Source organism: Mariprofundus ferrinatatus (genome assembly GCF_002795825.1).
GTDB lineage: Bacteria > Pseudomonadota > Zetaproteobacteria > Mariprofundales > Mariprofundaceae > Mariprofundus > Mariprofundus ferrinatatus.
The window spans coordinates 223500-281170 of sequence record NZ_CP018800.1 but is presented as its reverse complement, the minus strand read 5'-3'; the positions used below and the strand labels follow the sequence as shown (position 1 = coordinate 281170).

Genomic DNA, 57671 nt, shown 5'->3' with positions numbered 1-57671 from the left:
CTCACCAGGGCGACCATCATACTGCCGGGAGGTGAGCGGCTGGTTGCTGAACGTGTCAGACGAATTGATGACCAGCGTTTTGAGGCCGAAGAGCTGACCTACTCATCCTGTCCGATCGATCAGGAGTCATGGCGAATTGCCGCTGAGAGGGCGCTGCTGGATCAGGAAGATGGCAGCCTTACCACCCACAATGGCAGCTTCCAGATATGGGAGGTTCCGGTATTCTATACGCCGTGGTGGCAGCAGCCGCTGCGCCGCAAGTCCGGGCTGCTGATGCCGCATATCGCCTCTGGCAAACGTCGCGGTACCGAGGTGGCTGTTCCTCTCTACCTGGCCACTGATCCCAGCTGGGACATGACCTTGAAACCGCACTGGATGAGTGCACGCGGGGTCATGGGTGACGTCGAGTGGAGGCATATTTCCGGGCTCGGCCATGAACAGCTGCACGGTTCATTCATCAACGACAGCGAAGTGAACAAGGATCGTTACCACTACAATGGCGAGATTCACTGGAACCTGCCTGCAGGCTTCGCTTTTGATGCGGATGGCAACTATGTCAGCGACCGCGATTACCTGGCCGACTATGCTACCGGGGAAAACATCTCTGCCCGTTATCTGACCAGTCATGCCACGCTTGCACAGGGGTTTGGCGACAACGACTTTTCCGGCAACTGGCTACTGCAAACACGATACCAGCAGGATCTGCTGCTAGCCAACAACGGCTCCACACTGCAGATCCTTCCCAGGGCTGAGAGTCGCATGCAGTGGGAGCTGAATCCGAATCTGCAGCTCCACTTCGACCAGCAGACCACCCGCTTCGATCGCAAGAGCGGCGTTGACGGCTGGCGCCTTGATCTGCATCCCTACATCGAGCTGCCCTGGCAACTTGCAGGTGGAGGCGTCTCTGCCAACCTTCAGCTGGGCAGCCATCATACCCGTTACTGGCTACAGCAGACCAATGTACCTAACCGGCTGCCTACCCGCTCGACAGCAGAAGCCAGCCTTGAGCTGCGCAGCGATTTCGAGCGCATCAGCGACAGCCAGACATGGCGCCACACAATCTCGCCAATTATCCGATATGATTATATTGACGCTCCGGATCAGACTACACTGCCCAACTTCGATTCGGGCTTCGGCAGGCTGAGCTGGAATACACTGCTCTCCGGCAACCGCTTTGTAGGCTATGATCGTATCGAGCGCAGCAACCGAATCAGCATGGTTGTGGAGAGCAGGCTACAGCATAAAAATGATATCGGAAAAAGTGCCCTCAATTTGCTGACCATGCGTGGCGGGGTGGCATATGACCTGCAGCGAACAAGTGTTGATCCCGCCCTGCAGGCATCGGCAACGCGGCCATTCTCCAACCTGCTGGCTGGTTTCGATCTGAACCCGCTTGAGGGATTCCATGTTTCCGCCAATGGTCAGTATAACCCTGCTGATCGCTACTGGGCGACCGGCTCTGCTTCGGCCGGCTATCACTCATCCAGAGATGACTACGTGAATATCGCATACCGTTATACCGACGCCAGATATGCCAGAAGAAATCAGCTGATTACTGCCTCCGGCAACCTCAGTATCAGCAATCGATGGCATGTCGGAGGCAGCTGGCAATACGACACGCTTTTAAAGCTATCCCAACAGGCTTCTCTCGAACTAAAATACCGCCATCCCTGCTGGCTCCTGGGCGTAGAGGGCTTCCGCACCAACCGCCGCACCGGCACAACCAATACGGCCAACTTCGGCTTCCGTATCTTGCTTGAATTTAAAGGACTCGGTAGCGTCGGTTCGTGACGGTTTTACTTTTCTCTCCCTGCTGGGTGTAAAGCTTTATCAACTCATTTACCGGACAGTTCGGCCCTGTTTTCCGCTGGTTAGAGCCGATTTCAGAACTCTGTGGAGGTTCCATGCGTTTCACCCTTTTGCTGACAGCGATGCTGATGACATTTTCGGCTGCCAAGGCGGAAACCTTTGATGCAATTGCTGCGCTGATCAATAACGAAGCCATCTCCTGCTATCAGATTGAGTCCGAAGCCGACAATATGCTCAGACAGATGAAGGCCAATGGTGTTGACCAGCAGATGCCCCGGTCTGAAATCTTCAAGCGCATTCTCGATAACAAAATCACCAAGGCCCTCCAGCTGCAGGAGGCCGCCAGGCTTGAGCTTTCAGTTGGCAGCGATGAAGTTGCCCAGGCAGTACAAAACGTCGAACAGGCCAACAATCTGGCCCCCGGCCAGCTTAAGGAGGCCCTGGCACTGCAGGGGGTCGATTTTGAAACTTATCAAGAGGAACTTCGGGATCAGATACTGACCGGCAAACTGATCAATATTGCTGTGCGCAGCAATGTCAGCATCAGTGAAGAGGCATTGAAAGAGTATCACCGCAAATATTTTGCCAAGCCCGTGCCACGCCGGGAGGTGCAGGTGGCCCAGATTTTCCTGCCACTGCCAAGTGAACCCACACCCGCTGAGCTTGCCGAAGTTCGAAACAGGGCCATAGAAATTCATGCACAACTCTCTGCCGGAAAACCTTTCGGGAAGATTGCCGCTCTCTTCTCGGCATCCCAGGAGGCTGGTCAGGACGGCATCATGGGCTGGTTTATGGAGAGTGGAATTGCGCAGCGCTTTTCTCCTGTTCTTGAGCTTCCAGTCGGCGCCATTACACAACCGATCAGATCCCCTTCCGGTTTTCATATTCTCAAGGCGGTTCAGGAGCGCTGGAAAGAGCCGGCCATTTCCGGTGAGAGCTATGATGAGGTACATGCCAGGCACATTCTTCTGCAGATCCCCTCATTCAGTGACGATAAAACCCGCGCAAAAATATTCGATCGCGCCGAGAGAATTGCTTCCGACATGAAAAATGCCTCAGATGAGGAGTTTGCAGAAAGGGCGAAGGAGATTTCTCAGGGCCCCAGCTCCGGCAAAGGTGGCGACCTTGGCTGGTTCCGGCGCGGCATGATGGTTCCCGAGTTTGAAACTGCCGCTTTCGCACTTGAAGCAGGGGGCACCAGCGGTGTCGTAGAGTCAAGTTTCGGCCTGCACATTATCCGCACCGTTGCCAAAAGGCATGTGGATCCGCACTCGCTCGAAGCGCACCGCGACAATATCACCGAGATCTTGACCAATGTTGAGATGCAGGAACGCCTGCCGCGCTGGATTGCGAGCCTGAAATCAAAGGCCACCATCGAAATCAGGGAATGTACTGATACGCAATAATATTGTGCAACATTTCACTCCAATAGGAGTGAGGCGATCCACAGCCAATCAATTGGTTCCTGTACAGGCTACGCTCAAGCCCTGGACCAGAATAAGTATTAAATTTCGCCTGAGCGTCAAAACTGCCACTGTCAGGCAATAAACAGCAAGGAGTCAGGCCGGAGAAATGCCGATAAAACCGTATCTTATCACTGTCGGAGAACCGGCAGGCATCGGGCCGGACTGCATTATCCGCGCCTTCTCAACAAAACCTGAAACATTCCGGGACTGTCTCATTGCAGCCCCTAAACGATGGCTTGAAGAGCGGGCATCATTGCTCAACGTTTCTCTGGTGATCAGGGAGTTTGCAAGCCTGGATGATGCCTGCAGAGCCGAGCGGGAAGGTGACGTCCTGCACTGCTGGAATCCGCTCGGGGATATTCCTGATGGTCCGGTCACTGCCGGCACTCCAGCGGCTGCAACCGCCGGAGCGGTTATTCACTGCATCGAATCAGCCACCCTTGCCTGCCTGCAATCAGAGGCTTCCGCACTTGTTACCGGACCTATTGAAAAAGCGATTTTAAAATCGGAAGGGTTTCAGTTCCCCGGCCACACCGAGTTCTTGGCCCACCTCTCAAGGAGCGACAGTTCCTGCGACAGGCCTGCGGTTGATTTTGTGATGATGCTTGCATCGGATCAATTGCGAGTCGCACTGCTGACAACCCATATGGCGCTCAGCGATGTGCCACGAGCACTATCTACAGAGGCAACGCTTGACTGCATTCGTATCGTTCACAGGGATCTGCAGCAGCGATTCGCAATTCCGGAGCCAAGGCTGGGGCTTTGCGGACTGAATCCGCATGCCGGTGAACAGGGACACTTCGGCCGTGAGGAGATTGAGATTCTCGCCCCTGCAGCGGCTCAGGCGGCTGCTGAAGGGATCAATCTATCCGGGCCACTACCTGCCGACACCCTCTTCTCTGCCGGCAACCGGAAACATTTCGATGCCATTATCTGCTGTTATCATGATCAGGCACTGATCCCGATCAAGGCACTATGCTTTGGTGATTCAGTCAATGTCACACTTGGCCTGCCGTTCATCCGTACCAGTGTTGATCACGGCACTGCACTTGACCTGGTCGGCAGCGAGAACGTATCTTCATCCAGCCTGCTCGCGGCAATGAGTATGGCCAGACGGATGGCAGGCAACATATAACCACAAGGAGGTGGAGATGCAGATCAGTGAACTCACCGGCCAGCTGCTGCTCGCCACCCCCTCGCTGCAGGACCCCAACTTTGCCGATTCCGTCGTACTGATCTGCCATCATGACAGTGAAGGCTGCATGGGACTGATCATCAACCGGCCACAGAAAATTTCCATATATGATGTACTGGAAGATCTCGACATCGAGCGGCATGAAACCCACGATGAGCGCCAGAACAGCGGTATGCCGCATGTATTTGAGGGCGGTCCGGTCGATGCGTTCAGGGGTTTCGTGCTGCATGATAGCTGGCACATCTACGATTCCACCATGCAGATATCAGAGGATCTGCACCTGACCTCATCCCGTGACGTGCTGGAAGAACTTGCTCGGGGAGAAGGTCCTGAACACTACCTGCTTATCCTTGGCTACGCCGGCTGGGGGGCAGGACAGCTTGAACAGGAGCTCTCCAACAACGACTGGCTGATTGCGCCAGCCACCCATCACATTGTATTTCAGGAGCCACCGGAACAGCGCTGGGCCTTCGGCGCCCGCTGCATGGGAATTAATCGCAGCCAGCTTTCAGACCAGGTCGGCCACGCCTAAGGACTATTGTCGTTTCTGGAGGTGCTAAATCAGCAGACCAACTCTCTGATCGCCTCAGTTAAGGACTCGCCCACGCCCAGCATCATCTCCTCATCGGCAGCCTCAACCATAATTCGCAGCTTAGGCTCAGTACCAGACATGCGCACATTGATACGCCCATCGCCATCCAGTTTTGCTTCGGCTTCACGAACGAGGCTCTGCACCCGCTCATCCGCCATCACATCCTTGCGCTCCGGCATAACGATATTCCATAGCTTTTGCGGGAAAAGCGCCATGTCGGAAGCGAGTTCCGACAGCGGCTTCTGCTGCTCGGCCATGGCGGTCAGAAGCTGCAGCGCCGTCATCAGCCCATCACCGGTAGTATTGTGGTCAAGCAGAATCATGTGCCCAGACTGCTCCCCGCCGATATTACACCCCTTGTCGCGCATCATCTCCAGTACATAGCGGTCACCGACAGCAGCCCGGAACATCTTCAGCCCCATACCGGCAAGATAGCGTTCAAGCCCCATGTTGCTCATCAGCGTAGTCACCACCGCCCCACCACTGAGCTGCCCGTGATTGTTGGCATGCTCAGCCAGAATGGCAATGACCCGGTCACCATCAACGATCTGACCCCGGCCGTCACAGGCAATCAGGCGATCTGCGTCGCCATCCAGCGCCAGCCCGATATCAGCCCCGGACTCAATGACACGGTGCACCATATGTTCCGGATAGGTCGAGCCGCACTCACGATTAATATTGTACCCATCAGGCCTGGCATGCATGGGAATCACATCGCACCCCATCTCTTCGAGAATACGCGGCCCAACGTCGTATGCTGCACCATTGGCACAATCCACCACCACCTTCAGCCCATCCAGACGCAACCCCTTGGGCAGCGAGGCCTTGAGAAACTCGATATAGCGACCGCGCGCATCGTCAATGCGGCTCGCCTTGCCGACCTCAAGCGCAGGTGGCAGTGGAGGCAGTGCATCCAGACACGCCTCGATCTCCAGCTCAACATCATCGGGCAACTTGAAGCCGTCAGCGGCAAAAAATTTAATGCCGTTGTCACCGGCCGGATTATGCGATGCCGAAAGCATCACGCCTGCATCTGCCCTGAGACTGCGGGTAAGATAGGCAACCGCAGGCGTTGGTACAGGTCCGACCAGCAATACATTCATGCCCTGAGCAGTAAGTCCCGCACAGAGTGCTGATTCAATCATGTAGCCGGAAAGACGCGTATCCTTGCCAATCAGAATATGAGGTTTATGACCGAGGTGACGCGTCAGCACATGACCGGCTGCGCGTCCAAGTGCAAGGGCAAACTCGGCTGTCATAGGCGACTGATTTACAGTACCCCGTACTCCGTCTGTTCCAAAGTGCCGCCTCATTTCATCTCTCCTGTAATGCTCTTGGGGATTTCGGGAGCAGCCTTCTGCAGCAGCTCCCCCTTCACCTTGATCTCAATTTTGCTGTCGACAAGCCGAATCGCCTTTCCGGAGGGACTCTCTACACCCGTCTTCACGTTAAACAGCCCGTTCTTCAGTTCTAACCTGATCGGTGTGGTCTCAACCTTGGTCAGGCTCTCCAGCCAAACCTCCGGTCCCGCCAACTCAACCTCAAGAGGTTCAATAGAGACAAAGCGAACCTGCCACCCTTCCGGCAATTCAAAGTGAGCATGCAACGGTATCGAGCGGGTCGTAATCCTATCCACCTGCAACTCAACACGATCAGGCTGGGCCTTCTCGATGCGCAATCCGGCCGGCACCGAGACCTCTTTCAGCTGCAGCGACCTCGCCACCACACCCGGAGTTGTGATATCCGAAGCATCCAGCGGAATTGTCAGCGCCTGCTGGCGAACATCCTTCAACCGGCTCTGCAGCCCCTTCACGGTCACACGCACATGATCCGGCAGATCATTCACAATCATCATATCCGCAGGCAGCCCCTCTACCTGAAGGGGAACCTCCAGACTCACAGAGCCTTCACCCTGCCCATGTACCTGCAACCAGAGCGCAATCGCGATAACAATCGCCCACAGATGGAGCTTGTAGCTACGCAGAAAACCGAAGAGACCGTCCATCAGAAATTGCCTGCCGGACCTTTGGCCGGTTTTGCAGATGATACCGCGAGCTGCCCCAGAGCTTCGCGAAGCTCCATGCTTGTCATGGGCGCACCCATCTGCCCCCCTTCAACCAGGTGCACCTCTCCTCTCTCTTCGGACACCACGACAATCAATGCATCGGTCTCTTCAGAAAGCCCGACTGCAGCCCTGTGACGGGTGCCAAAGTCGCCGGGGACAGCATTGGCCTGAGCAAGAGGAAGCAGCACACGAGCGGCAACAATGCGGCCACCGTTACCATCCCTGCGCATAATGACCGCCCCATCATGCATCGGGGCATCAGGACAGAAGAGTGCCTGAATGATGTCCGGCCTGAGCGGCGCATCCATCTCCACGCCCGACTCAAACAGGTGGCGCAACCCTGTCTCCCGTTCAATCACGATCAATCCTCCCCAGCCGCGATGAACCAGCGAAAATGCAGATTCCACCAGCGAATCAATCGATTCATCCGTTGCAGAACCCGTAAATGAGAGAGGGTTTGCCGCCACGCGCATCAGGGCACGACGTATCTCCTGCTGGAAGAGAACCACAAGAATCACCATAAAAGCGGAGAAAAAGTGGCCGAACATCCATTCGACCGTAAACAGCCCGAAAGTGCGGGCCAGCTGGTAGGTGACAACCACAACCGCAACACCGATCAGCATCTGAACGGCGCGCGTGCCTCGAATCAGGCTCAGAAAGAAATAGACAACGATGGCAACCACTGAAATATCCAGCACATCTACGAGTCCGAATTGCCAGTTAGCCATAAGTTCGATTACCCGTCACTCCCATCATACCCACAATAGTTGCACCGACACGACTTACAAGCAATCACCTTGCAGAGAGTGCTGATGCGACCCGAATTGCCCTGGACTGCAGCGCAACGTCATGTACTCGCAGTATATCAGCGCCCAGCGAGATACCAATAGCACCTGCAACCGCCGTCTCAATTTCCCGGTCCTCGACAGGAGCCCCCGTCAGCTGACCGATAAAGGATTTGCGCGACAGGCCAAGCAGCAGTGGCACACCAAAACGCTGTTTAAAGAGACCTGTCGCCCTGATCAGGGCAAGGTTATCTTCAAGTCGCTTGCCGAAACCGATACCGGGATCAATCAAAATTGATGATTGCCTGATGCCGGCTCGCAGGCAGGCATTCATCCGCTGCTCAAGATAATCGCAAACCTCATCCACGACAGCGCCATATTCAGGCTTATGTTGCATCGTTGAAGGCATGCCCTGCATATGCATCAGACAGACATCGACACCAGTATCCGCGACTACACCAAGACTTTCAGGGTCATGGGTCAATGCTGAGACATCATTGACCAGCGTTGCGCCGGCATCAACTGCCTGCCGCATCACCTCCGCTTTCATGCTATCCACGGAAACCTTGTATCCTGCTGCCACAAGCCCGTGAATCACGGGAATCACGCGCTTTAGCTCCTCATCAACCGAAATGGGTTCTGATCCCGGCCTGGTTGATTCACCGCCGACATCGATGATGGCCGCTCCGGAGCCGTGCATGGCCAATCCATGTGCCACAGCCCTGTCGACATCGATATAACTGCCGCCGTCCGAAAACGAATCGGGGGTGCAATTAAGCACCCCCATTATCCACGCATCACCATTGGCCGGACGATGCCAGCGCGACTTCATCAGCTCGCCTGTCCCGCCTCGCCATCGGACGGCTTGTTCTCTTTACCGGATTCACCGATATCCACCTTGGCAGTCGGCTCTTCCGGCGGCGTTTTGCCCTTGCCTGCCGGCTTCTCCGAACCGCTCACCAGAACAGGCTCCTTGCCCTCCATCACACGGTCGATATCAGTGGTATCCAGTGTCTCATACTTGATCAGCGCCTTGGCCAGAAGATGCAGCTGATCCATGTGATCCTCCAGAATCTTCTTGGCACGATCATAATTTTCCTCGATCAGCTGGCGCACGACGATATCGATCTTGCGCGCCGTCTCTTCCGAGATATTGGTCTGACGGGTGATTTCACGACCAAGGAACGGCTCATGCTCACGCTCTCCGTAAACCATCGGCCCCATCTCATCGGACATGCCCCACTGGGTCACCATATTACGGGCCAGCTGCGTTGCACGCTCGAAATCGTTGGATGCGCCGGTGGTCATCTGCCCAAGCACCAGCTCTTCGCCAAGGCGACCGCCCATCATGATGGAGATCTGATCACGCAGGTACTCCTTGTCGTGATTAAAGCGATCCTCTTCCGGCATCTGCATGGTAATGCCGAGTGCCTGACCACGCGGAATAATGCTCACCTTGTGTACCGGATCGGCATTCTTCAGGTACTTGGCGACCAGCGTATGGCCCGCCTCATGGTAGGCTGTAGTCTCTTTCTGATCATCGGAGATCAGCATAGAGCGGCGCTCGGTACCCATCATCACCTTGTCTTTGGCTGTTTCGAAATCGGCACGGGTCACCTTGTCTCGATCATAACGGGCAGCATTGAGTGCCGCCTCATTGACCAGGTTGGCCAGGTCAGCTCCCGAGAAGCCAGGCGTTCCACGTGCCAGCTCCTTGGTATCCACATCGGATGCCAATGGCACCTTGCGCATATGCACCTTGAGAATCTGATCGCGGCCGAGCAGATCCGGACGCGGCACCACAACCTGACGGTCAAAACGGCCAGGGCGTAGCAGCGCCGGATCCAGAACATCAGGGCGGTTGGTGGCGGCCACCAGGATAACCCCTTCATTAGACTCGAAACCATCCATCTCAACCAGCATCTGGTTCAGTGTCTGCTCACGCTCGTCATTGCCGCCGCCGATGCCGGCTCCGCGATGGCGACCCATGGCATCGATCTCATCCACAAAGATGATGCAGGGCGCATGCTTCTTCGCCTGCTCGAACATATCACGTACACGGGATGCGCCGACACCGACAAACATCTCCACGAAGTCGGAACCGGAGATCGAGAAAAAGGGCACTTCCGCTTCACCTGCAATGGCTCGCGCCAGCAGTGTCTTGCCGGTGCCAGGAGGGCCTACCAGAAGCATGCCTTTGGGAATCTTGCCGCCCAGGCGGGTGAACTTCGAGGGATCACGCAGGAACTCGATTACCTCGGTCACCTCCTGCTTTGCCTCATCACAACCTGCGACATCTTCAAAAGTGACGCGCGCAGTGTGCTCGTTGAGCAGCTTGGCCTTGCTCTTACCGAAGCCCATCGCTCCGCCTTTGCCACCGCCCTGCATCTGGCGCATGAAGAATACCCAGACAGCAATCAGCAGAAGCATAGGGAACCAAGAGATCAGCACCGACAGAATGAATGGCACCTCATCCTTCTCTTTTACATTTACAACGACATGCTGATCAATCAGGCGCTGGGAAAGCGAGGCATCATTGGCAGGAATGTTAACGTCATAGTTTTTTATTTCGCCAGAGGTGTCGCGGTACTGGCCGATCACCTGGTTTTCCTTGATTGTTGCCGACTCCACCATGCCGCCATCCACCTTCTCAATAAAGGTGGAGTAGGCCATCTTGTCTGCCCGCGACATAGGTGCCGAGAACATATTAAACAGGCTCATCATCGTGACACCGATTACCAGCCACAGTATTAGATTCTTACTCATTCAACCTATCCTTTTTATCCCTGATTCGGGATAATCTTCAAAAGATTTCATGCAAGCGTCGCCACCCTGCATGAAAAGAAGATTAAAAATTAGCATTTCATAATATATGTGGGGTTATTGCCATCGGGATTCAACCCCCTAATGACAACTCCCTCAAAACATTGAGGTCGCATCACCTCAAGTTGCCGGCACAAACTGACGTTGCCGGCAGCAGATGCAACCCCCCCTGCCTTCGTTGCAGCCTGCAACCGGAGAGATCGAGCCCTCCGCGCCCGTCGCGCAACGTCCACTGCTCCACCATGACAATGTGCCTGCGCCCGGGCGTGACACCCTCACCAAGCAGTGACGACATCATTCGCTGCAGCACTCTGGCACGAACCGCCGGCAGGCAGTCGCTCCACTGCCGCCATGGCAGAATAACCTCTCTACCTCTTCTAACGTCCATGCCGGAGCTGCCACCATTCAGCACTGCGTCGGCACCCTTATCAAGCTGTATGGCCAGCCTTTCCGCCTGCCGCTGCCAGCGCATAAACAGCTGATCCGGCTTAATGCCGCTCTCCGCGATCTGAGGGAACAGCCGCTGCCGGATACGATTCCTCCAGATTGACAGGTCTTCGTTGCTTGGATCCTCAAACCACTCCACGCCCGCCTCTCTTAAAACAGTGCGCAACTCGATACCCGGAACATGCAGCAGAGGCCTTACAACTCTCAGTCCGTAATAGTTCCGCTCCCGCCGCATGCCGCGACAGCCACCCGCCCCCGCCCCCTGCAACAGGCGCATACAGACCGTTTCTGCCTGATCATCAAGCTGATGCGCAAGACAGAGTGTCGAGATGCCGAGCTCCCTGCTCCATGAGAGGAAACGGTCAAATCTGCCACGTCGGGCCACTGCCTCGCGGTTCGATTCATCAGCGGCATCCAGGCGGGAACTATAAAACGCAATACCCCAGCTGTTTGCTCTCTCTGCAAGCATTTCACACTCCTGCCGGGAAGATTCCCGCCAGCCGTGATCCACATGCCAGGCAGAAACGGCATGCCCGGCCTCTTTCAGAGCCAGCAGCAACGCTGTCGAGTCGGCCCCTCCTGACCAGCCGACTGCAATCTCATGCGGCAGTTCCGGAACCGCCGCATGATTTAGCCAACCGGCAAAGCGGGCAGCGCTCCCGAACTTCACCTTCACCAGCTCTTCAGGCCAAGCGCGACGATATTTTGCGCGGCATCAGAATATTCATCGAGAAGCTCGTATACCTCGACATCGACGCCGGCAAGATTCGGCTTACCGACCTTCACCAGCAACCAGGGGCATTTGCCTTCTTCGCCATGACGGCGAATAACAACCATTTCAAGCCCTGCCGGAGGAAGCCGGTAGTCGTCAAGCACGCCTCTGACCTGCATGACGGAACGGCGATATTCATGGATATGCGCACTTCCAGCCAGCATTTTCGTCAACTCTTTGAGTGCAGATGCGGTAAGTGCAATACCTGCATTATGGATAACCTGTACCGCCTCGTCGCTGCTGATATAAAACTTCTCAACGTTAACGCTACCAAGCGATTTTTTACCCATCTCCCTGACGCCCGCATTGATCATTCGTGCTATACCTGTATCACGGGAAATGCCGGCATCCACCTGCGACACCGCCAGAGAAAAGGCGATGCGATGCTCGCCCATCTTAGCATGCTGACGCTCACCGAATATCCACTCGCCGGTCAAATCCATGCACATTGACACTGGAGGAATGTTCAACACCTCAGCCTTGCCATCCTGCTGTCCGGTCACCTCCAGATAGAGCTGCCGAAAACGCTCTCGCAGGAAGAGTGCCGCCTCGGTGAGTTCGACTACTGAACCGCGCAGCATGCACCCCGAACCGGAGCATGCATCGAGAAAAAGGTTCCCCCTGGATTCCACGGCCTCGAAAATTGCCGGCAGAAAACGGTCACTTAGAAACTGTGCGGCATCGGAAACGCTCAGCGTATAGATATGAGCCAGATAATCTGACCACTCCACCCGCATGCAGCCATGGTGCAGCGCCATGGACTTGCCGCTGTGCAGCATCTTGCCGGCATCGGACTGCACCAGAACCAGTTCGCCGTCCAGCCAGGCCTGCTCAAGGCGCTTTTCACTTTCGGAATCGCGACCACCGCGCAAGCCACCCTGGCCACGCAGCTCACTGATGCCGACAAGCCCGGTTTGCAGTCGGCCTGAGGTACCCATTTCACTTTTGCGATCGAGCCAGCAGCATTCAGCTTCACGGCGGGCAATCTCAACCCGAACATCCTCATCAAATACCCTGAAAGCAACCAGTGTGATTTTATCCTGCAGCCACGGCTCTCCCGCAGCTTTTGCACTCCTTCCCCCCTGCATCTGTGCTTGCAGCCAAACGGCTATAGCCTCATCACTATTGGCATGCAGGTTTTCCATCGCCATTGAGTCCAGCCTTACCTGCCCGGCCAGAAGCTGATCCAGCCGCTTGGCATCCAGCACCCAGCGCATCCAGCCCCCATATCCGGTCTTCAAGGCCAGCTTCCAGAGCGACAGCCTTGCCCAGCTACGGCGCAACAGATGCGCCCCCATCCTGTCCTTGGCCAGCAGGGCAAGCATCCCCCCCTCATTGCTGTTCCCCACTTTGCCGATCAGATAACGCATCTGCGGGACGATCTCGGGCTCAAGGCCATAGGCGCGAATAATTCGGCTATCGTCCGCCAGCAGTGTTGAATCAGGCTGATGATGCATAAACACCATCGGAGTCACCGGCAGCACCATTGCCTCACAATTGGGAATACGGGCAATCTCTACGACACCCTCAAGGTAGCGCTTGAGAAACCCCTGCAATGCCCAGTTGTAGAGGCCACCAACGACACAAAGCATGACATGATTGACGGTTGCACTCTCCTCGCCGGAGAGCTTGGCAATAGCCGTTCTGATCAGCCTGAGCAGCAGTACATTGACAGCAGGCACCCATGGCGCCGAATCAGCCTGATCCTGCTTCCACCCCTGTTCCCACAACACCTCACAAATATTAAGCAGCGCTGCTGCCCCCTGCGATTCGGCACACCAGTGGTGCAGCATATCGCGCGAAAGGTGCGGATTCTGTTTGCGCAGGTAGCTCACCATGGCCCGCACCCGATCGTTCATCTGCGGCAATGTATGTGCGGAGACCTTTTCACCCTTAACCATGTAACGGATGGCATAATCCTGCAGCCTGCGCAGGGACACCGTTAACGCCTTATCGACATCTGCCTGAACAGCAAACGGAATATATTCGCCGCCCTTAGAAGTGGTGAACCGGATCGGCAGCCTGCGCACCTCTACAGTGCACAGGTTTCTCGGTTGCTCCTGTCGGTTCAGAACGGGGCGGTACCAACTCCAGCGGGAGTCAAAATAGTCGGGAGAAATCATATGGTTGGCAGTTTCACTTGATCTTCATGGTTAATCAAGGGTTTGCATTTGGCGGCAGGAAAATCCAGGGATGGACTTTTCCGGCAACCTGTTAGCATCGCCCCCATGTGGAGAAGCAATCATCTGTCCAGACGAATGGCAGTACTTTTATTTCTGATATTGGCAGCGCCATTTTCGGCTGCGGCTACCACAATTGCGGTCACCCTTCCGCCTCTGGCCGGCATCGTGAAAATGCTGGACGCAACGGTAGAGGTAACATGCCTGCTGCCTGCTGCTGCAGATCCGCACCACTTTCAGCTGCAACCGCGCAAGATCGAGCTGTTACAGCAGGCCGATCTGCTTGTACGCGCCTCATATGACGATGGCGGCTGGCCGCTACCACCCCTGCACAACAACACGCTCGATCTCTGGCCTGCTCGCGACCACGGCTGGCTTTCGCCTGCCGCTGTCCGGGAAGCTCTGCCCCATCTCGCCAAAGCGCTGATCGCGCTGAATCCGACCAACAGCAGATCCATCGAGGGCCGCCTTGCGGCAGCCATCCGCGCAACAGAGACACTGGAACAGGCATGGCGAAAAGCGCTGGCACCCCTGCACAACTCCGGCGTAGTCATGCAACATCCGGCGTGGAAGCGACTGATGGATGAGCTCAATGTGCCTGTACTGGCGGTACTGGAGAGCGGCCATCACGGTCATGAACACGGCCCGCATGCGCTCGATGAAGCGCTGCAGACACTGGCCGACCACCCCGATGCGCTGCTGCTTCAGGATGCAGCCCATATCAATCGCGCCCTGGATTGGCTTGCTGCAAAATCCGGCAACAACACCCGCATGGCGACCCTGAACGCACTGGGTGACTGCGGCTCATCATGGGATCAGTTCATGGAAGCAAACCTGAACAGCCTTAACGGTGCACTGCAACCATGACTGCTGTACTGCGCCTCACCAATATCCGTTTCGGCCCCGTCAGCAAACCGTTTCTGGAGAACATCAACCTGACGCTCGAAGCTGGCCACTTCCTGGGTATTGTCGGCCCCAACGGTGCGGGAAAAAGCACCCTGATCAACCTTGTTGCCGGCCTGATTCAGGCCGATGAAGGCGAGGTAGAGCTGCTGGACGAGCGCCTGAACCGATCAAACCGACGCCGCCTTCTGCAGCAGGTTGGGTTCCTGCATCAGCTACATGACCACCAGCCGCGACTTCCCATGCGCGTTCGTGATGTTGTTGCCATGGGGCTGCCCGGGTATGCCAAACCGTGGCAGGGAGGCATCTCAGCCTCTGCCATCAGCGAGGCGCTCTCTCTGGTCGACATGGAGCAGCTGTCCGGCTCCGATTTTCGCCAGCTGTCCGGTGGCCAGCGCCAGCGCGTGCGCCTCGCCCGCGCCCTGGTTCGCAAGCCGAAACTCCTTCTGCTCGATGAGCCATCAGCAGCGCTGGATACCGTGCGACAGGAGAAACTGTTCCAGTTGCTACGTAAGCTATGTGATGACACCGGCATGAGCACGATCATGGTAGAACATGATATCGCAGCAATCAGCAGCCATGTCGATTCGGTCGCCTGCCTGAACAGGCAGATCCATCACCATGCCATGCACGGGGAAAATATCCCTGAGAGCGTCTGGCGCGACATGTATGGGGATCATATCCAGATCGTCGCCCACGATGCCTCATGCATCGGCTGTGCCCCCGGACATCATCATGATTGAAACATTCAGCGACTTCCTCGCCAGCCCGGTCATGCGCGAAAGCCTGCTCCCGGCACTGCTGATCGCGATCGTCACCGCATCGATGTCGGTGATGGTGATGGCGCACCGCCTCTCGTTCCTGACAGTCGGGATTTCACACGCCTCACTGGCCGGCCTTGGCATTGCGGTTACGCTATCACTGCCACTTCTGCCGACAGCCACCGCCTTTGCCGTGCTCGTCGCATTGCTGCTGGCACTGATGCCTCAGCGCAAAGGAATCTCTGAAGATGCCGGTACAGGAATCCTTTTCGCAGGCTCCATGGCGCTCGGCATCGTGCTGATCTCTACCGCCACACAAAGCCGCATTGACCTCTTCGGCCTGCTATTCGGCAATATCCTGACCATTTCGGAGGCTGATCGCCTCTGGCTCTATTTCCTGAGCGGACTGATTCTTGCCGTGCTTATTCTGGCCGCCCGCGCCTGGTGGAGTATTGCATTCGATGCGGTTACAGCCGAGGCCTCAGGCCTTCCGGTTTCAGGGCTGCGCCTGCTGCTCTACGGCCTCGTTGGCCTCACTGTTATCCTCTGCGTTAAGCTTGCGGGCATTGTATTAACGGCGGGCCTGCTGGTGCTGCCTGCAGCCTGTGCATGGCTGTGGGGACACTCTCTTGCCAGCCTCTGGGTATTGTCACTCTCTTTTTCAGTGACCGGGACACTGCTCGGCCTGATATGGTCCTATGCATACGAATGGCCTTCCGGCGCATCGGTTGTGCTGGCACTATGCGGCTTCTTTGTAATCAGCTGGGCCATCAAAGAGGGATTGAACAAGGCAGAACGGAGCGGGAGAAGTCATGGGTGAAAACAGACGCGATCAGGGAGTAAGGGCAGGCATTATTGTCCGCATGCTCGCCAGTGGTTACGACCTTACGATCCTCTTTGGCGTCACCATGCTGCTGGTCGGCATACCGATCACCGTCAGTGTCGAACTGTTCGGATTGACCCCTCCGAAATGGCTACAGGGACTGCTCTTTCTGAGCGTCACCTACGCCTACTTTGTCGGCTTCTGGGTCAAGGGCGGGGCAACTACTGGCATGCGCCCGTGGAAGCTTAGGCTTGCCATGCTGGAGAGCGGCGATCCGCTCAGCTGGTTTACCGCATCGGTTCGTTTCGCGGGATTGATCATCACCTGGCTCGCGCTGGCCATGACCCTCTGGTACATCGCCACCAAGGATACCGGTCACTTCCTCTTCTTCCTCGCCGCCTCCATTCCGGCCATGAGCCTGCTGGTGATGACGCTGGGCAGAGACCATCTCGCCCTGCATGACCTGCTCTCCGGCAGCGGCGTCTACAGGCTTAAGCTGAAATAATCCTCAGTTGCGGAAGATGCAGCCACCCTGCTGCTAAACAGCGATCTCCAGCGCGACAGTCACCATATCGCCAGCCCCGATGTTTTCTCGTCTGCGCACCTCCGCCTTCACCGGCAGCACATAGGCACCCAGCTTCGAGTCGGGAAACAGTGAGGTGTTCCAGGTTGTGTCGCCGATCGTGGCTGTCACACGAAGCGAGCCCCAGGCACTTCGCTTGTCACGACTGAAGAAGCGGATTTCGTCCGACTCGGCCTTCGGCAGTGTCAGAAAATGCCAGGCCGCCTTGCCCTGATAGAGCCACAACGCTGCCGTGATCCGGTAATGCAAACGATCCATGACTTACCCCTTGTCCACGATGCAAGCATAGTGGCGGGAACGGAGATAGAAAACGGTTCGACAGAAACCAGAACGCCCGGGGCAATGCCTCCGGGCGTTCTGCTGATCCATTCAACCGATACTGATCAAAAGAGCCAGGGAGCCTCAGCTTTACGTCTGGCCTCATAGCTGCGGATATCGTCCGCATTCGTGAGCGTCAGTCCGATATCATCCAATCCGTTGAGGAGGCAGTGCTTGCGGAAGGCATCAACCTCAAAGCTAAAACTCTCCCCGGATGGGGTGGTTACCGTCTGCGCCTGCAAATCGATAGTCAGGGCATACCCTTCTGAGCCATAGGTCTCTTTGAACAGCTGGTCGACGATCGCATCACTCAACACAATCGGCAGGATGCCGTTCTTGAAGCAGTTGTTGTAGAAGATATCGGCAAAGCTTGGAGCGATCACACAGGTGAACCCGTAATCGAGGATCGCCCACGGCGCATGTTCGCGTGATGAGCCGCAACCGAAATTCTCACGCGCCAACAGCACCTGCGCCCCCTGATAGCGTGGCTGGTTGAGCACGAAACCGGCACGCTTGGGGCGATGGGTGCAATCCATCTCCGGTTCGCCACGATCCTCATAACGCCACTCGTCAAACAGAAACGGGCCGTATCCTGTACGTTTGATGCTCTTCAGAAACTGCTTGGGAATAATCGCGTCGGTATCGACATTGGCCCGATCCATCGGCGCCACCAGTCCGTTCAGTGTAGTAAATGCCTGCATGGTGATCTCCTTTTATGACCAGTCGCGAATATCGACGAAGTGGCCGGCAATACCTGCCGCTGCCGCCATGGCCGGGCTGACCAGATGGGTTCGTCCGCCCATGCCCTGACGCCCTTCAAAGTTGCGGTTGGAGGTGGAGGCGCAACGCTCTTCCGGCTCCAGACGGTCGGCGTTCATCGCCAGACACATTGAACATCCGGGCTCGCGCCATTCGAACCCTGCCTCGCGGAAGATCGCATCCAGCCCCTCAGCCTCAGCCTGCTGTTTCACCAGCCCGGAGCCCGGAACGGCCAGCGCCAGCTTTACATTAGCCGCCACCTTCCTGCCCTTCACGACAGCAGCCGCAGCGCGGAAATCTTCAATACGACCGTTGGTGCAGGAACCGATAAACACCTTGTCGATGGTTATCTCTTCGATCGGGGTGCCGGCAGTAAGACCCATGTATTCAAGCGCCCTGGTCCAGCCCGCTTTCTGCACCTCATCTCTTGCATCATCCGGGTACGGGATACTTCCAGTAACCGGCAGCACCATTTCAGGGCTGGTACCCCAGCTTACCTGCGGCGCTATGTCGGAGGCTGAAAACGCCAGCTCAGCTTCAAAATCGGCATCATCATCAGAGTAGAGTTCGCGCCACATCGCCTCGGCCCTGACCCACTCATCTCCCTTTGGCGCGTAAGGGCGCCCCTTCACATAATCGATCGTGGTATCATCCACAGCCACCATGCCGCAGCGTGCACCCGCCTCAATCGCCATGTTGCAGAGGCTCATGCGCCCCTCCATGGAGAGAGAACGGATAGCCGGGCCTGCAAACTCCAGCGCATAACCTGTTCCGCCTGCAGTGCCGATCTGTTCAATGATATAGAGCGCTATATCCTTGCCTGTAATGCCGGCGTGCAGATCACCCTCGACATTGATGCGCATCACCTTCGGCTTCTTCTGGATCAGACACTGGGTGGCCAGCACATGCTCCACCTCAGATGTGCCGATGCCCATCGCAATGGAGCCGAAAGCGCCGTGCGTGGAGGTATGCGAATCACCACAAACCACAGTCATGCCTGGCAGGATCAACCCCTGCTCGGGACCCATCACATGCACAACACCCTGACGAATATCGTTCATACCGAACTCTGTGATGCCGAACTCTTCACAGTTGGCATCCAGCGCCTCCACCTGAGCACGCGAAACAGCATCTTCAATACCGTTGCTGCGGTCTGTGGTCGGCACATTGTGATCAGGGGTCGCCACGGAAGCACTCACCTTCCAGGGCTTGCGCCCGGCAATGCGCAGGCCCTCAAATGCCTGCGGGCTGGTCACTTCATGCACCAGGTGGCGGTCGATGTAGAGCAGTGTGGAGCCGTCATCATTCTGCTTCACCACATGCTGCTGCCAAACTTTGTCGAATAAGGTCTGTGCCATTTCATACTCCTCGATCAGGTGGCGCATTGTAGCGACAGCAACAGATAAAAACCATGCGGCGACAAGCAGGCGCGGCAACAGCCTTTTTCTTTTTTCTCCCCGCAGGTAGTCTGCCGGCTCGTATCAACTGAGTGGGAGGAACAATGTCCATCAAATCGGATAAGTGGATTCGCCGTATGGCGCAGGAACACGGCATGATCGAGCCGTTTGTCGACGGTCAGGTCAAAAAGCGCGAGGACGGTGTTGGCATGGTCTCCTATGGCCTCTCCTCCTACGGTTACGACGTGCGCTGCTCTGACGAATTCAAGATCTTCACCAACATCAACTCTGCCATCGTCGACCCGAAAGACTTCGATGCCAACAGCTTTGTCGATGTGAAATCCGACGTCTGCATCATCCCGCCCAACTCATTCGCACTGGCTCGCACCATGGAGTACATGCGTATTCCGCGCTCGGTACTGACCATCTGCCTCGGCAAATCGACCTATGCCCGTTGCGGCATTATCGTCAACGTCACGCCGCTGGAGCCCGAGTGGGAGGGGCATGTAACGCTCGAGTTCTCCAACACCACGCCGCTGCCAGCCAAGATTTATGCCGGTGAGGGGGTAGCCCAGTTTCTCTTCCTGGAATCGGATGAAGAGTGTGAGACCTCGTACAAGGACAAGTCAGGCAAATACCAGGGCCAGACCGGCGTCACCGTTCCGCGCCTGTAAGGATCAGCATGAAACTTTCTGAAATACTCAGCTCGGCCAACAAGCCCCTCTTCTCCTGCGAATTTTTCCCGCCCAAGACCGACAAGGGCGAAGAGAATCTCTGGAACTGCCTGCGTGAACTGCAGGCGGTCAACCCGGCCTATGTCTCGGTGACTTACGGTGCAGGCGGCACCACACAGGACCGCACCAAGGGGATCGTTACCCGCATCAAGGATGAGACCGGCCTCTCGCCCGTTGCGCACCTGACATGTGTGGGTGCAACCAAAGAGCAGCTGGGCGAACTGCTCGCGGATTACCAGGCTGCCGGCATCCAGAACATTCTGGCGCTGCGTGGCGATGCACCCGAAGGCATGGACAGATTCGAGGCGGTAGCCGGAGGTTTTTCCCACGCCACCGACCTGATCGCATTTTTGAGAGAACAGGGCGACTTCTCCATCGCCTGCGCCACCTATCCCGAGGGGCATCCCGAATCGAAGGGGGGTGTTCGTGATGACATCCGCTACCTGAAGATGAAGCAGGACAACGGTGCGGATTGCGCCATCACGCAGTATTTCTTCGATAACGAGGCCTTCTTCCGCTTCCGTGATAGTTGTGATGCTGCCGGCATCACCATGCCGATCATTCCGGGCATCATGCCGATCGGCAATTTTGATCAGATTGTGCGCTTCTCATCGATGTGCGGAGCAACCATTCCTGCCTGGCTGCATGAACAGATGAGCCCGATCAGTGACAATCCTGATGCAGTTGCCGGGCTTGGCATTGAGCTTGCCGTTAAACAGTGCGCCGAACTGCTTGAGAACGGAGCGCCGGGACTGCATATCTATACCCTGAACAAGTCGGCAGCGAGCATCGCCATTCACGAGCGTATCCGGGGATATCTGTAACGTTGATGCTCTGGAGAGCACTCTCTGAAAAGATGGCGCTCTTTACGCTCATCTTTGCACTGATCGCCTACCTCTACCCTCCTGCATTCCTGATTTTCAAGGATGTTTTTCTCTGGTGCTTTGCAGCCACGATGTTTGCGCTCGGAGTAGTGCTTAAGCCTGAAGAGGCGCGAGCGGCCATCACCAGGCCTGCAACCATCGCACTTGGCGTAACCACCCAGTTCCTGATTATGCCGACACTCGGCTTTGTCGCCGCCGCGATTGCAGTCTGGCAGGGCGCAACGCCCGCCATGGCCCTCGGTTTTATCATTGTAGGCTGCGCACCGGGGGCGATGGCCAGCAACGTGATCACCTATCTCGCCGGCGGTGCAGTCGCATTCTCGATTGCCATGACCATGGTCGCCACCACGCTCTCACCGCTGCTGACACCTACACTTGTCGAGATTCTCGGCAGCGCCTACATGGAGATACCCTTCTGGCCGATGATGCAGACGATCCTGCTTACGGTCGTGCTGCCGCTGGGGCTCGGCATGATGCTGCGCACCCGGCTCGGCAGCAGGATCAGGCAGGCTGAGGTTATTGCCCCCGGCATCGCATCCATTGCCATTATCATTATCTGCGGTTATGCCGTGGCGGGGAATCACGAGCGCATTGGTGAAACACCGCTCATCGTGATTGCGCTGGTGGTGCTGCTCAACGGACTGGGCTACCTGCTCGGGTGGCTTGCCGGCAGACTCTTCAGGTTTGAACGCAGCTATCGCATCACGCTAAGTATTGAGATCGGCATGCAGAATGCAGGCCTCGGTGTGGCGCTGGCTTTGAAACATTTTGAACCGGAAACAGCGCTGCCGGGGGCGCTTTTTGCTGTCTGGTGTATTGTCACAGCAGCCGGCATGACAAGCTGGCTGCACAAACGCAAGGCGGAGATACCTGCCGCCATCTGAAAACGGCCTGTTATTTACGGGTGAAATCGAAGTGTGGTACAACCTCAAGGCAGGCATCGACAACCACGGGGTCGTAGAGGGTGCCCCTGTTCTTGCGAATCTCTTCCAGAGCCTCATCAAGCCCCAGCGACGGCCTGTAGGGACGGTGTGAGGTGATCGCATCCACCACATCGGCTACCGAAACGATCTTCGCTTCTAAGGCAATCTCGTCACCGCTCAAGCCCTGCGGGTAACCACTACCGTCCTGTCGCTCATGGTGCTGGTTCACGATATCTGCAACCGGCCACGGAAATTCGATATCCTTCAAAATATCGTATCCGATCGATGGATGTGACTTAATGATTTCGTACTCTGCATTCGTAAGCCTGGATGGCTTGGAGAGTATCTCAGCAGGCACAGAAATCTTGCCGATATCGTGAATCATGCCGCCGAAATGGATACCCTCGATTGTGTGCTCATCCAGCCCGAGATTCTGGGCAATGGCAACGGCCAGCTCACCCACCTTACGCTGGTGGCCGGCAGTATAGGGGTCGCGCGCTTCAACAAACTTCGCCACCGCCCCGATAAACCCTTCAAGGTTCTTGCGCAGCTGATTCTCCAGCCCTTTGCGCTGAGTGACATCGCGAATGATAATGCTGTGGAAGGTGGACTCCCCCTCCTGCCAGGTTGAGTGGGAGAGCTCGGCAGGAAAAAACGACCCGTCTTTGCGGTGCGCCACCATTTCGAAAAAGCCCCCGCTCTCAGTGACCTCGCTGGAGCTCAGTAAGCCCAGCAACCCCTTCTCATCAAGCAGACGCATCTGATCAGGAATAATGATCGAAAGCGATTCTTTAAGCACCTCATCCTGGCTGTATTGAAAGTAGCCCTCCGCTGCGCGGTTCCAGTAGCAGATCTCATCACTGTCATTGGTAATAATAATGGCGTCCGATGCGGAATCGGTCAGCGAGTTAAAACGCAGCAGAAGGTCTTTATAGGTCTGGCGCTCCTTATGCAGCATATCGACCATGCCGGTAAGCTTATCCAGCATGGTGGTGTTGTAGATTCCCTGCAGATCAGGGTGCGCTTCCGCCGCCACGGCAGGCTCCACATGAAGCGCCTTGCCATCACTCAGCACCTTTTCGACGAGTTTGATTATCGTATCAAACTCGACAGGCTTGCGGATAAAGTGGGCAACACCCAGCGCCTGCTCCAGCTTCTTCTGATCCTTTTCATGGAAATAACCACTGCAGAAGATGACCGGAACATCTTTGGTTTCAGGCCTTGCCTTCAGCTTATTACAGAGCGTAAAGCCATCCATTTCAGGCATCAGCAGATCGGTAAAGATAACATCCGGCGGATTTTTTTTGGCGGCATCAAGCGCCTCGATACCGTTTTTTACAGCATCGACCTCAAAACCTTCAGATGAGAAAAGCTCCTCGAGCGAGGATAGCCATTCAACATTGTCATCAGCTACAAGGATACGGGGCATATGCTAATTATAGGCCAGAAAATTCATGCCAGCCAGCTTACCGATCCTCGAGCGGGATATAGCTCTGATCGCGCTTGCCGGTATAGATCTGCGAGGGCCGGTAGATGCGGCCGTTGCCGAGCTGCTCCTTCCAGTGCGCCAGCCAGCCGGAGACACGGGCGATAGCAAAGATCGGCGTGAAGATGTCGGTCGGAATGCCCAGCTTGCGATATACAATGCCGGAATAGAAATCAACATTCGGGCAGACGCCCTTGGCGCCCAGCGTGCTCTCGGAGAGTCTCTCCACCTGACGGGCAATCTGGTAATCGGTATCGACACCGATTTTATCGGTCAGCTGTTTGTAGAGCTTGACCAGCAGCGTGGCACGCGGATCGCGGGTCTTGTAAACACGGTGGCCAAGACCAGCAATCTTCTCTTTGCGCTCAAGCTTGCCATTGAGGTAGGCCTCGACATTTTCAACCGAACCGATCTCGTTGAGCATATGCAGTACATCCTCGTTGGCACCGCCGTGCAGCGGGCCCGAGAGCGAGCCGATGGCTGCACTGATCGAGGTGTAGGGATCGGCATGGGTAGAGGCAGTCACCAGCGTTGAGAAGGTACTGGCATTCATCTCATGTTCGGCATGTACAATAAAAGCCACATCAAGAATGCGTTCGGTCAGCGGGTAAGGCTTTTCGCCTGTCAGCATGTAGTAGAAATTGGCCGCATGGGAAAGGTCATCGCGAGGTGCAATAGGGTCATCGCCATGACGCATGCGTGCATGCGCTGCCACCAGTGTCGGCAACTTGGCAATAAGGTTAACGCAGACCTGATGCACGGTCTTCGGACCCAGCTCCCCTTCCAGCGATTTCGGAAACGGGTAGAACATACCCAGTGCGGCGACTGTGGCCTGCAGGGAGTCCATCGGATGTGCCGATTCGGGGAAACATTTCATCATGTCGCGAATGCGGAACTTGATGCGTCGGTGGTGGCGCAGTTCCGCATCGAACGCGGCCAGCTCATTGGCAGTCGGCAGCTTACCGTAGAGCAGCAGGTAGGAGGTCTCCTCAAATGATGATCTCTCAGCCAGCTGTTCGATATCGATACCGCGATACTCAAGGTGCCCCAGCTTGCCATCAACATATGAAACAGCCGATTCGGCCACCGGAATACCGGCAAGGCCGGGAGAAAAACAGGCTATCGACTCTTCAGTTGCATCACTATCTGCCATCACGTAATCCACTCCAATGATGAAATAATCGGGATGATTCTCTACATCGCCAAAAAAAGAGGGGTAACCATAGCAAAACTTTCCGACAATTTCCCGCCCTCATTTTCCCTCAACTCAACCCCTGCCGAGCGGATGACTGCGATTGACGACATCGTGCAGGCGCGCGCGCGTTACATGCGTATAGATCTCCGTCGTTGTCACATGCGCATGTCCGAGCAGCATCTGAACTGCACGCAGATCTGCACCGTGATTGAGCAGGTGGGTGGCAAATGCGTGTCGCAGCGTATGCGGCGATGGCAGCGGTGAGATGCCGGCCTGCACGGCATACTGTTTGATACGCAACCAGAAGTTCTGTCTGGTCATCGGGCGGCCGGCGCGGCCGGCAAACAGAAAGGGAGAGGATGGCTCCCTCGGACGCACGGCAAGCCACGCCTGCAACCAGTTCGCCGCTTCGGCGCCAAAAGGCACCAGCCGCTCCTTGTCACCCTTGCCGATCACCCGTACGAGCCCGGCCGCGAGATCGACATGAGAGAGGCGAAGCTCCACCAACTCACTGACCCGTAGTCCCGTGGCATAGAGAACCTCTAGCATGGTGCGGTCGCGCAGCCCGGTGGTCGTGTGCGCATCGGGCGCATTGATCAGCGCCTCCACGCTCTGCTCACTGATCAGTTTTGGAAGGGGGCGGCTCTTGCGCAGTTTTGGCAGGTGTCTGGCAGGGTGATCCTCCCTGAAGCCCTGATCCTGCAGGTAGCTGAACCAGGTGGAGAGTGCACTGCGGCGGCGCTGGATGGTGCTCTCCTTCAGGCCGGCACGCGAAAGAGAGGCAAGGTAGTCGAGCACCTGCTGCTGCCCTGCCTCACTAAGCGAAGATTTCGCCTGCTGGAAAAAAGCCTCGGCATGCAACAGATCCGAACGGTACGACTGGGTTGTTTTCGAAGACCAGCCACGAAGCATCGCCAGCCGCTGCAGCAGACCGGTAATCTTCTCCTCACTTTGCAAATCATTGACCGCCATAGCCACACCCTAATCGCATCGGTACAGGCCGTCATCGCTATTGCCCCTTTCATCTGTTAGCGTTCGCCGCGTCGAGGAAAAAGGCAACATCAGGCCCGCTTCAGAGCAACGGGATTTTCCTATCTGTTAAACCCCCCAAAGATTTAAAAGATAGATCATTCATGCCGCAACAGGAATAAACTGCCCTCACCAGGGTGATTTGCTGCAGCTTTATAGATTGGTGCTTGAAAAAAAAGAGCCCGCAGACGAATCTGCAGGCTCTGATTAATGCGCCCGGTTGAATATCATTCAATCAGGGCTTTGATGGTACCGAGGACTGGAGTCGAACCAGCACTTCCGTGAGGAAACTGGCACCTGAAGCCAGCGCGTCTACCAATTCCGCCACCTCGGCATATAGACCTCTTGCAGCACGGCTGCGAGAGGCGCGCAATCATAGGATGGAGCAACATAGTGTCAAGAAAGAAAAGTAAACCTGCCGGAAAATTCAAATGGCCGGAAAAACCTGCCCGACGCAGAGACAGTGAACAGCGCAGCGAGGATCGCTGCAGCAGTGATGAGAGGCGCAGCGGAAGGAAACCGCCACGTCAGGGCGCTTCGCACCGTGGCCACAAAGTTCGGGGCGACAGAAAACCTTCTCGCAATGAACAGCAGACCTATACAGGCAAAGTATCCGCACATCCGGATGGCTTTGGTTTTGTCGATGTGGAGGGGCGTGAGAAAGGGCTCTTCCTGCCACATGAGCAGATGCGTGACCTTATGCACGGCGATATCGTAGAAGTCCGCCCGGTGCAAAGCCGCGGACGCGAATCGGCTGAAGTGGTTCGCATTGTCGAGCACGCCCCAACCATACTGGTAGGCCAGTTTGTCATTCAGGGCGGTGTCGGCATCGTACAACCCCGCTCTCGAAAAATGCCGCAGACTATCCTGATTACCCGAGGCGACGCGAACGGCGCCACCGAGGGCAACTGGGTACGCATTAAGATCACCCGCGGCCCCGGACACCTGCGCGGCAAAGTACTGGAGATACTTGGCGACAACCTCTCGCCTTCCGCACTGATCGACCTGATCGTGGCCGAGCAACAGCTCTCCGAAACATTCCCGCCTGCCGTGTTAGCGGAGGCAAACCGTTTTTCCGACACGGTCGATGAGAATGCGATCAAGGGGCGCAAGGATCTCAGGCAGCTTCCTTTTGTTACCATTGATGGCGAAGATGCCCGCGACTTCGATGATGCGATCTGTGTACTGCCCCGCGGTGAAGGCTTTGAGGCGTGGGTGGCGATTGCCGATGTTGCCCAGTATGTGCAGCCGCAATCAGCCCTGGACATTGAAGCACTGGAGCGCAGCAACTCTTTCTACTTCCCCGACCGGGTCATCCCGATGCTTCCTGAGAAGCTCTCCAACGGACTCTGCTCGCTAAATCCGCATGTGGCTCGACTGGCGATGACAGTACGCATGCGCTTTGATGCCAATGGCAAGCGTCACTCCATCCATGTTTATGAATCAGTGATTCATTCTCAGGCACGCCTCACCTACACGCAGGCAGCCCGCTGGATCGAGGATCGGGATATCACAGCCATCGAAAGTGAAGCCGCTCGCAATATGCTTGATGATGCCACCCGCCTGTTCCACAAGCTGGAGAAAAAACGGGAACAGCGCGGTGCACTTGATCTTGATATGCCGGAGTTGCGTGCAACACTGGAGAACAACACCGTCACCGATATATGCGAGAGCCCGCGCAACAGCGCCCACCGCCTGATCGAGGAGATGATGCTGGCCGCCAACACCGCCGTTGCCGAATTCATGGAGGCGCGTGAATGTGCCCTGCTCTACCGCGTACATGCGCCACCGGAGCGGCAGGCGATTGAAACCCTGAACGAGTTTCTCGGCCCGTTCGGCCTGTTCGTCAATTTACCCAAAGCCAAAGCTGAAGATGCAAACGTGCGTCCGGGCAGTGTGCAACGGGTACTGGAGCAGTCAGAAGGCAAACCGTTTGCCCATGTTCTGCACAGGCTGGTACTGCGCTCCCTGCAGAGGGCGGAGTATACACCGGAGAATCAGGGGCACTTCGGACTGGCTTATAAATCCTATACCCATTTTACCAGCCCAATCCGCCGCTATGCCGACCTGATCATACATCGCCGCCTGAAAGCACTTATCAGCGGCATCGACCCCAACAAGGTTCAGCACAAGAGTACACTGGCCGCTATTGGCACGCAGACTTCGACGCAGGAGCGCAAACAGCAGCGGGCCGAGTGGGATACGCAGGCGATGCTGGCCGCCCTTTTCCACCAAAAGGATGTCGGCAAGCGCATGCCGGCGCGTATCGCAGGACTGACCAGTCGCCGCATCTTCTTCGAACTTGAGCCGACCATGGCCGAGGGCTCGCTGGCCGTGGACGACCTTCCGGGTTCGTTTATACTTGATGAGACAGGCCATCGGCTTGTTGCCCGCAGCGGCGGCGCCTCTTACCACCTTGGCGACCAGCTTGAGGTAGTTATCGATTCGGTTGATCCGGTGCGCGGTGTGATCAATGTAAGCATAGCCTGATTGCAACAGCTGGCTCCGGTGAACCGGAGCCAGCTGCTGCACTTGCGCGACAGTGCGAGGCGTTTCTCACCTCAATCACCTACCGGTAAGACTTCACATCCGTACGGGAGCCTCATGTTCATCAGAGTCGAAAAGAAAACACTGGAAGAAAAGATCATCAGCAGCGAAGAGATGGTTCGGGTACTGGAATCGGACCTGAAGCCTGATGAGGTTGATGAGGCTTTAACCGATATGGTCTTAGGGACGTACGAACACCGCACTGCAACCGCTATCTATAAATACAGGGCATAGGCCTCTAAACAGGCAGGAAACCCCTCTCCGGCACGGCCCGTACAGCAAATTCAGATGCGACTGGCGACTGTCGCGTAATAATGGAAGCTGCTTCCCGCAACCCGCTTGGAAATGTACATCGCCTTGTCCGCATGCCTAATCAGGCTTTCATAATCCTCGGCGTCATCCGGATAGATGGCAATGCCGATACTGCAGCCGACAGAACGCGTCTCCCCTTTGACTTCGATCGGTTGTTGCAGTGTATGAATAATCTTGCTGGCAACATTGTTGATGCCCTCGCTATCGCTCACTTCCGTGAGAATCACGGTAAATTCATCACCGCCATAACGGGCAATCAGATCCGTTTCCCGCAAGCATGCCTGCATGCGCCTGGAAACTTCGCACAATACTTCGTCACCAGCGGCATGGCCCAGTGTGTCATTGATGGCCTTGAACATGTCCAGATCCACAAACATCACAGCCAGCTTGGCCTGATGTCGATGTGCCATTGCAACAGCCACTTCAATCCGGTCGATAAACATATGACGGTTGGCAAGGCCGGTTAGCGTGTCTTTGTGAGCAAGTTTCTCAAGCTCTTTTTCTGCAATCATGCGGCGGTGGATCTCCTCCTGCAGGGCAGCGGTTTGCTGCTCAAGGCGTCTGGCATGATCTTTGATTTCGGTGTGGATACGGGCATTCTCAAGTGCAAACCCGACCTCCTGAATCATAATAGTGGCAAGATCGACATCCTCCTGCCTGAACATTTCGCCATTACTCTTATGCGCCAGATTGATGACTGCGATGATTTTCTCGCCGGCACGAACCGGTAGCAGCAGAAATGAGGGCGAGCCGTATTTCGGATCATTCTTTTTCCTGACACGGCTATCTGTTTCGATATTCTCGACCAGAAGTTCCCCTTCCCGACCGTCCAGAACAAGTGATGCGAGGGAGTCCTTCACTGCTATCGAGATTCCATCAATTTCCTCTCGACCAACACCCCTGGAGCTTACCACCTTCAATCTCTCTCCACTCTCATCAACGAGAAATACCGAACCAATTTTTGCCCTGTTTATCTGCATCACCTTATCGAGCAAGGAGTTGAGCAGCGTTTTCAGGTCAAGGTTTGCACTCGCCTCTTCTGCCAGCTCCTTGATCAGCAGCAACTCAACGGCCCGGCGCTCAAGTGCGCCGCTCGCCTCCTGATACTGTTTCAGGAGCACCCCGAAACTATCCACAATACCCCGTAACTCGTTGGCACCCTGAACACGGGTCAATTCAATCAGCTGTTGCTCCGAACCCTGTTGCATCGCCAGAGAGATTCTGGAGAGGTGGGAGAACATGGTTTGCAGTAACGCCAGAACACTCAGCACGATAATCAGCGACAGGAGGTAAGGGACAATATATTTGGCCTGAAGAAGGTCGGTCAGCGTAGCCAGATCGGTGAGGATATAAGAAAAGACCATCACGGGGCCAAGGAGCAGCAATAGTGAAAAAATCCGGAACTGAAGCTTCAGTCCTTTATCTTCGATGCTGAATCTCTTAGACCACTTATCAATCACGGATATCTTACCCTTTTTATCAAGAAGCAACGCCAGACTGTTAACATACCAAGGAATATATCAAGCAACCGGTCATTATGCGAACTTCCTGATGTTAGCTGAGGCCAGTGGGGATCCATCCTGCCCGGAACCGGCCCAGATCCCTCTTGTAACCTGAGATCACATGTTACAGACTGCTTGGCGGAAGAGGAGGCTACCACGTGACTGAAGGCTCGTGCCTGCGCATCTACCTAACAGAATCTGACAGAATCGATGGCAGACCAGCTACCGAGGCCATTCTCGAACTGTGCCGTGATTCGGGCCTGCGCGGGGTTTCCGTGCTTCGCGGCATTGAAGGCTTGGGTGGACACGGTGTTCACTCCGCATCTTTTCTCTCACTTTCCAGTGACCTGCCAATTCTGGTGGAAGCTATTGATACGACGGATGCGATTAACAGTGCACTGGAACAAATGAAATCACACCTGGGGCAGTGCATGGTGGCAACCTGGCCGGTATCACTGATGCGCTATGGAGACGACGATGGAAATGATTGATATGCTCAAAAAAGTGCCACTGTTTGCCGAACTCAATGAGGGCGAACTCAAAGCGGTTGCAGCGCTCGCCAAGAGTATTGAGATGCGCAAGAAAAACATCGTGTTTCAGGAGTTCGATATTGGCGACTCCATGTATGTGATCCTTAATGGCGAGGTGAAGGTCTCAACCTATTCGGCCGATGGGCGCGAAGTTGTACTTGCACTGCTCGGTAAGGGTTCGTTCTTCGGAGAGCTCTCCCTGCTTGACGCAGAGCCGCGCTCAGCCACTGTCACAACCATGAGCGATGCCAAGCTGGCTCATATCCGCAGGCGTGACCTGTCGCCGCTACTGCTGGAACAGCCCGCCATCACCTTGAAGATCCTTAAAGAACTGGCCATTCGCCTGCGCCGCACCAGCCGCGTACTTGAGCGCATCAGCAGCATGGATGTTCCACACCGGCTTTACGCTTACCTCACCGAACACTGCCAGCGTTTCAGCCAGGCTGATGATGATGGGTGGTACTCCACTGTTTTGCCGACCCACCAGCTTCTCGCTGATCAGCTCTCCACCAGCCGCGAAACCATTTCACGTGCAATCAGCCAGCTCAAGAAGGATGGTGTTCTGGTTCAGGGTGAAGGGCGTGGAAAAATGCGCGTCGATGTTGATGCACTCGAAGATCGACTGGACGAATTTTAGGCCATCATACTCCGCGGCTTCAGAGGGAGAGGGAGACCTTAAGACCGCATGCTTCAATTCTTCCGGCCATCAGCTTCATCCAGCCGGCATCCAGGGGCTGCAGGTGCCCTGCCTCCTGCTGCATGGATGGACGAGCAAGCCCGTAGAGCAGCACCCCCCGAAGCGGCACAGCATCCCTTTTCAGGGCTGAAATAAACTCAACATATTGAACAATCTCCGCCTCTGCAGGTGGCTGATTATCCCAGGCCATCAGGCAGGTCTGAATCCAGCTCGGGCATATTCTCGCCACCGTCTCCACCTGCTGACGCAAACGCTCACCATCGAGTTTGACTCCATTGATCCGCCTGATCGCCTCCTCATTTACGGCATCAACCTTGATCCAGACCTCACCCTGGTGCGCGGCCATCAACTTCAGGCCTCGCTGCACATGAGCCTTGTGTACGTAGGAGCCGTTACTGATCAAACGCAGCGGAATATGGAGATCAAACTGTTGCATCAGCTCAACAATCACCTCGACCACCCGATCAAATTCCCTGCAACTGGTCGGCTCACCATTCCCCGATATGGCGATATCGCAGAGCCTGCGGCTATCTTCAGCAACACGCCGGGTCATGAACTCCCCGTTACAGATCGCATCCAGCATGCTGTGCAGTTCTGAACGTAACTGTTCAAGGTCAATCTCAGGCGCCACACCGCGTGTAAGTTCAGGCACCTGGCAATAAGCACAGTGCCAGTTGCAGGCGTTGTTCGGATTGAGATTGATGCCAACCGATACACCGCCTGCCCGGCGTGACACCACCGGGTAGACATAGGTCATGCCTGCCGCATCCCGATCATGATTATGTGTATTTAATTTGTTACCCATCAGGTCCCGGCACAAACCGAGCACATCGCATTCGTGACACGGCTTAACTGTGCGGATGAGATCACATAGGGCGGCATGGTATAGAGCAGCTTGCCGAACGGGCGCAGCCAGACGCCCTGTTCAATCAACCGGCGCTGCACCTCTGCGACATTAACCGCCTCTCTCATCTCGATCACACCGATCGCCCCTTTTACGCGCACATCGGCTACGGCATCCATATCACGGCAGGGCGAAAGCTCCCGCTCCAGCTGACGGGCAATCGCCTGTACACGCTGCTGCCAGGGTGACGCAAGCAGCATGTCGATACTGGCCAGCGCCACGGCACAGGCGAGCGGATTGGCCATAAATGTCGGACCATGCATCAGCACGCCGGAGCCCCCCTCCCCGTCCTCTGCATGGATGCCGTCAGATACCGCTTTCGAGCAGAGTGTTGCCGCCAGCGTCAAATATCCACCGGTCAACGCCTTGCCGAGACACATAATGTCGGGCTCGATACCCGCATGTTCACTGGCAAACATGGTTCCGGTTCGGCCAAAGCCGGTAGCAATCTCATCAAGAATCAGCAACACGCCGTACTCATCACAGAGTGCCCGTACCTGACGCAGGAATTCAGGGGCGTAAAAGCGCATACCGCCGGCTCCCTGCACAATCGGTTCAAGGATCACGGCAGCAAGTTCATGGTGATGTGTTTTGATGCGCGACCGGAATGATGCGATCTGTGAATCACTCCACTGCTCATCGCTTTTCACGGTCGGCGCAGCGGCAAACAGCTGCTTGGCCAGAACGCCTGCGAACAGGTGATGCATGCCGGTTTCGGGATCACAGACACTCATCGCTCCAAAAGTGTCTCCGTGATAACCGGAGCGGATAGTCAGCAGGCGGTTTTTCTCTGGATGGCCCTTTGCCTGCCAGAACTGCAGCGCCATCTTCATCGCCACCTCGACCGACACAGAGCCCGAATCGGCAAAGAAAACATGCTCCATATTTGCCGGTGTTATTTCGAGAAGTTTTCTGGCCAGATCTGCTGCAGGCCGATGGGTCAGCCCGCCGAACATTACATGCGACATATCACGCAGCTGAATCTCCACTGCCGCATTGAGCTCGGGCACATTGTAACCGTGGATCGCACACCACCACGAAGCCATGCCATCGATGACACGACGCCCATCCTCAAATTGCAGCTCCACCCCTACGGCACGCCTGACCGGATAGGCCGGTGACGGGTTGTACATCGATGCATAGGGGTGCCAGACATGCCGGCGCTCAAAAGCGAGCCAGTTCTCCTGATCGCTCATGCGCCCAGTCTCTCCCGCTCGACAAGATCAAGCGTCAGCCGCTCAATAACCACGGGGCGGTCTTCAATCGTGGCCCCTTTCACCAGCTTCTCCGCATCGATGATCCGCTTGACTGCCAGCGCCAGTTCACTCCCCTTCCATACCCTCGACTCCTCACCAACCTTGCGTCGGGCATCACCAAACACGCGTGCGGCCTGAAGCGCATTGCGATCGTTTCGCGACTGGAACCAGCGGTACATCAGAATCTGCTGCATGCGGGTTCCCAGCCAGGAGATCATCTGCACCTCGGCCACCTGCTGCTCATGCAACAGCCTTCGCACCAGTGTCAGCGCGAAGGGCTTGCGCATCGCAACAGCGTGGCACCACTCTTCCAGCGCCCCCGGCGCACGCTCTCCGAGCAGCTCTGAAACCGTATCTAGTCCGATCTCCGCCCCTTCCCCGTCGTCATACCAGCCGAGTCTCTCGATCATCTGCCTTGCGGCAAGCCGCATCCCGCAGAGACGATCGCTCATCCAGAGCAGCGCATCGGGTGCCACATTCAGGCCGCTCTTTTTGATCTCCGCCTCAAGCCACCGCGCAAATGCAGCCTCGTCGGGTTTACTGAATTCGCACTCGGCAATCAGCTGCTCCGATTTCATCTTTTTATGCAGCGCTTTTTTCCAGTCAATGCCTGGTGCACAGATGATTAACCGGTTGCCTTCGGAAACTGTCCTCGCAAGCTTCAGCAGGTGTTCGCTCTGTTTGGGGTTGGCGGATTGCGCATTGCGCACCAGCGCATAACAGATGGATGGCCCGAACAGCCCCTGATTGCGCGACTCCTGCTCCACCGTGGCCAGTTCATTGATATCGACGCGGATACGCACCGCATCGGGCACCCCTGCGGCCAGCAGCGCCTCGGCCGACTCGAAAATAGCGTCCTCATCTTCACCATGCAGGTAATAGGAGCTCTGTTCTGCCAGCAGCAGTCGTGCAGGAGTCAGCCGCATGTCACTCTCAGCTTGATATCCAGAGGATCAAAACCCGGATCGCAGACGGCCCAGCGCATCCTGAAGCCATTGCTTGCGCAGATCATCATAGAGTCGCTCGCGAGATGCCTCGATGGAGGCCGGCCCTCCGGCCACATAGACATCGCCATGACTACGGATCACACCACTCTGCCAGATAGCCTTACCTTCACGCTCGAGCATCAGACTTCCTGAAAAGACCATGCGATATTCGGTTTCCACGCCTGCTGCATCATAAGCCGAGGGTGTAAAGATAAGGCGTGACATGTTCACATGCAGATTGGCATGTGCCTCCTGATCGATCACGTCCTGTGGCTCAATCAGGGCATAGCTGTCTGATTTCAACCGCTGCCTGAGCATCGGCTCAAGTTGACGGTCGCTGCTGCCTCGAACAATCAGTGAGACTGTCCGAACATCGGCAGGAATCGCCCCGATACCATCGCCGTGGCCGACCAGATGGTAACCGCAGCCGGAGAGCAACAACGCCCCCACCATTGCCGCGCAAGCAATCAGTCGCTTCATGCGGGGCGGACCACGATATTGAGCAGACGACCGGGAACGAGAATAACCTTTACAACCTGCATATTCTCAAGCCATTTACTGATCGCAGGGTCGGCTTGTGCTGCCGCCATTGCGCTCTCCTGATCGGCATCCTTGGCGATGGTGATTTCGCCGCGTTTCTTGCCCTGAATCTGAACCACCAGTGTGATCTCGTTCTTCTCCAGCGCAGTACTGTCCACCTTTGGCCAGTTGCTGATCACAGCCATCTCGTCCATGCCGAGAACCTCACCGACCTCGCAGGCGAAGTGTGGCACGAATGGGGCCAGCATCGCAGCCACTGCCTGTAGCCCTTCACGGAAAGCCGCCATACCCGCTTTCCCCTTCGGCTCAAACGACTGCAACGTATTGGAGAGCTCCATCAGGGCTGCAATCGCAACGTTAAAGGCAAAACCGTGCTCGAATGCGTGCGTAACGCGCTGGATGGTCGAGTGGATCGCAAAGCGCAATGCCTTCACCGCTGCAGCATCCTCTTCAGCTGTACTGTCGTCTCCATCCAGCTTCTCCAGCAGACGCCAGACACGTTTCAGGAAACGGTGTGCCCCCTCGACACCGGCATCGTTCCACTCCAGCTCCTTCTCGGGAGGCGCGGCAAAAAGAGTGAAGAGACGGGCTGTATCGGCGCCGAAGGTGTCGATAATCGCCTTGGGATCAACCGTATTGCCCTTCGACTTGGACATCTTGGAGCCGTCTTTCAGCACCATCCCCTGCGTCAGCAGATTCTTGAATGGCTCATCGCCGCCCTGCTCGGATGTAAAGAGGCCGGCATCACGCATCAGCTTGTGATAGAAGCGTGCATACAACAGATGCAGCACTGCATGCTCCACACCACCGATATACTGATCGACAGGTGCCCAGCGGCCCATCGCTTCTGCATCCACCATCGCAGATTCACTGCGCGGAGATGTATAGCGGTTCATGTACCAGGAGGACTCCATAAACGTATCGAAAGTATCGAGTTCGCGCTGGGCAGGCCTGCCGCATTTCGGACACTCGGTATGCTTGAACTCGTCACACTCGGTCAGTGGTGACGCACCGCCTGTCGGCTGAAGGTGGGTTGGCAGCTCTACCGGCAACATTTCGTCCGGAACCGCAACCGCACCACAATCACTGCAATGAACCACAGGAATCGGCGCACCCCAGTAGCGCTGACGCGATACCAGCCAGTCACGCAGGCGGTACTGCACACGCTCACTGCCCTTTCCGTTCTCTGCCAGCCAGATCGTGATGGCCTGTTTGGCGGCCACGGAGTCGAGATCATTGAACTCGCCCGAATTCACCAGCAGACCCGCCTCGGTGAATGCCTCCGCATCAATATCCCATTCACCCTCGGCAGGTCGGATCACCTGTCTGATCGGAAGAGCGTATTTTTTGGCAAAGGCATGATCGCGTTCATCATGCGCTGGCACACTCATCACAGCCCCCGTGCCATAACCCATCAGCACGAAGTTGGCGACCCAGATCGGAACTGTTTCACCGCTGATCGGATGCACCGCGTTGAAGCCTGTCGGCATGCCCCGCTTCTCCATCGTTTCGACATCGGCTTCCTTGGTCGACATTTTACTGCACGCTTTGATGAATGCCGCAAGCTCGTTGTTATTTTCGGCCGCCTTTTGTGCCAGCGGGTGGCCTGCTGCCACCGCCATGTAGGTGACCCCCATCAGGGTGTCCGGGCGGGTGGTGAAAATATCCAGCGTTTCGTCTGAACCCTCGATACCGAATGCGACCTCTGCACCGGTCGATTTGCCGATCCAGTTACGCTGCATGCCGACAACCTTTTCAGGCCAACCGGATAACTTATCCAGATCGGCCAGCAGCTCCTCGGCATAATCGGTAATGCGGATAAACCACTGTTTCAGGTTCTTGCGGATAACCGGGGTATCACAGCGCCAGCAGACACCGTCCACCACCTGCTCGTTGGCCAGCACCGTATGGCACGGATCGCACCAGTTCACCTCCGCATCCTGCTGATAGGCAAGTCCCTTCTGCATCAGGCGGGTAAATAGCCACTGCTCCCAGCGGTAGTATTCAGGCCTGCAGGTAGCGATCTCTCGTGACCAGTCGTAGGAGAGCCCGAGCCGTTTTAACTGCTCGCGCATCTGGTCGATGTTGGCATAGGTCCACTCAGCCGGTGGACGATGATGCTTGATCGCAGCATTCTCGGCCGGCAGGCCGAAGGCATCCCAGCCGATCGGGTGCAGTACGTTAAACCCGTTCATGCGCTTATAGCGGGCCACAGCATCACCAAGACAGTAGTTGCGCACGTGGCCCATATGCAGGTTGCCGGACGGATAGGGGAACATTACCAGGCAGTAATAACTCTCACGTCCATCGGCCGGATCATCACTGGCGCTGTCGATATCGGCATCGATCCACCTCTGCTGCCATTTTGCTTCGATTCCCTCTGCTTCGTAACGATCAGACACCTGCAATACTCCCGAAATGGCCTGGACCAGGCCGCTAAATATAAACCCCGATGATGAGGGCAACGGCCCGGAATGAAAAGAGGCAGTCCCGAAGGAACTGCCTCACAAAATGAATCAAATCTGTGCTTTAGTGGGCTACAGCCTCTTTCAGCTTCTTCATCGCCCGTGCCTCAAGCTGGCGAACCCGCTCAATCGATACGCCGAACTCATCGGCCAGATCCTTAAGGGTTGCCGGATCCTCAGACATATGACGACGCTCGACGATAAGGCGGTCGCGATCGGAAAGGGAGTTCAGTGCCCGGTAAAGTGCTGTTTTCTGATGGCTCTCCCAGTTGGACTCCAGCACGATCTGCTCCGGTGTGGCATGATCTGAAGGCAATGAATGGACCAGCGCATCGCCCTCCTCGTACTCGGCATCAAGCGACAGATCACGTTGCAAAAATGCGTTGGCCGCCTCCTGATACTGCGTACCGTTCATCCCGTAATCGGCACCCACCTCATCAGCCCTGTTTCCATCCAGTGCAGCGATGGCATTTTTCGCCTTCTGAAGACCGGCAAAGATACGACGCTGCAATTTGTTGGTGCCAAGTTTGACAATGCTCCAGGAGCGCAGAATAAAATCGTGGATAGATGCGCGCACCCACCACGATGCATAGGTCATCAGACGGAAACCTTTGTCCGGATCAAAGCGTTTTACGGCATGCATCAGGCCCATGGTGCCTTCCTGAATCAGATCCATCTCAGGCAACCCGAAATGGCGATATTCGCGGGCAATAGCTGCCACGCCGCCGAGGTTGGAAACTACCAGCTGACGGGCCGCTTCGCGGTCGCCACTCTCGTGCCACAAGCGGGCCAGACGTGTCTCTTCCTCACGTGAAAGGGGATCCACTTTACGCATTTCGCGCGAAAAGAGAGCCAGACTTGTCATCTCACCTGTTGCTGCAGTCACCTTTTAAACACCTCCAAATCAAGCCAAATATATTTAGCACTCCGGCTGAAAGAGTGCCAATTTAATGATTAAAACAGGGTTAATCAACCCTGTTGCCACTTTAACCATTCGATCAACTCTGCTTCTCCGGCAATCTCCACCCCCAGCTCCCGCGCCTTGGCAAGCTTGGATCCAGCCTTGTCTCCGGCAATCACCAGATCCGTATTTTTCGATACCGAGCCAGCCGGCCTGACACCAAGGCTGCGCAGCTGCTCTTGCGCAGCTCGCCGGTTCACCGACTCAAAACTGCCTGTCAGCACCACGGTTTTTCCTGCCAGCGGGTGACCTGTTGCCGCCGGTTGCGATACCTTCGGCTCTACACCGGCCGCAAGCAGCCTGTGGATCACATCACGGTTATGCTCCTCGGCAAAGAAACTGAGAATGCTGGCAGCCACCTCTGGCCCCACATCCGGCACCGCCAGCAGTGACTCCTCGTCGGCTGCCATCACACTATCGAGGTCCCCGAAGTGGGAAGCCAGCGCTGCGCCCGTTGCAGATCCAACATGGCGGATTCCGAGCGCATGCAGCATACGGGCCAGCGGTCGCTTCCTGCTCGCATCAATTGCTGACCTGAGATTGCAGATCTTCTTCTCACCCATTCCCTGCCAGCCGGTAAGCTGCCCGTAATCAAACTCGTAGATATCGGCAACGCTGGTCATCACCCCCTCGTCGACAAGGCGGGCTACCAGTTTGTCTCCCATCCCCTCGATATCCATTGCCCCGCGAGAAACAAAATGGCGCAAACGCTCTTTGAGTTGAGCTGAACATGAGAGGCCACCACTACAGCGAATCGCCACCTCGCCCCCGATCTGATACACGGTAGCACCGCATACCGGACAAGCCTCGGGAGGCTGCGGCATCTCTGCACCTGTATCACCATCAATCGTTCGTACCACCTCAGGGATCACATCCCCTGCCCGGCGTACGATCACGCTCGCGCCGGCATAAACACCTTTGCGCTTCAATTCATCAATATTGTGCAGCGTCGCCCGTGACACGATCACTCCGCCAACTGCCACCGGCTCCATCTCCGCGACCGGCGTAATCACACCGGTGCGCCCCACCTGCCAGATAATCTCGCGAACGGTAGTCGTCACCTCTTCGGCCGGAAACTTGTGGGCTATTGCCCAGCGCGGTGAACGCGCCACGGCACCGAGTCGCTCCTGCAGGGCAAAGCTATCAACCTTGTAAACCACGCCATCAATCTCATAGGCAAGACCGGATCGCATCTCAAGCAGCTTCCGATAGCATTGAAGCAGTGCCTCGACACCGTCTGCCTGCTCCGTTTTCTGGGTGGCAAATCCGAAATGCTGCAACCTGGCCAGCAGGCCGGACTGGCTATCGGCAAGCTTCCTGCCGCCAACTCCTACCCCGTAAGCAAAAAAACCGAGCTTGCGCTGCGCCGTGATGCGGGCATCGAGCTGCCTGAGTGAACCCGCAGCGGCATTGCGAGGATTGGCAAACGGCGTCTCGCCTTCGGCATCACGCTGCTCGTTGAGGTCTGCAAAGGCGGCTTTGGACATATAGACTTCGCCGCGCACCTCAAGGATTTCAGGAAGCTCTGAGAGCTCATCCCTCTTCAGGCGCCAGGGAATATCACTGATCGTGCGCACATTGGCTGTCACATCCTCGCCACTGACACCATCACCACGCGTGGAGGCAATGGTCAAGAGACCCTGTTCATAGCGGAGATTGACGGCCAGCCCATCCACCTTCGGTTCAGCAATGAATGAGAGGTCACTGGTGCCGACCCCCTCTTCCGCACGCCTTACGAAGGCTGAGACCTCATCTGCACTAAAAGCATTGGCCAGCGAAAGCAGGGGTTCGCCATGCTGGCGGGATTTGAATGTTTCAGATGGCGGAGCGCCGACGATGCGCGTCGGAGAGTCTTCCGGAACCGGCTCGCCAAGCTCCGCCTCCAGCCGCTCCAGCTCGCGCAGCAGCTGGTCGTACTCGCTGTCACTGATCAGTGGTGCGTCGAGTGTATAATAGCGATAATTGTGTTCCCGAATTTCATTCCGAAGGTAGGTGATGCGCTGGCGCAAACTTTCTGATTCAGCCGTTATTTTCCCGCTCTCCACCGGTGCTCCCGTACGTTATGCCAGCCGGTTCGGCCAGCATACCCTCAATGGTTTTCACTAGCGGTTGCGACATCCAGTCCACCGCACCGAGCAGATGGTAGCGAACCTTGCCATGTTTATCGATCAGGAATGATTGTGGCCAGCCTGTGACACCGTAGCTGTTCGAAACCAGCCTGTCGGCATCATGAAGAACCTGAAACTGCATCCCGTGTTCGCGCACAAAGCTTTGCAGATGAGTACGGTTCTGATCGACAGATACGGCGACCACCTTCAGTCCCCGTGCTGCATACTTATCGTGCAGCGCCACCATGGAAGGAATCTCATCACGGCATGGCGGACACCAGGTCGCCCAAAAGTTGAGCAGCGTAACCTCTCCTTCTGGCAGCCCCTGCATGGTTCCCTCAAGGTCGGGCAGCCTGAAACCCGAGCCAGCATCACTGATACGCACTGCGGCAGGCGCCTGAGGCAGGCCAATCCAGATTGTTGTGCTGATCAGGCCAAGAATCAGCAACACCACCAGCGTACGATACTTCACGACAACCACCTTGGCGTTTGCATCTTTCAGTTCACTCCCGCCAGTACAGCTTTCAGCTCTGCGCCCGTAACCCGGTGTTTGAATACAGGTGCATCATCCAGCATCAATACCGGAACATCGAGCCCGAAACGAACCAGCAGCGCTTTGTCGCGGTCCACATCGACCGTCTCCCAGCTACAGAGCCCTTCAGCCGCAACCGCTTCGAGCACCTCTTTGGCATCATCGCAGAGGCAGCAATCTTGCCGCGTCATCAAGCGGATATGAGGCAGACTCATAACAGGGACTCAATCACCGCTTTTCTTCGGCAGCTTGACCAGCGCGAAGACCTGATCGCCATTTCGATCCATCATCACGCGCAACACTTCACCATGTTTGAATGTATCAGCGAGTTTGGCAAAAGCCTGCATGTCATTCACATCCTTGCCGTTGATGCGATAGATCACATCGCCACGCTGAATGCCTGCATTGGCTGCCGGCATACCCTGCTGGACCTGCTGAACCACAACACCCTTCTTCACGCGTGTACGCAACCGGGCTCCCAGATCAGGCGTCAGGTTCTCGGCCACTACGCCGAGACGCACCTTTGAGTTTTCCTGTTTCTGCTGTCCATTGCTGGCGACCTGCTCATCCGGCATCGCCTCAACTGTTGCTGTCAGGTTGATGAGCTTGCCGTCGCGGATGATGCCGAGCTTCACCTTGTCGCCCGGAGCATGGCGGGCCACACGAATTGGAAGGTCGTGTGCCTTGTGGATCGCTTCACCATCGATTGATACGATCACATCACCGGCACGGATGCCTGCCTTGTCAGCCGCCGAGCCAGCTTCGACCTGCGGCACCAGGGCACCCTCGCGGTTTTTCAGACCAAGCGCCTGCATCGTCTCCTTGTTCACGTCGGTGATGTGAACGCCGAGACGTGCACGTGTCACATGCCCCTTCTCCTTCAATTCATCGAGAACAGGGCGTGCCAGATTCATCGGAATGGCAAAGCCGATACCGTTATTGCCGCCACTACGGGAGTAGATGGCGGTATTGATGCCCACCACTTCACCTTTAATATTAAACAGCGGACCACCGGAATTTCCCGGATTAATGGCAGCATCGGTCTGGATGAAATCGTCATAGGGGCCTGAACCGATCACACGTCCTTTGGCTGATACGATACCTGCAGTCACAGTCTGACCGAGGCCGAAGGGGTTGCCGATTGCCACCACCCAGTCGCCAACGCGCAACCCGTCAGAGTTGCCCACATTGACTGTTTTCAGCTTCTTGCCCTTCACCTTCAGCAGTGCAACATCCAGTTTCGGATCCGTGCCGATAATCTTGGCTTCCAGTTCGCTACCATCGTTAAACTTCACAACCACTTCATCGGCGCCATCCACCACATGGTTGTTGGTCACCACATAGCCGTCCGCTGAGATAACGAAACCGGTACCGAGTGAATGTTTCTCCTGCTGTTGCTGCGGCATATTGCGCAGGAAATCCTGGAAGAAGTCCTCAAAAGGGGAGCCCGGAGGAAATCCGAAACCCGGAGGAAGGCCCTGCTGGCCACGCTGAACAACATGCTGCGTGGTGCTGATATTAACAACCGCATCTGCCTGTTCGGCGGCAAGATCTGCGAAACTCTCCGGAATAGCGTGGGCGGGCATGGCCCATACAACAGCAACAAGAAACATTGGAATCAGTGATTTGAAATAGTGCAAGCTCTACTCCTTGAAAAAATGTCAGGGCGCTTTTTAAGCGCTTCAGATGAATAAAAGATTAAGACAAACTATTCAGATGCTGAAACGGGCAGGATTGGAATCAGCTTCTCACCCCTGCCTACGATACGCAACATACGCACATCCAGCGATGCCTCGCTGCCTCTTTTACGGCGCAGCAGAAACAGGTAGGTGATCGGCACGCAGAGCAGAGCGGTCACTGCCGCCAGCAGCTCGGGTGCCGGCCAATGCATCGCTGTTGCCAGCGATGACACCACACCACCAGCTACAACAAACATCAGCATCGGTATGGCGTAGATCCGGAATGCCACTTTCAACAGCAGTCCGTCAGGAACCTCCAGCAGCACCTCATCGCCCGCCTTTGCCCCGATCGAGTTCTTTACCTGCAGCTCGATCAACCGTTCTCTCCATGACCCCATCGTTGAACAGGACGCCTTGCCCGCACAGCCACCACAGGCGGAAGCACGACTGCCGCGCACGGTAGCGTTGATGCCATCGGTTTCGATTACTGTAGCCTGCTGCTCCAACTCAACTCCTTATTCGCGCTGTTTCGTCACGCCCAGAGAGGGGCGAAGGCGTATCTTATACCAACCCGATCATGGATTGCCATCCCTGCAGTATGCGCACCACTTCACATCACCTCCAGTTCTTAGCTAGCCTGATCCAAAATCGAGCGTAGAGTTGGCGGCTATGGGAAGTTCGAAAAAACGCCTGCAAGCGGACTATCTGATTATCGGCAGTGGTGCCGCCGGCCTTCTGGCTGCGCGCAGGCTTGCCGAACATGGCAAGGTCATTTTGGTCAACAAGGGCAGCTTCCGGGACTCCAATACCTGGAACGCCCAGGGCGGCATTGCCGGCGTACTCTCCAGCAGCGACTCCGTCGCATCGCATGTTCAGGACACGCTGAAGGCAGGCGCAGGGCTCTGCCATCCGGAAGTGGTACAGGCCATTGTTGCGCGGGGGCGCGAAATCATTGATGAGCTGATCGCCATCGGCACCTGTTTCGACCGTAAAGATGGAGAGCTGCACCTGACTCAGGAGGGTGGGCACAGCAGTCGCAGGGTTGCACATGCGCAGGATGCAACCGGTCGCGCGATTGGAGAGGCGCTGCTTTCAAAGGTGGCGCCGCACCCCAACATCCTCAGGCTTGAGCAACATACCGCGATCGACCTTATCACCACGCTTCGCATCGGCCACGGCACCGACACCGGCAACCGCTGTCTCGGAGCCTATATCCTGGCCCCCGAGGGACACGTTGTGACTGTGGAGGCCGCGCATACGGTGCTTGCCACCGGAGGTGCCGGCAAGGTTTACCTCTACACCTCCAATCCGCATGCAGCCACAGGCGACGGTATCGCCATGGCATGGCGCGCCGGATGCCCAGTCATGAACCTCGAATTCATTCAGTTTCACCCCACCTGCCTCTTTCACCGTCAGGGATCCAACATGCTGCTATCCGAGGCCTTGCGCGGCGAGGGAGCACACCTTGTCGACAGCGAAGGGCGGCGTTTCATGTTTGATTATGATGCGCAGGGCGAACTTGCACCCCGTGATATTGTCGCACGCGCTATCGACCATGAGATCAAGAAACAGGGTGCCGACTGCATGTATCTCGATGCGCGCCCTATCGGACGCGATCAGCTGCTCGCTCACTTCCCCAACATTCACGAACGGCTCCTGAAGCTGGGCATGGACATCACCACACAGCCGATTCCGGTCGTACCTGCCGCCCACTATATCTGTGGCGGCATCAAGGCGGAGATTAACGGCCGCACCGCGATCGATGCCCTCTATGCCATCGGGGAGACAGCCTGCACCGGCCTGCACGGCGCCAACCGGCTGGCCAGCAACTCGCTGCTGGAGTGCCTTGTGATGGCGGAGTGCTGCGCCAGCGACATTATCACTTCCGAGGTGCCCGATGCGCCGCCCATTCCGACATGGGATGATACCGGCATCGTGCCAGAGACTGAGCGTATCCAGATCAAGCAGAACTGGGACGAGATTCGGGCGACAATGTCCCATTACGTCGGCATTGTACGATCCGATGAACGGCTGCGGCGCGCCAAGCGGCGACTGCATGTCATTCGTGAAGAGATTGCCAGCTACTACTGGAAACATCCCGTCAGTCAGGATCTGCTGGAGTTACGTAACATCGAATTGATCGCAGAACTGATCATTGCCAGCGCCCTGCAGCGGCATGAATCCCGCGGCCTGCACTACTCCACAGATCATACCGGGACCGACCCCGAAGCCAGGGACACGATTCTGTGGCCGAACACCCTGTAGCTGAAACCTGCCTTCTCGCAAGGATTTCCGGCCGCGTGCAGGGGGTCTGCTTCCGCCACTATACACAAGTTGAGGCAAACCGCCTGGGGCTGCGCGGCTGGGTAAGAAATGTGGCCGAAGGAGGGGTGGAGGTCTGTTTCGCCGGCCCCGAAGTGCAAATAACCATGATGAAACGGTGGCTGCAACAGGGACCATCCTATGCCAGTGTTGAGCACGTGGCGTATTCAGAGGCCACACTGCCGGAGAGCTGCAACAGCTTCTCCATTCGATACTAAACGGGCAAGGGAACTTGAATGTCATTCAGCGCTAAAGAGAATTTCGACCACGAGCAGGAGCGTGCTACCGGCATCCTGCTAACCAATCTCGGCACCCCCGATGCACCGACCAGGGCGGCGCTGCAGGACTATCTTGCTGAATTCCTCTGGGATCCCCGTGTGGTCGAGCAGCCACGCTGGCTCTGGTGGCTGATTCTCAACGCCATCATCCTCAATACCCGCCCCGCCAAATCGGCTGCGCTCTATGAAAAGGTATGGACAGATGAAGGCTCGCCGCTGCTGGCCACCGGCAAACGCCAACGAGAGAAGCTGGAAGCTGCGCTGCAGGAGAGGGGTATCGGCGCCGTGCATGTGGAGCTGGCCATGCGTTACGGCAATCCCTCTATCCGCAAAGGGCTTGAAGCGCTGCGGGAGAAAAACTGCGACCGCATGATTGTGCTGCCGCTCTACCCGCAATACTCAGCCACCACCACCGGCTCAACCTTCGATGCCGTTGCCAAGGTGCTGAAGGAGTGGCGTCGCGTGCCACGGCTTACCTTTATCGATGCCTACCACGACCAGCCTCTCTATATCGAAGCGCTTGCAGCAAGCATCCGAGATCACTGGAAGGAGAACGGTAAAGCTGAACGGCTGCTGCTCTCATTCCACGGTATCCCGGAATCCTATTTTGAAAACGGCGACCCCTACCCGTGCCACTGCCGCAAAACAGCCCGCCTGGTCAGGGAGGCGCTCGGGCTCGACGAGACCCAGCTGCAACTCGCATTCCAGTCCCGTTTCGGCAAAGAGCCCTGGGTACAGCCCTATACAGATGAGACCCTCGAAAAATGGGGCAAAGAGGGGGTGGAGTCGGTCGATGTGATCTGCCCGGGCTTTGCCGCTGATTGCCTCGAAACCCTTGAAGAGATCGCCATGGAGAACCGTGAAGTCTTCCTCGGAGCTGGCGGCAAAAGGTACAGCTATATCCCTGCCCTCAACGACTCTGATGCCCATGTCCAGGCTCTTACCCAGGTGGTACTGAAAGAATCCTAATCAAACACTCAACTTATTAATATTTGCATTAGCAGCGAATACCTGTTCGTGCAATCGGGGCATTCGTGCAAGCCGCTGTGCAGTTCAACTTACATTGTTGGGCATACTCCTTGCCACAATTGAGTTGAGCAAACCAACTCGCAGCACGCATTCAAGCAGGTTTTCTAGTGCAGTTGCTTGGTGCATCAGTCCTTTATGACTTCTGTTAGAGATGCGAACAAAAAAGTTTATATTTTTTCAACCCTTCATAAACGAGCATTTCTGGCTATAATCTTTTCACTCAATCTGATAATTGTTTGAAGGAGATGTATTATCTACTTTTCAAGGTTAAAGCTGATCCTGTTACTTATTCTGCTTTCTATCTCCACAGAAATAGCATTCGCATCACAACAAACAAAAAAAGTTTCTGAAGTTCCTGCTGAGGGAGCAACTCAGACGCCAGCATTTGACAGGGATAAACTGAGTCCGGGAAAGGGGCTCATTATGCTGGATTATGCAGTAATCCCCGTTCCCGGGTTTAAATCTGTTGATTTACATGGCATTCACTTACTCCATCAAATGAATAGTTGGCTATATTTAGGTTTGGGGCTTCATGCGCCATTGTTGCATGGTAATTACGGTGGTTTCATGGTCTTTGACGTTACTGCCCATGCCCAACAAGCATTAATTGGGAATTCGTTTGTCAATGCTGGCATCTCTCTAGGAGGAGGTGGAGGTGGACCCAGTATAAGGAGAAGTGCCGAATTGACCGGCACAGGAGGGTTTATCAAAGGCTACATGGGAATTGGTTACGATTTTCGCAATTTCTCTGTTGGGGTGAATTATGCCCACTACCAATTTAAAAACTCTCGAATAAACAGTTCCCAACTCAACATGTTTGTTCAAAAGAAACTTTCATACTCAATCGGTTCATATGCGGCTTCAGGGACTAAGACAGAACATGATCCCTCCCACCTTGAAGAGGGAGGAGAGAATATGTTGACGATAGAGCTTAATAATATATTTCAAATCAAACCGAAAGGAAGTTATACAAAACCAATTAACTCGTTGTCTTTGCAATTCTCCCACTTTCTAACCAACAATCATTATGTGTTTTTTGCTGCAGAAGGGGGCTATTACGGTATGCCACTCTATAATCACATATTGGGTGGAGTGGGGTACAGGCATTCAGTTTCCCCTCGTGTCAGCCTATATGGCCAAATAGGTGTTGGCTCGGGAGGGTATTCACCCGATAGAATTGATACAGGCCCGGGACTACTGGTTCACCCTAAATTTTCCATTGAATACTTTCTGAACAACAACTACGGACTGTCATTATCGAGTGGTTATTTATTTGCGCCGAAGGGAAGTTCTAATAACTTCACTCTGGGAGCGGCAATAAACTTCCACCTATCCAACAAAGGAAGTGGAAATCGAAGCCCTGATGCTAAACAGAATTTGTTGTACAGTGGAATCCGCATTCATGTGTTTCAACAAACTGAATTCGGTGTTCGAATTGGCAACATAAGACACCCCGACCTCAAGATGCTATCAACTCAATTTGATTATCTTTTGAATGAAAACTGGTATATCCCCACTCAAGTTAGCTTCGCGTACAATTCGTACTTTGGGACCCCTGGTTATGGCGAGGCACTAACAGGATTAGGTATCCAGACCGGATATTCCACAACCAATAGTCTTCAGGGGTTTTTCCAAGTATTGATTGGCGCAAGCGCAGAAGGGGTCGTCTTAAAGCCTTCGGTTGGTCTCAATTATGAATTAAGTGATCACTATGCACTGTATGGTCAGCTTGCCAAGACAATATCACTTGAAAAAATTAATCTATATCCTGATAGAAAGAGATTTCGTGCTTCTTCCGTAGGAATAGGCTTAACATATCGATTCTCGACACTAAGTGCCCTTTAATAACTGCCCGGGAACAGGGTGTGTCAATAATACAGCCAACTCTCAGATTATGATTTCCCTAGTGCGCTAGAAGTTGAAAATCGGCATGTGACTTGAAAGCAGCCATTCAACCCCACCCCAATGGTGGCCAGATTTGTTATTCAGACCACCCATGGTTTCACCCGGGCAACACGTGTAAATCACCTCTCCTGATGGCTTGTCCGGATCGAGGAAGCATGAAGGACTCCAACTAAAAGACTGCCGAGTTTCTGAGTTTGGCTGCAAGCTTCCGTCGGAAAAATGGCATTTTTCATGCCAAAATTGGGGTCACCATAAAGAAGCCTACTGATACGCCGGATTGAGCACCTTGATGCGCGACTCTTTTTCGATATCCAGGTACCACTGCTCCAGCTGCTCCTGCTCCAGGATGCTGACGATCTCCTCTTTCACCTCTTCAAGCGGTTTCTGCAAGGCAGCGCGACGACCGAGCAGCTCGATCACATGCCAGCCGAACTGCGTTTTAACCGGATTGCTGACCCCCTTCTCTTTCAAAGCAAAGGCTGCGTCGTCGAAAGGCTTGACCATCACGCCGCGCTGAAACCAGTTGAGGTCACCACCGCGGGATTTATTGCTGTCATCGAGCGATTCGCTGGCGGCAAGTGCCGAGAAATCGGCTCCTTTCCGCAACTTCTTGATAACAGCCCATGCCCTCTTTTCGGTGGCCACCAGAATGTGGCGGGCATGGATCTGTTCTGGTACGGAAAATTCGGAGGGGTGCTGTTTGTAATAGGCTGCAGCATCGGCTTCCTCGATCTTCTTCATGTTCGCCATCTGCCAGCGCATGGCCGCCTCAATGAGTATCTGCCTGCGTGCGCTCTCAATATGCTGGCGCGTTGCAGGATCGAGATCCAGCCCGATCGCTTCGGCCTTCTGGCTGACAGCGTGATGCCGAATCAATGTACGAAGAATATGTGCCCGCGCCTTCGGATCCTTTCTGTAACGACTGACCTCTTCGGGCAACATGGCCATTTCAAGGTCGATATCGGACTCATGGATAGGGGTTCCATTTACGGTTGCCACCACCGGACTGGGATTCACCACTCCTGCAAGGGAGGCCTCATCCTGCTGCTGGCAGCCAGCCAGCAGGAGCGTAAACCCTATAACTATCAACCATCTCATTGACGAACCCCTTGTCCAACGTGAGCGCTAGAGTAGCGTCCCGACCTGCTGCAACCAAGCTCCGGGAGGATAAGGAATGACGCCAGTTGTCATGGCCATCACTGTACTCAGTCTCTACCTGATCTTTTTCCACTTCTACGCCAAGCGGATTCTGGCCAGAAGAATCTTCGAACTGGATAACAGCAATGACACGCCTGCGCATGCCCTTCGCGATGATGTCGATTATGTTCCCGCCAACAAATATATCCTCTTTGGTCACCACTACGCCTCGATAGCAGGGCTTGCGCCCATGCTCGGACCTGCCATTGCGGTGATCTGGGGCTGGGTGCCCGCACTCTGCTGGGTGGTTTTCGGCACCCTGCTGGTCGGTGCTGTGCACGACTTCTCAGCGTTGGTTCTCTCCATCCGCCACAAAGGGCAGAGCGTCGGCACCATTGCCCGCGACGTGATCAGTCCACGCACACGGCTATTATTCCTGTTGGTGATTTTCTTCCTCGTGGCCCTGGCCATGGGTGTGTTTGTGCTGGTGATCTCAGGACTCTTTGCTGCGCCCGATGCCGCCAACATTCCGAAAACCTCGCATCCAGAAGCGATCTTTCCGACCTATGCGCTGATGCTGATCGCCATGGTGATCGGCTTCCTCGTCTACAAGAAGAACATGCCGCTCTGGCCGATGATTGCACTCGGCTTCGTACTGATGCTGCTCACCACCTGGATCGGACTGGATATGCCGATCACCGGATTTACTGCCGGCGACTGGACATGGACCCTGCTGATCTACGCCTTCGTTGCCAGCGTACTGCCGGTCTGGCTGTTGCTGCAGCCGCGCGATTTCCTCAACTCGCTGCTGCTCTATCTGGCTCTCTTTTCGATGCTGGCCGGTTTCTTCATCCTCTCTCCCGACTGGGCTGCACCTGCCATTAACCCGAATCCGGTCGGTGCGCCGCCGCTGCTTCCATTCCTGTTCATTGTAATTGCCTGCGGAGCTGTCTCAGGTTTCCATGGCCTGGTCGCATCGGGCACGACATCGAAACAGCTGAACCGTGAATCGGATGCCCCCTTTGTCGGATATGTAGGCATGATCGGGGAGTCGCTGCTGGCACTGCTCGCCGTGCTCGCCACCACTGCCGGCGCATTTTCATCTCGAGCCGACTGGGAGTCCTTTTACGGTTCGTGGGACAAGGCGGTCGGACTGCACCAGAAGCTCGGTGTCTTCATCCAGGGCAACGCCAACTTCATCCACCAGCTCGGCGTGCCGCTCGATTATGCCGCCGCCTTTATCTCCGTAGTCGTGGTCGGTTTCGCCATGACCAGCGTCGATACCGGTGCGCGACTGCTGCGCTTCAATCTGGAGGAGATCGGTCAGACCATCGGCATCAAGGCGCTCGGCAACCGCTACCTGGCCACACTCCTCGCCGTTGCCGCAATCGGTTTTTTTGCCTTTTTCAAGGTGGATGGAAAACCTGCAGGCCTTTTTTTATGGACACTGTTCGGCACCACCAACCAGATCCTGGCAGGATTGACGCTGCTCACCGTCACCATCTACCTCTACCGCAAGAGAAAGCCTATCCTCTACACGCTGCTGCCAATGCTGCTGGTGCTCGGCGCCACGATTTCCGGAATGGTAATGGGGATATTTGGTGCTGTTGAAAAAGGGCAGTGGACCGTTGCTGCTGTCGGCGCTGCCATCTTCCTTCTGGCGGGTTGGGTGCTGCTCGAGGCGTTGCTGGTGGTCAACAAAGTGCGCCGGGAAAGGGCTGGCAGTTAGCCACCCGCTTCTCTCCAGCCCTGTCAATTAGACGGGTGCAAAACTGCCCGTCCGAGGCTACGATAGCCCGATGCATTTTGCTCCATTCGCCCATCTTCATAACCACTCCGACTTCTCCCTGCTTGGTGCCACCACGAGGGTAAGCGAGTTGCTGAAACGGGTGGCGGAACTGAAACAGCCAGCCGTAGCCCTGACCGATTACGGCAACCTGTTCGGCGCTATCGAGTTCTACTCCAAAGCGATGCAGATGGGCATCAAACCGATTCTCGGCTGCGAAATCTTTCTCTGCGATGACCACACCAAACGCATATCTGAGGGGCCGCGCGGACCGCGCTTCCCGCAGCTGGTACTGCTGGCACGCAACAACACCGGCTGGAAAAACCTGCTCAAGCTGATTTCCATCTCCTATATCGAAGGTTTCTACTACAAGCCGCGTGTCGGCAAACCACTGCTGGCCGAGCACTGTGACGGCCTGATTGCCCTGTCCTCCGGCTGGAATGGCGAGGTGGAACAGCTGCTGCAGAAGGGCGACCGTACGGGTGCCACAGCTGCAGCGCGCGCCTACAAGGAGATGTTCCATGAGAACTGCTTCTTCCTGGAGCTACAGCGCCATGGCAATGGCGGCCAGGAGGAGATTAACCGGCAACTGATAGAGATCGCCCATGAGCTTGATATCCCGCTGGTAGCCAGCAACAACACCCATTTCATTGAACGCGACGGTTTCAACTCTTTTGAGGCGATGCTGGCGCTCCAGCAGAACCGCACGATTCACGATGATGTCACCGGCATCTTTACCCCCGAGCACTACCTCAAATCGTTCGAAGAGATGCAAGACCTCTTTTCCGACATCCCCGAGGCGCTGGAAAACAGCATGCACATTGCCAACCGCTGCAATGTCGACCTGCGCTTCGGCAACTATCAACTGCCCGATTTCCAGCCGCCTGAAGATCTGGAGCTCAACGCCTATATGCGCAAACAGGCGCAGGAGGGGCTGGATCTGCGCTGGCCGACGATCCTTGCCGGCGAGCCGGAAGCCGACCGCGATGTCTATGACAAACGACTGCAGTTCGAACTCGACATCATTGAGAAGATGGGGTTTCCGGGATACTTCCTGATCGTATCGGACTTCATCCTGTGGGCAAAAAATCACGGCATCCCGGTCGGCCCCGGACGAGGCTCGGGCGCCGGTTCACTGGTCGCCTATGTCCTGAAAATCACCGATCTGGATCCGATCAAGTACGGACTACTTTTCGAACGTTTCCTCAACCCTGAACGCGTATCGATGCCCGATTTCGATATCGACTTCTGCATGAGCCGCCGTGAAGAGGTGATCCGCTACGTCACCGAGAAGTATGGTGAGGCGAAAGTGGCGCAGATCATCACCTACGGGTCGATGAAGGCAAAGGCTGTGGTTCGCGATGTCGGGCGTGTGCTCGGCATGGATCTGGCCAAGGTAAACCTGATCGCCAAGCTGATCCCCAACGACCTGAAGATGACACTCGAAAAAGCACTGGTCGAGGAGCCGAAGCTGGCCAAGATGGTCGATGATGACCATGAGGTAGCGCACCTCTTTGAACTGGCCAGACGCCTTGAGGGGTGCCACCGCAATGCCGGCAAACATGCCGCCGGCGTTATCATCGGCAGACAGGACCTCGACGAAACCGCCCCGCTTTTCAAGGTGGCCGGCGAAGAGGGAAAGGTGGTCCAGTGGGACATGGGCAACAGCGAAAAAATGGGGCTGATCAAGTTCGATTTTCTCGGACTGAAAACGCTTACCGTTATCGATATCGCCTGCAAACTGATCAAGCGCTATGACCCGCGGCCCGAAGCGCAGAGCTTCGATATCACCGCCATTCCGATGGATGATCAGGCCACATTCAATCTGATGCAGCGCGGCCAGACCGGTGCGGTATTCCAGGTGGAGTCATCGGGCATGCGCGACCTGCTTACGCGCCTTCGCCCCGACTGCTTCGAAGATATCATCGCGCTTGTGGCCCTCTATCGTCCCGGCCCACTCGAATCGGGCATGGTGGACACCTATATCGAGTGCAAGCACGGACGCCAGGAGATCGTCTATCTGGTGCCGCAACTGAAAGAGATTCTGCAGGAGACCAATGGCGTCATCCTCTATCAGGAGCAGGTGATGCAGATCGCCCAGGTACTGGCAGGCTACACGCTCGGCCAGGCCGATATGCTGCGTCGCGCCATGGGCAAGAAAAAACCGGAGGAGATGGCCAAGCAGCGGCAGATTTTCATGAAGGGGGCTGAAAAGAAGAAAGTGCCGCTCGACAGGGCTGAGCAGATCTTCGACCTGATGGAGAAGTTTGCCGGCTACGGTTTCAACAAATCACACTCGGCAGCCTACGCCCTGATCTCCTACCAGACCGCCTACCTCAAGGCGCATTATCCCCAGGCCTTCATGGCCGCAACCCTCTCCTGCGACATGGGCAATACCGACAAGGTTGCAGCGCTGGTCACCGACTGCCGCAACATGGATATCGAGGTGCTGCCACCGCATATCAACGCATCGGATTGGGAGTTCCGCCCCGAGGAGAAGGCAATCCGTTACGGCCTCGGCGCCATCAAAGGTGTTGGAGAAGCTGCGATCCGTGCAGTGGTGGCTGAGCGCAAAGAGAACGGACCGTTCGAATCCTTTGAAGAGCTGATCATGCGCTCACCAACACGCACGCTGAACAAAAGGATCCTTGAGGCACTGATCAAGGCCGCGGCCCTTGAGGGGCTGATCCCGAACCAGCGGGCTGCGATTGAAGGACTGTCCGAAGTGCTTGAGCAGCTCTCCCGCAAACGCAAGGAGTACGCCTCCAACCAGTCCACACTGTTTGAGGTGGCTGAACCGCAATCCGGAGAGGGGGGATTCCCGCTGCTGGCATCGTGGAGTCATGGTGAGCAACTACAGGCAGAGCGTGAGGTTCTCGGGTTCTACCTTACCGGCCACCCGCTTGAGGCCTACCTCAAGCGTTTTAAAGGGCTTGGTGACTGCAACCTCTCCGAGTTGCGGGAGCGTGCGCATGAGAGCCAGATCGTCGTGCCGGTTGGCATTTCAGGCATCCGGCCCTACAACGGGCGTTCGGGAACCATGGCATTTGTTCAGGTTGAAGATCTGCACGGCCAGGCGGAGATGATCGTCTTTGCCAAGCTCTATGCCGAGGTCTCGGAACTGCTCGCTTCTGACGAACCGCTGCTCATCGCCGCCAAGGTGGACACCTCCAAAGATGATCCGGTTCTGATTGCCGAGGCGATAAGCTCGCTCGATGACATCCTGCCGGAACTGGTGCATGAAGTTCAGATCACTGCAGCCAGCATTGCCTGGGATGAGGTCACGCTGGCCCGCCTGAAATCGATGGCGACCGGAGGATCGGCAAGGCTTGCATTCCATGTACGGCTTCCAGACGCTAGTCTTGCGCAATTGATCACCGGTCCGTGTATCAACTGGAGCGAGGCGGTCCGCACCCAACTGGATGCCCGCTTCGGCGTGGATTCGATTCGCGTCCGCTGTAAACCGTGGCAGCCGCCACGCAGCCAGCAGATGCGCCGGGGATAAGAGAGGATGATATGGCAATGAGCTATCTTGAATTTGAACGTCCGATTGCAGAGTTGGCATCGAAGATCGATGAGCTTTCAGGCATGGGCAAAGATTCGGGCGTGAATATTGCAGAAGAGGTTGAGCGCCTGAACAGCAAAAAGGACAAGCTGGTCGAGCAGATCTACAGCAAGGCTACCCGCGCCCAGGTTTGCCAGCTCTCACGCCACCCCGACCGCCCCTACATTCTCGACTATATCCCGCAGATGTTTGATGACTTTCAGGAGTTGCACGGCGACCGCGCTTTTGCCGATGATGGCGCCATTGTCGGCGGCGTGGCCAGTTTCCGCGGCAGAAGTGTCATGGTCGTCGGCCATCAGAAAGGGCGTGATACCAAAGAGAAGCTGAAACGTAATTTCGGCATGCCGAGGCCGGAGGGCTACCGCAAGGCACTGCGACTGTTCAAGCTCGCCGAACGTTTTGAAATTCCTGTGCTCACCTTTATCGACACCGCAGGCGCCTGGCCGGGCATCGATGCCGAAGAGCGCGGCCAGAGTGAGGCGATCGCCCGCAACCTGCAGGAGCTTGCAGCATTGAGAACGCCGGTGATCTGCACCGTGATCGGTGAAGGCGGCTCAGGCGGCGCACTGGCGATTGGTGTCGGCGACCGCATGTTCATGCAGCAGTTCTCCACCTATTCCGTCATCTCCCCTGAGGGTTGTGCCGCAATTCTCTGGCGAGACCGCGCCCATGCCGATGAGGCTGCCGAGGCGCTGAAGCCTACCGCACTCGATCTGAAAGAACTGGGACTGATCGATGAAATCATTCCGGAACCCAAAGAGGGAGCCCACCGCAATATCAAGGAAGCCTCCGAGCTGATGGGTGATGTGCTGGAAAAAGCGCTGAACAAGCTGCTGAACACACCCGTTGATAAGCTTATTGCGGCCCGCACAAAACGACTTCGTAATCTGGGCTCATTCAGCAGCTGAACGCTTTCACCACGGAGAGGTACTCGAAGTGGTCATAACGGCACCGACTCGAAATCGGTTGGGCGGGTAATACCGCCACGTGGGTTCGAATCCCACCCTCTCCGCCATCCCATAAGAAAGGGCCCCAGTTCGGGGCCTTTTCTTTTAAGCCGGTTTTACTCCATTTGAGCATGCATGACACCCGCAGGGTAAAAGGCTGCATAACGGAGTACCAACAGCATCCGGAAAACATTCATGGTTGTCTAATCACCAATTCGGGTAAATGCTGTGACCGTCAAAGGAGTCAACCATGGCCCGTAAACCGTTTTCCGATCTTATCGGCATTGAACTCAGCCCCTCCAGCCATGCCGAGAAGCTGATCTCAGGCCTTGGCGGTTTCATCGCCATATTCATGATCATACTGATCAGTTACACGATTCTGGGTGAAGATGCCTACCTGATCGTTGCATCCATGGGTGCGGCAACGGTGCTGCTGTTTGCAGTGCCGCACGGCCCGCTTTCACAACCCTGGCCGCTGTTTGGCGGCAATCTCCTCTCCGCAATCATTGGCGTGATCTGTGCCAAATTTGTGCCTGATGCGTTTATTGCGGCAGGTCTGGCCGTCGGCATCGCGATTGCCGTCATGTATTATCTGAAATGCATTCATCCGCCGGGCGGCGCCACTGCACTCTCTGCAGTTGTCGGCGGCGCAAGCGTGGAGCAACTGGGATACATGTATGTCGTTACCCCGGTGCTGCTCAATGTGCTGGTTATTTTTACCGTTGCGTTGATCTTCAACTACCTGTTCAAGTGGCGCAGGTATCCGGCAAGCCTGACTACCCCTGCCACTGCTCCCGCAACCACCAGCTTCTCGCATGAGGGGATCGCGCATGCCCTGCAACAGATCGACTCATTTATCGATGTTTCCGAGGATGACCTCAACCGGATCTATCAACTGGCCGGCGAATACGACAGAAAACGCCCCGAATAGTGCTAACCGCAAGACTTGGACAGTCATACGCACCAAAAAAAACACCCCGCCGAGGCGGGGTGTTTAGATTCAGTGAAAACTGATATGTGGTGTCTTACTGAGGATAAACGTTACGAGCCTGTGGGCCCTTCTGTCCATCTTCTACTTCATACTCAACTTTCTGGCCTTCTACCAAAGACTTGAAGCCGTCGCTCTGAATTGCAGAGAAGTGAACGAATACGTCGTCGCCGCCATCATCCTGAGCGATAAAGCCAAAACCTTTAGAGTCGTTAAACCATTTAACTGTTCCTGTTGCCATTTTTAATTGTACCTCAATTACTAATAAATATAGTGCATACATGTTTATCATATGCGATTTTACTTAAGAGAAATCAAGAAGGAAACTTCTGAATCGGCCTAGAAAAACCACCACAATCATGTTCTGCGATCCGCACTGTATGCCAGCCGGATACAATAAGCCAGCAAAATCATAAACTTATTTTTGCCACTCAATCTGAACAGGGGATTGAATCTATCCCGCTTCAGCCCCATCCCTGAAAAGAAAAAGGCCCGGTCAAAAAACCGGGCCCTTTCAGATTCAGTCGCTTACTGAATATCGTTATCGGGAATAATCAGCATCTCGACACGACGGTTCAGCTGCCTTCCAGCCTCAGTATCGTTGGTGGCGCGCGGCTGCATTTCACCGCGACCCTCGGCGATCACCCTGCGTGAATCCACACCACGGTCAGCAAGGTACCATGCTACAGAGTTGGCCCGCTGCTGCGAGAGATTCTGGTTGTACTCTGTGGAGCCACGACTGTCGGTATGGCCGGTGATGCGGATG

The 57671-nt window shown here is 55.8% G+C and carries 51 protein-coding genes and 2 tRNA genes (2 of these 53 cut by a window edge); 24 read left to right on the top strand and 29 right to left on the bottom strand.

The window, feature by feature from the left end; genetic code table 11:
• From Ga0123462_RS01410 to Ga0123462_RS01395, 4 genes are all read left to right on the top strand, one after another.
• Positions 1 to 1791 carry the 3' portion of an LPS-assembly protein LptD gene (locus tag Ga0123462_RS01410; protein WP_100264663.1) on the top strand. It extends 303 nt beyond the left edge of the window, so only the last 1791 of its 2094 coding nucleotides appear in the window; the start codon falls outside the window, past its left edge; its stop codon occupies positions 1789 to 1791.
• A 113-nt stretch (positions 1792 to 1904) separates the two neighbouring features.
• Positions 1905 to 3215 carry a peptidylprolyl isomerase gene (locus tag Ga0123462_RS01405; protein WP_100264662.1) on the top strand — a complete coding sequence of 437 codons (1311 nt, stop codon included), beginning with the start codon at positions 1905 to 1907 and terminating at the stop codon, positions 3213 to 3215.
• Positions 3216 to 3381: 166 nt separating this feature from the next.
• Positions 3382 to 4410 (top strand): 4-hydroxythreonine-4-phosphate dehydrogenase PdxA, encoded by a 1029-nt coding sequence (pdxA, locus tag Ga0123462_RS01400; protein ID WP_232726492.1) that lies wholly within the window; start codon positions 3382 to 3384, stop codon positions 4408 to 4410.
• 16 nt (positions 4411 to 4426) lie between these two features.
• Complete coding sequence (locus Ga0123462_RS01395; RefSeq protein WP_100264661.1) at positions 4427 to 5002, top strand: YqgE/AlgH family protein; 576 nt, start codon at positions 4427 to 4429, stop codon at positions 5000 to 5002.
• Between the two features lie 29 nt (positions 5003 to 5031).
• Here the strand turns inward: Ga0123462_RS01395 and glmM are convergent, their stop codons facing one another.
• From glmM to Ga0123462_RS01360, 7 genes are all read right to left on the bottom strand, one after another.
• Entirely contained in the window at positions 5032 to 6375 is a 1344-nt protein-coding gene (glmM, locus tag Ga0123462_RS01390; RefSeq protein ID WP_100264660.1) for a phosphoglucosamine mutase, read from the bottom strand.
• Positions 6372 to 7067, bottom strand: a complete 696-nt coding sequence (locus Ga0123462_RS01385) for a CdaR family protein (RefSeq protein ID WP_100264659.1) — start codon at positions 7065 to 7067, stop codon at positions 6372 to 6374. Before Ga0123462_RS01385 ends, glmM begins: the two co-directional genes overlap by 4 nt.
• Complete coding sequence (locus tag Ga0123462_RS01380) at positions 7067 to 7855, bottom strand: diadenylate cyclase (protein ID WP_100264658.1); 789 nt, start codon at positions 7853 to 7855, stop codon at positions 7067 to 7069. Before Ga0123462_RS01380 ends, Ga0123462_RS01385 begins: the two co-directional genes overlap by 1 nt.
• A gap of 64 nt (positions 7856 to 7919) precedes the next feature.
• Positions 7920 to 8744: a dihydropteroate synthase gene (folP, locus tag Ga0123462_RS01375; RefSeq protein WP_100264657.1), complete on the bottom strand. Its 825-nt coding sequence runs from the start codon at positions 8742 to 8744 to the stop codon at positions 7920 to 7922.
• Positions 8744 to 10678, bottom strand: a complete 1935-nt coding sequence (ftsH, locus tag Ga0123462_RS01370) for an ATP-dependent zinc metalloprotease FtsH (protein WP_100264656.1) — start codon at positions 10676 to 10678, stop codon at positions 8744 to 8746. Before ftsH ends, folP begins: the two co-directional genes overlap by 1 nt.
• A 172-nt stretch (positions 10679 to 10850) precedes the next feature.
• On the bottom strand, positions 10851 to 11852 hold the full coding sequence (tilS, locus tag Ga0123462_RS01365; RefSeq protein WP_232726491.1) for a tRNA lysidine(34) synthetase TilS: 1002 nt from the start codon (positions 11850 to 11852) through the stop codon (positions 10851 to 10853).
• Positions 11853 to 11854: 2 nt separating this feature from the next.
• Positions 11855 to 14077 (bottom strand): hypothetical protein, encoded by a 2223-nt coding sequence (locus Ga0123462_RS01360; RefSeq protein WP_100264655.1) that lies wholly within the window; start codon positions 14075 to 14077, stop codon positions 11855 to 11857.
• A gap of 105 nt (positions 14078 to 14182) precedes the next feature.
• Here Ga0123462_RS01360 and Ga0123462_RS01355 point away from each other — a divergent pair, with 105 nt between their 5' ends.
• Genes Ga0123462_RS01355 through Ga0123462_RS01340 form a run of 4 tightly spaced genes read left to right on the top strand, consistent with a single transcriptional unit; the run spans position 14183 to position 17126 of the window.
• A complete protein-coding gene (locus Ga0123462_RS01355; RefSeq protein WP_100264654.1) occupies positions 14183 to 15001 on the top strand; it encodes a metal ABC transporter substrate-binding protein in 819 nt (272 codons plus the stop codon).
• Positions 14998 to 15780: a metal ABC transporter ATP-binding protein gene (locus Ga0123462_RS01350; RefSeq protein ID WP_100264653.1), complete on the top strand. Its 783-nt coding sequence runs from the start codon at positions 14998 to 15000 to the stop codon at positions 15778 to 15780. Before Ga0123462_RS01355 ends, Ga0123462_RS01350 begins: the two co-directional genes overlap by 4 nt.
• Positions 15773 to 16618 (top strand): metal ABC transporter permease, encoded by an 846-nt coding sequence (locus Ga0123462_RS01345; protein WP_100264652.1) that lies wholly within the window; start codon positions 15773 to 15775, stop codon positions 16616 to 16618. The genes Ga0123462_RS01350 and Ga0123462_RS01345 overlap by 8 nt, the downstream gene beginning before the upstream one ends.
• On the top strand, positions 16611 to 17126 hold the full coding sequence (locus tag Ga0123462_RS01340) for an RDD family protein (protein WP_100264651.1): 516 nt from the start codon (positions 16611 to 16613) through the stop codon (positions 17124 to 17126). The genes Ga0123462_RS01345 and Ga0123462_RS01340 overlap by 8 nt, the downstream gene beginning before the upstream one ends.
• Positions 17127 to 17159: 33 nt before the next feature.
• On the opposite strand, the gene Ga0123462_RS01335 is transcribed toward Ga0123462_RS01340, so the two are convergent.
• The 3 genes from Ga0123462_RS01335 to leuC form a co-directional block, all read right to left on the bottom strand.
• The gene (locus tag Ga0123462_RS01335; protein ID WP_100264650.1) at positions 17160 to 17462 is read right to left on the bottom strand and encodes a DUF1905 domain-containing protein; all 303 of its coding nucleotides are present in this window, start codon (positions 17460 to 17462) and stop codon (positions 17160 to 17162) included.
• 125 nt (positions 17463 to 17587) lie between these two features.
• Entirely contained in the window at positions 17588 to 18223 is a 636-nt protein-coding gene (gene leuD, locus Ga0123462_RS01330) for a 3-isopropylmalate dehydratase small subunit (RefSeq protein ID WP_100264649.1), read from the bottom strand.
• Between the two features lie 12 nt (positions 18224 to 18235).
• Positions 18236 to 19639, bottom strand: coding sequence for a 3-isopropylmalate dehydratase large subunit (leuC, locus tag Ga0123462_RS01325; protein ID WP_100266419.1), 1404 nt, complete (start codon positions 19637 to 19639; stop codon positions 18236 to 18238).
• Positions 19640 to 19782: 143 nt separating this feature from the next.
• On the opposite strand from leuC, the gene dcd reads away from it, so the two are divergent.
• Genes dcd through Ga0123462_RS01310 form a run of 3 tightly spaced genes read left to right on the top strand, consistent with a single transcriptional unit; the run spans position 19783 to position 22180 of the window.
• Complete coding sequence (dcd, locus tag Ga0123462_RS01320) at positions 19783 to 20352, top strand: dCTP deaminase (RefSeq protein ID WP_100264648.1); 570 nt, start codon at positions 19783 to 19785, stop codon at positions 20350 to 20352.
• An 8-nt stretch (positions 20353 to 20360) separates the two neighbouring features.
• The gene (gene metF / locus Ga0123462_RS01315; RefSeq protein WP_100264647.1) at positions 20361 to 21236 is read left to right on the top strand and encodes a methylenetetrahydrofolate reductase [NAD(P)H]; all 876 of its coding nucleotides are present in this window, start codon (positions 20361 to 20363) and stop codon (positions 21234 to 21236) included.
• A gap of 5 nt (positions 21237 to 21241) precedes the next feature.
• Positions 21242 to 22180: a bile acid:sodium symporter family protein gene (locus tag Ga0123462_RS01310; RefSeq protein WP_100266418.1), complete on the top strand. Its 939-nt coding sequence runs from the start codon at positions 21242 to 21244 to the stop codon at positions 22178 to 22180.
• 10 nt (positions 22181 to 22190) lie between these two features.
• Here Ga0123462_RS01310 and Ga0123462_RS01305 read toward each other — a convergent pair whose 3' ends face one another.
• The 4 genes from Ga0123462_RS01305 to Ga0123462_RS01290 form a co-directional block, all read right to left on the bottom strand.
• A complete protein-coding gene (locus tag Ga0123462_RS01305) occupies positions 22191 to 23648 on the bottom strand; it encodes a response regulator (protein WP_100264646.1) in 1458 nt (485 codons plus the stop codon).
• A 37-nt stretch (positions 23649 to 23685) separates the two neighbouring features.
• Positions 23686 to 24858: a citrate synthase gene (locus Ga0123462_RS01300; protein ID WP_100264645.1), complete on the bottom strand. Its 1173-nt coding sequence runs from the start codon at positions 24856 to 24858 to the stop codon at positions 23686 to 23688.
• Between the two features lie 114 nt (positions 24859 to 24972).
• The gene (locus tag Ga0123462_RS01295) at positions 24973 to 25872 is read right to left on the bottom strand and encodes a site-specific tyrosine recombinase XerD (RefSeq protein ID WP_100264644.1); all 900 of its coding nucleotides are present in this window, start codon (positions 25870 to 25872) and stop codon (positions 24973 to 24975) included.
• 304 nt (positions 25873 to 26176) lie between these two features.
• Positions 26177 to 26263, bottom strand: a tRNA-Leu gene (locus tag Ga0123462_RS01290).
• A 59-nt stretch (positions 26264 to 26322) separates the two neighbouring features.
• On the opposite strand from Ga0123462_RS01290, the gene rnr reads away from it, so the two are divergent.
• Positions 26323 to 28419: a ribonuclease R gene (gene rnr, locus Ga0123462_RS01285; RefSeq protein ID WP_100264643.1), complete on the top strand. Its 2097-nt coding sequence runs from the start codon at positions 26323 to 26325 to the stop codon at positions 28417 to 28419.
• A gap of 114 nt (positions 28420 to 28533) precedes the next feature.
• Positions 28534 to 28710: an N-carbamoyl-L-amino acid amidohydrolase gene (locus Ga0123462_RS01280; protein WP_100264642.1), complete on the top strand. Its 177-nt coding sequence runs from the start codon at positions 28534 to 28536 to the stop codon at positions 28708 to 28710.
• Between the two features lie 50 nt (positions 28711 to 28760).
• On the opposite strand, the gene Ga0123462_RS01275 is transcribed toward Ga0123462_RS01280, so the two are convergent.
• Positions 28761 to 30248 (bottom strand): sensor domain-containing diguanylate cyclase, encoded by a 1488-nt coding sequence (locus tag Ga0123462_RS01275; protein WP_100266417.1) that lies wholly within the window; start codon positions 30246 to 30248, stop codon positions 28761 to 28763.
• Positions 30249 to 30448: 200 nt separating this feature from the next.
• Here Ga0123462_RS01275 and Ga0123462_RS01270 point away from each other — a divergent pair, with 200 nt between their 5' ends.
• Both Ga0123462_RS01270 and Ga0123462_RS01265 read left to right on the top strand, forming a co-directional pair.
• Positions 30449 to 30781, top strand: a complete 333-nt coding sequence (locus tag Ga0123462_RS01270) for a DUF190 domain-containing protein (protein WP_100264641.1) — start codon at positions 30449 to 30451, stop codon at positions 30779 to 30781.
• Positions 30768 to 31457 (top strand): Crp/Fnr family transcriptional regulator, encoded by a 690-nt coding sequence (locus tag Ga0123462_RS01265; RefSeq protein WP_232726490.1) that lies wholly within the window; start codon positions 30768 to 30770, stop codon positions 31455 to 31457. Before Ga0123462_RS01270 ends, Ga0123462_RS01265 begins: the two co-directional genes overlap by 14 nt.
• A gap of 19 nt (positions 31458 to 31476) precedes the next feature.
• Here the strand turns inward: Ga0123462_RS01265 and Ga0123462_RS01260 are convergent, their stop codons facing one another.
• From Ga0123462_RS01260 to Ga0123462_RS01210, 11 genes are all read right to left on the bottom strand, one after another.
• Positions 31477 to 32322, bottom strand: a complete 846-nt coding sequence (locus tag Ga0123462_RS01260; protein WP_100264640.1) for a radical SAM protein — start codon at positions 32320 to 32322, stop codon at positions 31477 to 31479.
• Positions 32322 to 33617, bottom strand: coding sequence for an adenosylmethionine--8-amino-7-oxononanoate transaminase (gene bioA / locus Ga0123462_RS01255; RefSeq protein WP_100264639.1), 1296 nt, complete (start codon positions 33615 to 33617; stop codon positions 32322 to 32324). Before bioA ends, Ga0123462_RS01260 begins: the two co-directional genes overlap by 1 nt.
• Positions 33614 to 34603: a DNA polymerase III subunit delta gene (holA, locus tag Ga0123462_RS01250; RefSeq protein WP_100264638.1), complete on the bottom strand. Its 990-nt coding sequence runs from the start codon at positions 34601 to 34603 to the stop codon at positions 33614 to 33616. Before holA ends, bioA begins: the two co-directional genes overlap by 4 nt.
• A gap of 27 nt (positions 34604 to 34630) precedes the next feature.
• The gene (locus Ga0123462_RS01245; protein ID WP_100264637.1) at positions 34631 to 35143 is read right to left on the bottom strand and encodes an LPS-assembly lipoprotein LptE; all 513 of its coding nucleotides are present in this window, start codon (positions 35141 to 35143) and stop codon (positions 34631 to 34633) included.
• Entirely contained in the window at positions 35140 to 37605 is a 2466-nt protein-coding gene (gene leuS, locus Ga0123462_RS01240; RefSeq protein ID WP_100264636.1) for a leucine--tRNA ligase, read from the bottom strand. Before leuS ends, Ga0123462_RS01245 begins: the two co-directional genes overlap by 4 nt.
• Before the next feature lie 127 nt (positions 37606 to 37732).
• Positions 37733 to 38554, bottom strand: coding sequence for an RNA polymerase factor sigma-32 (locus Ga0123462_RS01235; protein WP_232726489.1), 822 nt, complete (start codon positions 38552 to 38554; stop codon positions 37733 to 37735).
• A gap of 83 nt (positions 38555 to 38637) precedes the next feature.
• Positions 38638 to 40659, bottom strand: coding sequence for an NAD-dependent DNA ligase LigA (gene ligA / locus Ga0123462_RS01230; RefSeq protein ID WP_100266414.1), 2022 nt, complete (start codon positions 40657 to 40659; stop codon positions 38638 to 38640).
• A complete protein-coding gene (locus Ga0123462_RS01225; RefSeq protein WP_100264635.1) occupies positions 40649 to 41209 on the bottom strand; it encodes a peroxiredoxin family protein in 561 nt (186 codons plus the stop codon). The genes ligA and Ga0123462_RS01225 overlap by 11 nt, the downstream gene beginning before the upstream one ends.
• A gap of 26 nt (positions 41210 to 41235) precedes the next feature.
• Positions 41236 to 41460 (bottom strand): glutaredoxin family protein, encoded by a 225-nt coding sequence (locus Ga0123462_RS01220; RefSeq protein ID WP_232726488.1) that lies wholly within the window; start codon positions 41458 to 41460, stop codon positions 41236 to 41238.
• A 33-nt stretch (positions 41461 to 41493) separates the two neighbouring features.
• Entirely contained in the window at positions 41494 to 42909 is a 1416-nt protein-coding gene (locus Ga0123462_RS01215) for a DegQ family serine endoprotease (RefSeq protein ID WP_100264633.1), read from the bottom strand.
• 68 nt (positions 42910 to 42977) lie between these two features.
• Complete coding sequence (locus Ga0123462_RS01210; protein WP_100264632.1) at positions 42978 to 43454, bottom strand: SoxR reducing system RseC family protein; 477 nt, start codon at positions 43452 to 43454, stop codon at positions 42978 to 42980.
• 163 nt (positions 43455 to 43617) lie between these two features.
• On the opposite strand from Ga0123462_RS01210, the gene nadB reads away from it, so the two are divergent.
• From nadB to Ga0123462_RS01190, 4 genes are all read left to right on the top strand, one after another.
• Positions 43618 to 45213, top strand: a complete 1596-nt coding sequence (gene nadB / locus Ga0123462_RS01205) for an L-aspartate oxidase (protein WP_100264631.1) — start codon at positions 43618 to 43620, stop codon at positions 45211 to 45213.
• Entirely contained in the window at positions 45195 to 45488 is a 294-nt protein-coding gene (locus Ga0123462_RS01200; RefSeq protein WP_100264630.1) for an acylphosphatase, read from the top strand. Before nadB ends, Ga0123462_RS01200 begins: the two co-directional genes overlap by 19 nt.
• Before the next feature lie 18 nt (positions 45489 to 45506).
• Positions 45507 to 46517: a ferrochelatase gene (gene hemH / locus Ga0123462_RS01195; RefSeq protein ID WP_100264629.1), complete on the top strand. Its 1011-nt coding sequence runs from the start codon at positions 45507 to 45509 to the stop codon at positions 46515 to 46517.
• Between the two features lie 483 nt (positions 46518 to 47000).
• Entirely contained in the window at positions 47001 to 48422 is a 1422-nt protein-coding gene (locus Ga0123462_RS01190; RefSeq protein ID WP_100264628.1) for a hypothetical protein, read from the top strand.
• A 321-nt stretch (positions 48423 to 48743) separates the two neighbouring features.
• Here Ga0123462_RS01190 and Ga0123462_RS11505 read toward each other — a convergent pair whose 3' ends face one another.
• Positions 48744 to 49580 carry a peptidylprolyl isomerase gene (locus Ga0123462_RS11505; protein WP_100264627.1) on the bottom strand — a complete coding sequence of 279 codons (837 nt, stop codon included), beginning with the start codon at positions 49578 to 49580 and terminating at the stop codon, positions 48744 to 48746.
• Between the two features lie 76 nt (positions 49581 to 49656).
• Here Ga0123462_RS11505 and Ga0123462_RS01180 point away from each other — a divergent pair, with 76 nt between their 5' ends.
• The 5 genes from Ga0123462_RS01180 (at position 49657) to Ga0123462_RS01160 (ending at position 56848) form a co-directional block, all read left to right on the top strand.
• On the top strand, positions 49657 to 51348 hold the full coding sequence (locus Ga0123462_RS01180) for a carbon starvation CstA family protein (RefSeq protein ID WP_100264626.1): 1692 nt from the start codon (positions 49657 to 49659) through the stop codon (positions 51346 to 51348).
• Between the two features lie 70 nt (positions 51349 to 51418).
• Entirely contained in the window at positions 51419 to 54910 is a 3492-nt protein-coding gene (dnaE, locus tag Ga0123462_RS01175) for a DNA polymerase III subunit alpha (RefSeq protein WP_100264625.1), read from the top strand.
• 11 nt (positions 54911 to 54921) lie between these two features.
• Positions 54922 to 55878 (top strand): acetyl-CoA carboxylase carboxyltransferase subunit alpha, encoded by a 957-nt coding sequence (locus Ga0123462_RS01170; protein ID WP_100264624.1) that lies wholly within the window; start codon positions 54922 to 54924, stop codon positions 55876 to 55878.
• A 13-nt stretch (positions 55879 to 55891) separates the two neighbouring features.
• Positions 55892 to 55985: transfer RNA gene (locus Ga0123462_RS01165), tRNA-Ser, on the top strand.
• Between the two features lie 182 nt (positions 55986 to 56167).
• Positions 56168 to 56848 (top strand): HPP family protein, encoded by a 681-nt coding sequence (locus Ga0123462_RS01160; protein ID WP_100264623.1) that lies wholly within the window; start codon positions 56168 to 56170, stop codon positions 56846 to 56848.
• A gap of 94 nt (positions 56849 to 56942) precedes the next feature.
• Here Ga0123462_RS01160 and cspE read toward each other — a convergent pair whose 3' ends face one another.
• Both cspE and Ga0123462_RS01150 read right to left on the bottom strand, forming a co-directional pair.
• Positions 56943 to 57146: a transcription antiterminator/RNA stability regulator CspE gene (gene cspE, locus Ga0123462_RS01155; protein ID WP_100266413.1), complete on the bottom strand. Its 204-nt coding sequence runs from the start codon at positions 57144 to 57146 to the stop codon at positions 56943 to 56945.
• A 287-nt stretch (positions 57147 to 57433) separates the two neighbouring features.
• Positions 57434 to 57671, bottom strand: partial view of a YiaD family glycine zipper/OmpA-like lipoprotein gene (locus Ga0123462_RS01150; protein ID WP_100264622.1) — the 3' portion only. It continues 443 nt past the right edge of the window; 238 of the gene's 681 nt are visible here — the last part of the coding sequence; the start codon falls outside the window, past its right edge; its stop codon occupies positions 57434 to 57436.

Excerpts from the sequence above, each read along its gene's own strand:
- holA (WP_100264638.1), bottom strand. The coding sequence starts at position 34,603 with ATGCGGCTGACTCCTGCACGACTGCTGCTGGCAGAACAGAGCTCCTAT.
- Ga0123462_RS01265 (WP_232726490.1), top strand. The coding sequence starts at position 30,768 with ATGGAAATGATTGATATGCTCAAAAAAGTGCCACTGTTTGCCGAACTC.
- Ga0123462_RS01305 (WP_100264646.1), bottom strand. The coding sequence starts at position 23,648 with ATGCCCCGTATCCTTGTAGCTGATGACAATGTTGAATGGCTATCCTCG.
- pdxA (WP_232726492.1), top strand. The coding sequence starts at position 3,382 with ATGCCGATAAAACCGTATCTTATCACTGTCGGAGAACCGGCAGGCATC.
- Ga0123462_RS01260 (WP_100264640.1), bottom strand. The coding sequence starts at position 32,322 with ATGGGTAACAAATTAAATACACATAATCATGATCGGGATGCGGCAGGC.
- ftsH (WP_100264656.1), bottom strand. The coding sequence starts at position 10,678 with ATGAGTAAGAATCTAATACTGTGGCTGGTAATCGGTGTCACGATGATG.
- Ga0123462_RS01335 (WP_100264650.1), bottom strand. The coding sequence starts at position 17,462 with ATGGATCGTTTGCATTACCGGATCACGGCAGCGTTGTGGCTCTATCAG.
- Ga0123462_RS01220 (WP_232726488.1), bottom strand. The coding sequence starts at position 41,460 with ATGACGCGGCAAGATTGCTGCCTCTGCGATGATGCCAAAGAGGTGCTC.
- Ga0123462_RS01170 (WP_100264624.1), top strand. The coding sequence starts at position 54,922 with ATGGCAATGAGCTATCTTGAATTTGAACGTCCGATTGCAGAGTTGGCA.
- Ga0123462_RS01280 (WP_100264642.1), top strand. The coding sequence starts at position 28,534 with ATGTTCATCAGAGTCGAAAAGAAAACACTGGAAGAAAAGATCATCAGC.
- Ga0123462_RS01345 (WP_100264652.1), top strand. The coding sequence starts at position 15,773 with ATGATTGAAACATTCAGCGACTTCCTCGCCAGCCCGGTCATGCGCGAA.
- Ga0123462_RS01190 (WP_100264628.1), top strand. The coding sequence starts at position 47,001 with ATGCTGGATTATGCAGTAATCCCCGTTCCCGGGTTTAAATCTGTTGAT.
- dcd (WP_100264648.1), top strand. The coding sequence starts at position 19,783 with ATGTCCATCAAATCGGATAAGTGGATTCGCCGTATGGCGCAGGAACAC.
- Ga0123462_RS01405 (WP_100264662.1), top strand. The coding sequence starts at position 1,905 with ATGCGTTTCACCCTTTTGCTGACAGCGATGCTGATGACATTTTCGGCT.
- Ga0123462_RS01245 (WP_100264637.1), bottom strand. The coding sequence starts at position 35,143 with ATGAAGCGACTGATTGCTTGCGCGGCAATGGTGGGGGCGTTGTTGCTC.
- metF (WP_100264647.1), top strand. The coding sequence starts at position 20,361 with ATGAAACTTTCTGAAATACTCAGCTCGGCCAACAAGCCCCTCTTCTCC.
- Ga0123462_RS01350 (WP_100264653.1), top strand. The coding sequence starts at position 14,998 with ATGACTGCTGTACTGCGCCTCACCAATATCCGTTTCGGCCCCGTCAGC.
- Ga0123462_RS01295 (WP_100264644.1), bottom strand. The coding sequence starts at position 25,872 with ATGGCGGTCAATGATTTGCAAAGTGAGGAGAAGATTACCGGTCTGCTG.
- Ga0123462_RS11505 (WP_100264627.1), bottom strand. The coding sequence starts at position 49,580 with ATGAGATGGTTGATAGTTATAGGGTTTACGCTCCTGCTGGCTGGCTGC.
- hemH (WP_100264629.1), top strand. The coding sequence starts at position 45,507 with ATGTCATTCAGCGCTAAAGAGAATTTCGACCACGAGCAGGAGCGTGCT.
- Ga0123462_RS01385 (WP_100264659.1), bottom strand. The coding sequence starts at position 7,067 with ATGGACGGTCTCTTCGGTTTTCTGCGTAGCTACAAGCTCCATCTGTGG.
- bioA (WP_100264639.1), bottom strand. The coding sequence starts at position 33,617 with ATGAGCGATCAGGAGAACTGGCTCGCTTTTGAGCGCCGGCATGTCTGG.
- folP (WP_100264657.1), bottom strand. The coding sequence starts at position 8,744 with ATGAAGTCGCGCTGGCATCGTCCGGCCAATGGTGATGCGTGGATAATG.
- dnaE (WP_100264625.1), top strand. The coding sequence starts at position 51,419 with ATGCATTTTGCTCCATTCGCCCATCTTCATAACCACTCCGACTTCTCC.
- Ga0123462_RS01340 (WP_100264651.1), top strand. The coding sequence starts at position 16,611 with ATGGGTGAAAACAGACGCGATCAGGGAGTAAGGGCAGGCATTATTGTC.
- Ga0123462_RS01160 (WP_100264623.1), top strand. The coding sequence starts at position 56,168 with ATGGCCCGTAAACCGTTTTCCGATCTTATCGGCATTGAACTCAGCCCC.
- leuC (WP_100266419.1), bottom strand. The coding sequence starts at position 19,639 with ATGGCACAGACCTTATTCGACAAAGTTTGGCAGCAGCATGTGGTGAAG.
- Ga0123462_RS01310 (WP_100266418.1), top strand. The coding sequence starts at position 21,242 with ATGCTCTGGAGAGCACTCTCTGAAAAGATGGCGCTCTTTACGCTCATC.
- Ga0123462_RS01355 (WP_100264654.1), top strand. The coding sequence starts at position 14,183 with ATGTGGAGAAGCAATCATCTGTCCAGACGAATGGCAGTACTTTTATTT.
- glmM (WP_100264660.1), bottom strand. The coding sequence starts at position 6,375 with ATGAGGCGGCACTTTGGAACAGACGGAGTACGGGGTACTGTAAATCAG.
- Ga0123462_RS01360 (WP_100264655.1), bottom strand. The coding sequence starts at position 14,077 with ATGATTTCTCCCGACTATTTTGACTCCCGCTGGAGTTGGTACCGCCCC.
- Ga0123462_RS01300 (WP_100264645.1), bottom strand. The coding sequence starts at position 24,858 with ATGGCAGATAGTGATGCAACTGAAGAGTCGATAGCCTGTTTTTCTCCC.
- Ga0123462_RS01395 (WP_100264661.1), top strand. The coding sequence starts at position 4,427 with ATGCAGATCAGTGAACTCACCGGCCAGCTGCTGCTCGCCACCCCCTCG.
- leuD (WP_100264649.1), bottom strand. The coding sequence starts at position 18,223 with ATGCAGGCATTTACTACACTGAACGGACTGGTGGCGCCGATGGATCGG.
- Ga0123462_RS01180 (WP_100264626.1), top strand. The coding sequence starts at position 49,657 with ATGACGCCAGTTGTCATGGCCATCACTGTACTCAGTCTCTACCTGATC.
- nadB (WP_100264631.1), top strand. The coding sequence starts at position 43,618 with ATGGGAAGTTCGAAAAAACGCCTGCAAGCGGACTATCTGATTATCGGC.
- Ga0123462_RS01380 (WP_100264658.1), bottom strand. The coding sequence starts at position 7,855 with ATGGCTAACTGGCAATTCGGACTCGTAGATGTGCTGGATATTTCAGTG.
- cspE (WP_100266413.1), bottom strand. The coding sequence starts at position 57,146 with ATGGCAACAGGAACAGTTAAATGGTTTAACGACTCTAAAGGTTTTGGC.